This is a genomic window from Clostridium sp. AF28-12 (assembly GCF_003435225.1).
Lineage (GTDB): Bacteria > Bacillota > Clostridia > Lachnospirales > Lachnospiraceae > Pilosibacter > Pilosibacter fragilis.
Genome location: NZ_QWGJ01000018.1, coordinates 1 through 49048, shown reverse-complemented (window position 1 = coordinate 49048; position 49048 = coordinate 1). Strand labels below are relative to the sequence as shown.

Sequence of the window (49048 nt, the reverse complement as noted above, 5' to 3'; positions counted from 1 at the left end):
GTTTCTTTATATTATTTTATCTAGCACAACAGGTTAAATTATATTCACATACCGGAAAGTTGAATGTCGGCGGGCATCAAGTCTACTCCCTCCAGGTGATGCAGGATACCCTCGCCGGAATGAATCGGCTCATCCATCAGGATATGCCCTATAGCGTCCGACAGCGTAAAGGGCAACTTGTCCGGCTGGGGATTGCCTAAGCTGATCGTCAGGTTGCCTTGCGGGTCTCCGTCGATCAGCAGGACTTTCTTTCCGGCCTGCGCCAGCCCGATTCCCAAGTTGGCACAGGTCGTTGTCTTGCCAACGCTTCTCCGCTCCCGCTCCGGTCGGCGCTAAACATGTGCCACTGGCACATAGCGCCCTTTCTGGTTGGCAATGGCGATGATTTGCGTATTCATTGACTTCACCTCATTTCTAATTATTGCTGTTGCTTCTGGAAATAGAAAAAGCCGCCACTTCAAAATTAACAGTGAAGTGACGGCTCTTTCTATCGCCGGAATACGAGTTCCTGAAATGAAAAAAGCACCCAGCATTTATACTGTGTGCTACATCAAATTCATATTCAATTATTCAAATTAGCTCAAACTATGCCAAACTGCCACAGCCAAAAAACGAGGGGAAGGAGGGCTGAAAAGCCCCCAAAAAATCAGCTCTCGGTTAACCACTTTAGGAACCACTTCCCCCTCTTTTTGCCCTCTTTTTAGCCAGTTAACCACTTGCGGACCACTAAAAATTGGATGAAATCGGCTCTCGTTTTGCCAAATTTGGTCAAACCATATCAGCCCGTTTAGATATAGCAAAAGCCCGGAAAACCTTGATTTTCCGGGCTTTTGTAAACCTTTTGATATAGTCTGAGCAGTCGATTATCGCTTGCTGAACTGCGGAGCGCGACGAGCTGCTTTGAGATCGTACTCACCTATCCTTGGTCCAAAAAGTCCAGTATTTATGCGGGTTTTCTGGTTTTCCTCTCTCAGTAAACCCATAGGTAAACCCACGAAATCGAGGAATTTTTGGTGCAGTTTAACGCAGCCCGAATGCAGCATTCACAACGCTGCTTAATTTCTCAGGTTTATTATACTTGACTTTCGCATAGATGTCCATAGTCGTTTTGCTGTTCTCATGGCCTGCCAGATACTGCACCGTCTTTGGATCAACACCTTTGTAAATCAGATTGGTGATGTAGGTGTGCCGCAGCATGTGCGGAGTCACCTTGAAGTCCATCGTATACACCAGCTTGGGATTGTTCGGCTGATGCTCACCAAGCCTTGGCTTTATTCTATGCTTGATGGACTGCCCATTTACATAGGTGTAATAACAGCGTTCTGCGGTGGAACGGACTGTTATGTACTTCCAGACCCTCACAAACTGTGCTTCCGTCAAAACAGTTCCCTTTGAATTGGAGATCACATATTCCGATTCTGATTTTTCCCTTGCTTCCTTGAGACAGGCTACCAGGCATTTGGGAATCGGAACATCTCGCTTCGCTGCCGGAGTCTTCAAAAGTGTGTTGACCACCGGCTCACCGCCTTCCACATGCCATGCACGCCTTACAGAAATGTACGGCGTTTTTTCATTCAGGAATACGCAGTCCCATTTCAATCCAAGAATCTCTTCTCTACGCAATCCCGCGTACAAGCCGATCATTACGAAAACATACGGTGGTAGCTCACGAATGCTATCCAGCAAAATGGCAGTCTGTTCATCCGTCAAAGCTTCGCGCCGTTTCGCAGGCTTTCCTCCTCTTGCGCAAATCGTTTTGGATGGATTCTCTTTGATCACCTTGCTCTCTTCTGCCGAATTAAAAATGTTCTTAATCAGCATATTGAGCTGACCATACATTCCGGAAGAACCTTTTGATAGCGGAACCATCAGCAGCCGCAGGTCATCTGTGGTCACCTCATCCATATACATCTGTCCAATCGGCCCCACGATGTACCGATTCACCATCCGCGCGTATCCCTCCAACGTATTGGTTCTTACCGTTCCAGACCGCATCAACAGCCATTTTTCGCAGTACTCTTCCACGGTCGGATTCTCTCTGTGGAAAACCACTTCCGCGATTTTCTTCTGGGCATCTTCCACCCGGTCATATAATTCTTCGCGTGTCAGCCCATAAATCGCCACTCTCTTTCCGTCTGCATCTGTAATCCGGGTGCGGTAATACTGTACCCCTTTCATCATCACTGTTCCGTATTCCGGAAGTTCAGCAGGGCACTTTTTTCCTTTAGCCATGTGTTCTCCTCCTCGTCTATCTTCATACATTGGGTGTTGCTACTCTTATTATCATGGCGTACACTACTTCCTTCAAGGATGTCGAATGTATGTAAAAAGGGCAGGGATTTTTGACCATCCCTGCCCCAAGTTTTTTCTGATTTACTCTTAATCCCACGATGCAAAAGCATCTTCCAGCACTCCTGCGAGCTGCTCTGGGCGATTATATTTCACCTTGGCGTAAATATCCATGGTGATCTTGCTACTTTCATGACCGGCAAGATACTGAACGGTCTTCGGATCAACCGAAGCATGAATCAGATTCGTAATATAGGTGTACTGCGGCGATACGTCTTGTTCTCAATCTGCTGGATCGCTTCCTGTTCCTTCTGGTACAGTTCCTCTCTCGTTCTTGCATATAAGGAAACCCGCCGCCCCTGCTGATCTGTTACACGGGTTCGATAATACTGCGTTCCCTTCATACTCACCGTACCATAATCGGGAAGCATCATTCTTCTTGCCGCCATATCATTACCTCCAATCCTGTTGTTGCTTTCATTATTGCGGATTCATCGTCCATACTCAACGATGTCGATTTTTACCGCCGAAAGCTTCGAGGTTTGCGATATGTCGCAGCACGTTCCATCGGTTTTGCACGGTGCGTACATTTTGCAATGTACTCCTGAATCCCCACTTCCGTGAAATAAACGCAGCCGTTTTCCACATACTGAACATAGGAGATCAAACCGTCTGTTCTTGCAGCATCCAGTGTTTTTACGCTGATTCCCAGTATACTGGCTGCTTCCTTCCTTGTAATCAGTTTATCCATCGCCTTCTTCGCCTTCCTTTCGGCATTTGCCCTGTCTTTTTTTCTCTACCTGTTCCGGAATGTAATAACCAAGCTGAATCCTTACAGCTTCGTCAATCCCACGCATCTGACCCTTACTTACCCGCCCAAGATAGCGAATCACGCATATCTTGTCGCAGGTGTCGAGCTGTTCTGCCAATACCATAGACGGTTTTGCCAGTCCCTTTGCTTTACGGAGAAAGAAATGCGTTGGCTGCTTTCGCTTCTTCTCAATTTTTGATGTCAGCGGAGCAATCGTGATTGTCGGCGCATAATAATTACCGACATCATTCTGAAGAACCACAACAGGACGAACACCGCCCTGCTTTGATCCAACCGGAACACCGAGATTGGCGAGATATAAATCACCTCGCCGATAAACCCAGTTTTCTTTCATTTTCTGTTGTCTCCAATCTCCATACACTGATATGGATAAAGCCTGCCAGGTATCATGCTGATACAGCACCCGGCAGCGCTTTCTGAAAATATGGTTTCTCTGTACTTTTTCTTATCACCCCAGAGATGTAGGATTTCTCACAGGCGGCAGTGTGCTTCACTGCTCCATTGGAATTTAACCATCCCGCCTTCCTTATGGCCGGACCGCGAATTACGGAAGTATCATTGTCCCTGTCCGGCTTTAACACCGCCGCCGGTTGCAATCCGGCATTTGCTTCTGCGAAACCGCTATCGCCCCGATGGGCTTCATGGCGTGCAGTCGAAGGCTCGACCAAACAGGAATGTACCTGAAGAATGAGTATTCAGTTTTCAAGGGACATCCGGACTTTCGTCCTTACAAAGTAAGTTTAACAAGAATCCTCCTGTTTCGCGTTGGCCTCGTAGGCGCACTTTGGTTGTCCTTGCAGGACTACATACGGTTCGTTTTGATTTTTTCAGTGTCCTATACAGTCGGATTGGGGCAAAAAAAATGCCTCGTTGGTTTCCCAACGAGGCATCGAAGACGATTCTATCTCATACGACTTCACATCATGCATCCGAAGATTTGTTTTACAAAATTCGCTTGGTTTTTTCCAGAACGCTTAAACTGATCATATGCTCCTTCCGCATGAATAATCAGCATTTCAATTTCTGGAGCAGTAATGACATTTACCACGTCAATTTTCTGCTCATATGCTTTACTCAATCGAAATTCCTCTCTGCGAGAATCCAAAATCCGTATCACAGAAATCTGCTTATCGAATCCTTTCCGTAAGTACTATGCATAAAAGCACAGCCGCAGAGTACATCTGTGGCTGTGTTTTGTGTTCAGTTGCTCACTGTTGCGTGGACTGGATATGGAGAGACAACATATCTCCCGATCTTACATGGGTGATCTTATCTACCATCACTCTGGCAGTTTGCCTTGCAGATATGTCGGCATCCCCACTGCGGTCGTATCCGGCCTGACCTTAAACATGGCTTTTTCAATCTACCTCCCTTATCGGTTTTCCGCGATATATTTCTCCGCCATGTGGACTGCCATCGCGCCGTCCGCCACGGCGGTGACCACCTGACGGAGGGGCTTCGTCCGCACGTCGCCCACGGCGTAAACGCCGGGAATACTGGTTTCCGTGGTCTCTCCGGCCACGATATAGCCGCCGCCGTCCAGCGCCAGTTGACCCACCGCCAGCGCCGTGGCGGGCTGTCGGCCCACGCTGACAAATACGCCGTCGCAGTCCACCACGCTTTCCTCACCGGTGACGGTGTCCCGCAGGCGTACGCCGGTCAGCCTGTCCCCGGAAATCAGCGCGGAAACGGTGCTGTTCCAGCGGAATTCCACATTTTCGGCCTGTTCCAGTGGCTCGTGATAGATCTTGGTGGCCCGCAGGGTGTCTCTGCGGTGGACGAGGATCACCTTTTTCGCCACGCGGCTGAGAAGGAGGGCATCTGCCGCGGCGGAATTGCCGCCGCCCACCACGACCACCGTTTTGTCCTTGTAAAACATCCCATCGCAGGCGGCACAGTAGGCCACGCCCCGGCCCAACAGCTCCGTCTCTCCGGCAACTCCCAGCGTTCTGGGGTCTGCGCCGGTGGCCAGCACCACGGTTTTCCCCCGGAAGATCCCCTCGCTGGTCTCCACGAGCTTGGGAACCGCCGTCAGATCCATGCGGAGAACTTCCGCGTATTCGCTGCGTGCCCCAAAACGCTCCGCCTGCTTTTGCATCTTCTCCGCCAGAGAGAAGCCGTCGATCCCGTTCTCAAAGCCGGGGTAGTTGTCGATCTGCTCGGTCAGGGCCATCTGCCCGCCAGCAGACAGCTTTTCCAGCACGACGGTGTCCAGCCCCGACCGGGCCGCGTACAGGGCGGAGGTGTAGCCGCCCGGGCCGCCGCCTACCACGAGCATATCATAAACATGATTGTTGTTCATATCTGAACCCTCCGTTATTTCGCCAAGGCTTCCTGAATGAAGCGGTCGATCTCTGCCTTTGAGCCGGGCGCGGTGATGGAATCCACGGCCTTTCCGTTCCGGTACAGCACCAGAGTTGGGATGACCTCAATCCCCTCGGCCCCCGCCAGCCGCGGCTCCTCGTCAATATTGATCTTGCTGACAACGAGGCTGTCCGCGTATTCCTCTCCAATCTTCTCATACGCAGGGCCGATCCTCCGGCAATAGCCGCACCAGGGCGCCCAGAAATCCACCAAAACGGGCTTTTCGCTCCGGGTCGCCTGCTCAAACTGCTCCTGATTCATATTCATAGCTGCCATATCTGTCAGCTCCTTTCTTTTGTTTAGGTATTCTCAAGACTCCGTTCTCGCCCCACACCACATCGTGACCTCAACCTGAGATGACGGTACTCTGCCCTTGGGACATAAAGCAGATGAGTAAGACCATCATCTGTACGAGAATAGCTGCGGTTTGTTGCAGCTTATTCCGCGCAGAGCTCCGCCACAAGAGCATCCATCTGCGCTTCGCTGGTTTGGTTCAGTGCGCCGCGCAGCGATACCTCCGTTTCACACAGTCGGAGTTCCTTCATCTTTTCCAACTCGGCGCGCATCAGCCGCGCGGCAGCAGGGGCCCATGAGCCGTTTTCCATGAGGCCGATCCGGCGGTTTCGGAATCCCTTTGTCTGTAAATGATCCAAAAAGGCCTTCATGGGCGGGAACAGTCCTCCGTCATAAGTGGAGCAGGCCAACACCAGTTTCCCGCAGTAGAACGCACTGGCAACAGCGTAGGAAAGATCTGTCACAGTGAGATCACATATGCTGACCTGCACGCCTTTTTTCTCTAATTTACCCTTGAGGGTCTTCGCCGCATGGGCAGTATTTCCATGGATGGATGCGTGGGCAATCAGTATGCTCTCCGATTCTTCTGGTTCCCATTGTGACCAGAGATCATAGAGCCGCAGACACTCCTCCAGCCCTTCTGTAAGCACGGGACCATGGAGCGGGCAGATCGTTTGGATCTCCAGCGCGGAGGTCTTTTTCAGCAGAGCCTGCACCTGTGCGCCATATTTCCCGATAATATTGTAATAATACCGTCGGGCCTGCGGCACCCAGGGGGCACGGGCAGTCCGTTCCAGTGAGCCAAAGCGTCCGAAGGCATCCGCCGAGAACAGGATTTTTTCCGTTTCCTCATACGCCGTCATCACCTCCGGCCAGTGTACCATCGGTGCCAGCAGGAAGCGCAGCCGGTGTGAGCCCAGAGAGATCGTGCTGCCCTCGCCAACCTCCAGCATACGGTCTTCCGACAATGCACCCGTGCCAAAGAACTGCTTGATCAGGGTAAATGTTTTCGCGTTTCCCACGATCTTCATCTCCGGGTACTCTTGCGCTATCCGCATGAGGCTGCCGGAATGATCCGGCTCCATGTGTGTGACCACAAGATAATCGGGGTTGCGCCCCCCCAACACCTGCGCTACATTGGAAAGCCATTCCTCCGCCGCCCGTGCGTCCACGCTGTCCATCACGGCGATTTTCTCGTCCAGAATGACATAGGAGTTGTAGCTCACTCCCATAGGCTGGACGGGGTACTGGTTTTCAAAGAGTGCCAATGTGTTATCATCCACCCCTACATAGCGGATGGCATCTGTTACCGTTCGGATATCCATATAAAAAATACCTCCTATTCTGATGTCTTTGGTTTTCTTATAAATCGTCTATCAGTGCGGTGCTCTTGGCGTAGGCGGTACTGCGTGCCTCAAAGAAATCGGTCTTGACCATATTGGCGTCAGCGTACTGGCTGACCCATTCCATGCTCTCCGGTTCGCTCTCAAAGCCCGGATACAATGCCGGATAGCCAAGGCTCGTCCAGCGAAGATTGCCGAGATAGCGGATGTAATCGCTGATCATCTGCCGGTTCAACCCCGGGATGTCGTCGCCGATCACATAATGCCCCCATGCGATCTCCTGCTCCACGCCCTCACGCATCATCTCGCGCAGCGCTTGTACGCTCTCGGCGGTGAACAACTCCGGCTGCTCCTTTTGCAGCTCCGTGATGATATTGCGGAACAGCCACAAGTGCGTGTTCTCGTCGCGGTTGATATAGCGGATCTCCTGCGCCGAGCCGGGCATCTTCCCGTTTCGGGAGAGATTGTAGAAGAACATAAAGCCGCTGTAAAAATAGATGCCCTCCAAAATATAGTTCGCCATCATCACGCGCAGCAGCGTGGGAGCGTCCTTCCGCTCCTGAAACTCGTTGTAGCAGTCCCCAATGAAGGTGTTGCGGCGCAGCAGATGCTCGTCCGTTTTCCATTGGTAGAGGATGTCATTGCGCTCCACGGGGGAACAGATGGTGTCGAGCATATAGCTGTAGCTCTGTGAGTGGACACACTCCTGAAACGCCTGAATGGACAGGCAGAGATTGACCTCGTTGGCTGTAATGTAGGCGCCGATATTAGGCAGGTTCGCTGTCTGAATGGAATCCAAAAAGACAAGAAAACTCAGAATTTTATCGTAGGCGCAGCGCTCGGCTGACAGCAGGCGGGGATAGTCCTTCACATCCTGCGAGAGATTGATCTCCTCAGGGATCCAAAAGTTGTTCATGGCCTGCCGGTACCAGTCGCTGACCCAAGCGTACTTCATATTGTTGAAGTCGTTGAGGTTGGTGGTATTGCCGCCGATCATGCGCCGCAGGCGCACATCAGGGTCGCCCTCCGGGTTAAAGAGGGGCTTTTTCTTCAGTTCCATCATGCTATCCTCCTTATGACGAGCAGCTTTCACAGGCCTCGACCTCAAGGGCCTTGCTGCGGACATAATAAATGGTCTTGACGCCGGCCCTCCACGCCTCCAAATACAGTCTGAGCACCTGACGCATGGAATAGTCATTGGTGATATAGAGATTCATGCTCTGCGCCTGGTCAATATGTCTCTGGCGAAGGCCCGCGGCGCGCACCGACCAGCTTTGGTCGATCAGATGCGCCGCCTTATAGTACCACCATGTATCCATAGAAAGCTCCGGAGCAACGCGGGGCAGCATGCTGCCCTTTTTTTCCTCTAAAAAGAATTTCTTCATAATTGGATCGATGCCCGCCGACGTGCCGGAGAGGATGGATGTGCTGGAAGTGGGTGCGACAGCCAGCAGATAGGCGTTGCGCATTCCCTGCACCGCCACCGTTTCCGCAAGCGCCCGCCACTTTTCTGAGGTATAACCTCGCTTTTCAAAATACGCGCCTGTCTGCCAGTCGCTGCCCTCAAAGAGCGCGTAGCGGCCCTTTTCCCGTGCCAGTGCTGTGTCCGCCTTGATGGCGGCGTAGTTGATATGCTCGAACACCGCGTCGGTGAAGGCAAGGTGCTCATCGCTCTCCCAACGGATGCCGCGCTTTGCCAGCATGTGGTGGTAGCCGCTGACGCCCAGGCCGATGCTGCGGTACTTCTGATTGGTAAGCCGCGCGTATTCCAACGGGTAGAAGTTGAGGTCGATCACATTATCCAGTGCGCGGATGGCCGTTTCCACCGTGCGTTCCATATAGGCCTCATCCTCCACCGGCAGATTACCGAGAGACAGACTCGCCAGGTTGCAGACCACAAACTCACCGGGGCGTGTGGCCGTCACCACCACTGTGTCGCCGTTCTCCGTGTGCACCTCAGTGCTGATATGCTCGATGGGCGCCATGTTCTGCGCGATCTCCGTGCAGAGATTGGAGCAATAGATCATTCCCGTGTGGCCGTTTGGGTTCATACGATTTACGCTGTCGCGGTTGAAGGCGAAGGGCGTGCCGGTCTCCACTGCCGAGCGAAGCACCAGCCGCACGATGTCCTTGACGGTGACGCTGCGCTTTTCGATGCGCGGGTCATTGACGCAGTCCAGATACCGCTTCTCCCATTCTGTACCCCAGTAATCCTCCAGTGCGTAGCCCTTGACCGTGAGGATCTCATGCGGACACATGAGATGCCACGGCGCGTCTATGTTCTCCTCCGCCAGTCGCCAGAAGAGATCCGGATAGCACACGGCGGGAAACACATCATGCGCCTTCATGCGGTCGTCGCCGTTGTTGGTGCGCAGTTGAAGGAATTCAGGCAGATCCCGGTGCCATGCGTCTAAGTAAACCGCCGCAGCGCCCTGCCGCATCCCCAACTGATCCACCGCCACGGCGGTGTCGTTGACCAACCGGATCCAGCGGATAACACCGCCCGCCGCCCCTTGAAAGCCGCGGATGGTGCTGCCTGCAGCGCGCACCTTACCGAAGTACATCCCCATTCCACCGCCAAATTTAGAGACCTTTGCGAAGTTGTCCAGCGAGCGGTAGATGCCGTCCAGACTGTCCGGCACAGTGTCCACAAAGCAGCTTGAAAGCTGATGGTAGGGCTTTCGTGCGTTGGACATGGTAGGTGTCGCCATCGTGACCTCCATACGGCTGAGCATATCGTAAAAGCGTTTTACCCACCCCATGCGGTCAGAGCCTTCGTTCATAGCAAGATGCAGCGCGATACCCAAAAACATCTCCTGCGGTGTTTCCAGCGGCACGCGGCTGCGTGACTGGATCACATAGCGTTTGAGCAGCAGGTCAAGGCCGGAGTAGGTGAACAGCTCGTCCCGTTCCGGGCAGAGAAAGTCCTCCGCCATAGCGATCTCCTCGTGGGTATAGTGGGCAAGAATATAGTCACCGTAGAGTCCCTTATCCGTCAGATAGCGAAGCCTGCCATAGAGGTCGCCGACGCCGCGCCCCTCCCATTCTTGTGCGTTGCGACAGCGAAAGGAGTGGTTCAGAAGCCGCGCCGCGATGAACTCCCACTTGGGTGCCTCTGCCGTAGTCAGCTCTACCGCTGCCTTGGTCAGTGCCTCAGCCCTCTCATCCTCCGTCATGCCCGGGCGACAGAAGCTCTCAAACTTCATTTGAAGCGCCGCGAGGGAGTAGATTTCCTCGGTAAAATCCATCTGGATACGGCGCAGCACCTCGTCAAGCGAGTTATCCCCCACCGTCTGCGCGATGGTATGCCGGACGCGGCGCAGCGCAGACCGCTTTTCGCGATAGAGGATGTACGCCTTGGCCACCTCATAGTGTCCGCGCTCCATGAGCGTCCGCTCCACCTCGTCCTGCACACGTTCCACGGTGAGCGGTACTGTGACGGAGAGATTGTCGAGAACGGCAGTGAGGATCTCCTCCAGCTCTCCGCCCCCAATCTCCCTTCCCTGTCCATCAAACGCTTTTTTCATAGCGTTGAAAATTTTCTCCTGTTGAAAAGGAACAGACTTCCCGTTTCGTTTTCTGATCTCCATTTCGATCCTCTCATCTTCTCCGGTCACTTCTCATGTCCTTTTGGGCAAAGAGCGGGCAAGCGCAGTATCACGCTTGCCCGCTCTGTTTTTGAAAGCCGGTTTTTCTGCAGCCGACACGGCGGGGCTGTTTGTTGTCTGTTGTCTTGGTTTTGGCTTTCCTGCCAGTTACTTCATAGATTCCAGAATGGCGTCCGCCAGCGCTTCCAGCTCGGTGCGCTTGTCCGCGCCCATGGACGATGCGAGGCTGAGCCGCTCGTTGAGCACCGTCATGTTTTTAAGCTCGTCGTTGACGAATTTCTGCATGAGGTCGCCGGACTTCACCGCCCACGAGCCGTTTTCAATGATGGCAAAGGTGCGGTTTTGCAGATTCAGCGCCTTCATGTCCATGAGGAAGTCGTGCATGGCGGGGTAGATGCCGAGGTTGTAGGTCACGGAGGCCAGAACGATGTGACTGTACTTGAAGGCCTCGGAGATCAGCTGGGAGACATGGGTGGAGGACACATCGTACATCGCCACCTTGCTCATGCCCTTGTCGCAGAGCGACGCCGCCAGAGCCTGCGCCGCGTTCTCCGTGTTGCCGTACATGGAGGCGTAGACGATGAGCACGCCCTGGGTTTCAGGGGCATAGCGGCTCCAGGTGTCGTACTTTTCGATGAACCAGCCCAGATCCTTGCGCCACACGGGGCCGTGGAGCGGGCAGATATACTTGATCTGATCCAAAACGCCGCCGGCCTTTTTCAGCAGGAGCTGGATGTGGGGACCGTACTTGCCCACGATGTTAGTGAGGTAGCGGCGGGCGTCGTCCAGCCAGTCCCGCTCGAAGTCCACCTCATCGGCAAACAGCTTGCCGTCCAGCGCGCCGAAGGTGCCGAAAGCGTCGGCGGAAAAGAGGACGCCGTCGGTAACGTCGAGGGTCACCATGGCCTCCGGCCAGTGGACCATAGGCGCACCCACAAAGGTGACGGTGTGCTTACCGAAGGAGAAGGTATCGCCCTCCTTCACCTCGATGCACTCATGCCCGTCCACATGGAAGCCGAACTGACGCATGAGCATGAAGGCCTTCTCGTTGGAGATCAGCTTCACCTTGGGATGGCGCAGCAGGATCTCCTCGATGCAGGCGGCGTGATCCGGCTCCAGATGGTTGACCAGCAGGTAGTCCAGCTCGCGGCCGTTCAGCACATATTCTAAATTTTCCAAAAGCTGGCGGCAGGCAGACCAGTCCACCGTGTCAAAAAGCACCGTCTTTTCGTCCAACAGGCAGTAAGCGTTGTAGCTTACGCCCCGGGGAATGGGAAAGCAGTTTTCAAACAAGGCCAGGCGATGGTCGTTGGCGCCTACCCAATAGAGATCATTTGTTACTTTACGCACGCAATACATCTTATCTTACCTCCTTCACGGCTCAAGCCTTTATAAATTGATCCTTCGCCTCCGCGCACTCGGGGCACACCCACTCGGCGGGAAGCTGCTCAAAGAGCGTACCGGGCGCGATTTCGCTGTCCTCGTCGCCCAGCTCCGGCACATACTCGTAACCGCAGCCGCCGCAGACATAGCGGTCGCCGATGGGGGTGGGCTTCGGCGGCGTGGGCCGCTTCATCTTCACCATGGGCGGCGCGGGCTGCTTCTCTCCGCTGTCCAGCGCGGCGGCCAGCAGAGGCAGGATCTCCGCCACATCGCCCACGATGCCGTAGTCGCAGTTCTTAAAAATGGGGGCGTTGCCGTTTTTATTGATGGCCACGATGGTGGAGGCGTCCTTGATACCCTTGAGGTGCTGGGTCGCGCCGGAGATGCCGCAGGCAATGTAGAGGTTACCGGTGAACTTCTGACCGGACATACCCACATAGCGGTTCAGGGGCAGATACTTGAGGGTCTCCGCCACGGGGCGGGAGGAACCGATGGCCGCGCCGGCGGCCTTGGCCAGCGTCTCTACCAGCTTCATGTTCTTTTTCTCTCCGATGCCCTTGCCCGCGGAGACCACGCGCTCCGCCTGCGGAATCGGCGTATCCATGGGGATGCCCACGGAGAAGTCGTGGCCGTCCTTTTTCAGCGCCGCCACAAGGTCGGCCACCTGCTGGGCGGCATCCCCCTCCCGGAAGATGGTCATTTTGCGGATACCGGTGATGGGCGCGGGCTTCTTGGCTGCCGAGCGTCTCTCGCCGCCGGAGCTCTTGCCCAGCCTGCCCACCAGATGGGAGGCGATGACCACCCGCTGGATCTCGTTGGTGCCCTCGTAGATGGTGGTAATCTTGGCGTCACGGTAGGCCCGCTCTACCTCCATGCCCTTGAGGAAGCCGCTGCCGCCGTGGATCTGCAAGGCGTCGTTGGTGACCTCCAGCGCGATGTCCGAGGCGTACATCTTCGCCATGGCAGACTCCATGCCGTAGGGCGCGTGCTGCTCCTTCAGCTCCGCCGCGGAGTAGATAAGGAACCGGGCGCAGCGCAGCTTGGTGGCCATATCCGCCAGCTTGAAGGCGATGCTCTGCTGGGCCGCGATAGGCTTACCGAACTGGATGCGCTCCTTGGAATAGCTCAAGGCCTGTTCAAACGCGCCCTGAGCGATGCCCAGCGCCTGGGCGGCGATGCCAATGCGTCCGCCGTCCAGCGTGGACATGGCGATCTTAAAGCCGTCCCCCTCCTTGCCCAGCAGATTTTCCTTGGGGACCTTTACATCGTTGAAGATCAGCTCCGCTGTGGAGGAGGAGCGAATACCCATCTTGTCATAGTGATCGCCGAACTCAAAGCCCTTCCAGCCCTTCTCCACGATGAAGGCGGAGATGCCCCGGGTGCCGATGTCCGGAGTGGTGACGGCGAAAACCACATAGGTGTCCGCCTTGGGAGCGTTGGTGATGAAGATCTTGCCGCCGTTAAGGAGGTAGTAATCCCCCTTGTCCAGCGCGGTGGTCTCCGTGCCGCCGGCATCGGAGCCGGCGTTGGGCTCCGTCAGGCCGAAGGCGCCGATTTTCTCGCCCTTGGCCAGCGGGATCAGATATTTCTTCTTCTGCTCCTCGGTGCCGTAGGCGAAAATGGGCCACGAGCCGAGGGAGACATGGGCGGAAAGGATCACGCCCGCGCCGCCGTCCACACGGGCCAGCTCCTCCACCGCGATGGCGTAACTCAGGGCGTCAAGACCGGCGCCGCCGTACTCCTTGGGGTAAGGAATGCCCATCCAGCCCAGCTTACCCAGCTTCTTGACAGCCTCCTCGGGAAACTCATTGTTCTGGTCCATCAGAAATGCGAGGGGCTTGATCTCCTCCTCCGCAAAGCTCCGGATCTTCGCGCGCAGCTCTTCGTGCGCCGCCGTGGTTTGAAATAGCATACAGGTTACCTCCTCTTAAAATTTTACAGCTCGCTTATTTCTTAGGGAGCGGATCTTCCGGTCAGCAGCCTGCGCAGGCTCACGGCGCGGAACGCCTCGTCCTGCTTTTGCTGCAAGACCGCCATTTGACAGTGGATGGCGCACCTCCCGTGCTCGTCCTGCCAGCGGCATACATATCCCGGCTCCATGCAGGTGCATAGGACGCCCCGCTCCCCCATGACCTCCATGAGATCGTAGAGGGAGGTCGCATCCAGATCGCCGGACAGTTCGCAGCCCCCAAGGGCGCCGCGCCTTACCCGCACCAAATTACCGGCAGAGAGCTTGCGCAGGATTTGATAGGCAAACTGATTGGGGATCAGCTCCGTTTCCGACATCTCGGCCACCGAATGCTTCTCCCCGTCCAGCAGCACCCGCAAAATGCGCAGTGCGTAGTCCGTCTCTTTGGTGATGATCATGCTCCACATCCTCTTTTCGCTTGCTTGTTAATGCCATCATATCAATCTTGATAAATTTTGTCAAGATAATTTCCAAAAAAATATATCGTTTTAACACAGACCGCTCCAGCCCGGGTCAGCTTCGCTTTCCATTCAGCGAAAAGCCATGTTCCTTACAATATAGGAGCCGAAAAAGCTGTGCCGTGGCAGTCCGCCGAAAGCAGAAAAGACTATGCCTGAAAACCAGAAAGCGGAGAAATTGGTTGGGGCTCGCAGGGGTCGCCCACCCAAGGCGGATAAGGCGGTCCCTGGCAAGTCCAAGGCAAGCACCAAAGTGCGTGCTTTTCATTTTATATTCGACACATTATGTTATGATATGCAATAAATGTTCCATCTTACCGTCCCATTCTCTGCTGGAATCGGCGCACTCTTTCAGTTCAGTTTCGACTTCAGCATTTATCGGCAGGTTTTTCTTATAGCGAATGGTATGCTCAAGGCTTGCCCAGAAGTCCATAGCGATTGTACGGAGTTGTATCTCCACCGGCACATGGATCACTTTTTCCGCAAAGAATACCGGCAGCCGGATCGTCAGGTGCAGACTGCGATAGCCATTTGGCTTAGGGTGTGAAATATAATCTTTCTCTGTGATGATTTCAATGTCAGACTGTTTTTTTTAGCACTTTGCCAAAAAGAACACATCCTCCTCGAAAGAGCAGATCACCCGCACACCGGCAATATCCATGATATTTGTCTGCATGGTCGGAAAATCCAGAGGAAGTCCGCGTTTCTGCATCTTATTCATAATGCTGGACGGCGACTTCAAGCGGCTTTTTATACTTTCTATCGGATTGCGATCATGCTGCAATGAAAACTCTTCGTTTAGAATTTCCAACCTGCTTTCCAGTGCTTTCAGCGCACATCGGTATTGCAGCATGACTTCCTGATACCTGCGATTTTCGCTTAAAAGGCGCTGGCACTGCAAATCATCTAAGCCTTTATCTGCCGCAACCGTCAAGCCAAATAAATTCTCACTCATAGCTTCTCCATTCCGCAGGGATAGGCGCTCCGCGCTGTCTGCCGCTCTTGTGTTACGACCTGATAAAAACTGTATCCGCCGGAGAGATGGGAACAGGTGAAACCGTACTGCGTCAAAAGTCGGCAGGCCAGATAACTGCGAAGCCCTGTCTGGCAATTCACATAAACAGGCTTACCCCGGTCTAACTCGTCCAAATGCTCCCGCAGATCGTCCAGTGGAATATTGCGGAATCCATTCAAGTGCCCACGCCGATATTCGCCTTCTGTACGGACATCCAGCAGTGTCGCATTGCCATCGCAAGGCAAGTCCTCAACCTCATTCCAATGGAACTGCCGTACCTTCCCGCTCTCCAAATCCTCGATCATAAAACCGGCCATATTGACCGGGTCTTTGGCAGAGGAATAGGGCGGCGCATAGGAAAGGTCAAGCTCCGTCAGTTCCAAGGCTGTCATTTTTGCGCGAATGGCCGTTGCCAGTACATCAATGCGCTTGTCCACGCCCTCGCCGCCAACGATCTGCGCACCCAGCAGCCGCAGGCTTTCTTTTTCATACATCACCTTCATTGCCATAGACTGTGCGCCGGGATAATAGGTAACGTGGGATACCGGGAATAATACGACTTTGTCGTAAGCGATCCCTGCTGCCTGCGCTGCCTTCTCATTGATCCCCGTGGAGGCCGCTGTCAAGCCAAACAGTTTCAGAACAGACGAGCCCTGAGAGCCGTGAAAGCGGCTGTTTCCGCCGCAGATATTGTCAGCGGCAATGCGTCCCTGCTTGTTGGCAGGCCCCGCCAGCGAGATCAATGCTTTTTGGCCGGTCACGAAATGGGTGACCTCTACGGCATCGCCCACAGCGTAGATATCCGGCACGGAGGTCTCCATCCGCTCGTTCACAACGATGCTGCCCCGGATGCCCAACTCCAGCCCGGCCTCCTTTGCCAGATGGGTGTCCGGCGTGACGCCGATGGCCAACAGCACCATGTCGGAGCGCAGCGGCTCACTATCCTCCAGCAGCGTCAGCACGGAATCTCCGTCCTGCCGGAATCCGGTGACGGTTTCACCCAACCGCAGAGCCACGCCGTGTCTGCACATTTCCGCATGGACAAAGCTCGCCATATCCGCATCCAGCGGCGCTAAAAGCTGCTTGGGACGCTGGACGATAGTGACGGAAACACCCATCTCCACAAGGTTTTCCGCCATTTCCAGGCCGATAAAACCGCCGCCAGCCAAAACAGCGGTTTTCGGCTTCTGATCCTCTACAAAGCGTCGAATGCGGAGGGTGTCTTCCACGGTGCTCAGGGTAAAGACCCGCTCGCTGTCCACGCCGGAAAGCGCAGGAACCGTCGGCTTTGCGCCGGGGGCAAGAAGCAGTTTGTCATAGGTTTCCGTGTAGACCTTCCCGCTGTCCAATGCGTGGACGGTGACGGTTTTCTCTGCGGGATTGATCGCAGTTACTTCCTGCCGTACTCTCACATCAATGCGAAAGCGATCCCAGAAGCTCTCCGGAGTTTGCAGCGTCAATTCTTCCTGCTCCTTGATCACACCGCCCACATAATACGGCAGGCCGCAGTTGGCATAGGATATATAGCCGCTACGCTCGATCATCACGATCTGCGCGTGTTCATCCAAACGGCGGATGCGGGCAACGGCAGACGCGCCGCCAGCCACACCGCCTACGATCACAACTTTCATCTTGCGCCCTCCACCATGGCGGTGATCTCCGCCTTGGACCGGTAGCCCACGGATTTGGCAACGGCCTTTCCATCCTTGAATACGACAAGCATCGGGATACTGGATACCTGAAAACGCATCGCCAGTTCCATTTGCTCGTCCACATTGATCCTGCCCACCTTGAGGGTGCCGGCGTTTTTCTCCGTGCGCTCCACGCGGCAGGGGCAGTACCCGCTGGTGCGCTTGAGACCCTCACGGATGGTGTCCACGACCTCCTGATCGGAATTGAGCTTGATTTTCATATCGGTTCCCTCTTTCCTTTGTTCTTTGTGATGGCCCTATCATAGCAAACTCCGCCCTGCCTTTCTGTAACAAGGTCACATTACAAAAATTTTCGCGGCAACAGAAAAAGCTGTGAAGCGGCAGTTCACGTACCGCTTCACAGCTTTCGCCTATCTCGTTATTCAGGCAAAGCAGGCGTTCACCTGTTCGACGATCGCCCGATCCAACCAGCCCTTTTCAGCCATATCCAGAAGAATAGAGCAGGCTTTTTCGTGAGACATTCCAGCTTTGTAAGGACGATTTTCGGTCAGGGCCTGATAAATATCCACGCAAGCCATGATACGCTCCTGCGTATTTAACTCGGACTCGTTTTTTCCGAAGGGATACCCCGTTCCATCCAGATGCTCGTGATGAAACGCGGCCCAATCGCGCAGCTCCGCAAAGTCCTGGACTTCCGATAGAACGTAATATGTATAGGCAGCGTGATGCTTCATTTCCGCATATTCGCTGTCGGTCAGGCGTCCCGGCTTTTCCAGTATTTCATTGCCTATCGCTACCTTTCCGATGTCATGGAGTGCGCCGGCAAGATACATTTTCTGGGCGGTGTCCTCGTCAAATCCCATAAACCGGGCCAGACATTCCGCATCGTCGGCCACACCCAGAGAATGTGTACTGGTAAAGGGCGATTTGTAGTCTACAATTTTCGCGAAGAATTTTGCCAGAGCTTTTACCTGCGCAAAATCAAGCTGCTGCTTGGTACGCGGCACTTTGCTCCACAGGCGCTCCTCCAGCCCCCTGCCGCCAAGAGAGCAAAAATGCTGTTCTGAAAAAGCGCGAAGAAACGCGTCCGCGCATTCCTCATCCACGATCCTGCCGCGTACCCGAGTAAGGAACGCGTTCGCACGCTCCCACACATCCGGCGTAAAGACATCGGCGCGGCAGAAAGCATCCAGCAGATCGCACAGACGGATAATACGGGCGCCCAGCGGGATCTCCTGCCATGTTTTTCCGAAGGAGCCGCTGCCATCCGCGTTTTCGTGGTGGTAAAGGATGATATTTTCTACATTTGTATGAAACGGAAGCGCGGATATGTTCTCCTCGCCCATAACGCAGTGAGCGCCGAGATGCGGCAGCTCCGGCAAACATTCCGCGGCAGAGCTGTCACCACGAAATTCTTCGTGCAGATACTGCGTCAGAGCATTGTCGTGCAATAGGGCACAGACGGCAAGATCCTGCAGTGCTTCGCCAGAAACGCCAAACTGTTCGGCCGTACACACACTCATATACGCCACACGCTTGGCGTGGAACGTTGTCACATGAACCAGTTCCGCCTCCACGCAATCCAGAGCATAGGAGCAGGCACCAAGCAAGCCTAATACATCAAGTTCCATGTGCGGAGCGGTCACGCTTTCCAAAGGCTGTGGAGGTTGCAGTAGGCGTAGACCGCTTCGACCTCGTCGCCCTCGCAGAGAGCAAAGCAGACCTCGGGTTTCTCGCCAGGATGCAGTTCCTTGCGCTGGTTGCCCTGCTTGGTGTGGAGGGACACCCACTCAATGTAGTGCTCCGGCAGCATGGGATGCTCCACGGAGCCGACCTTGACATGGACGATGCCGTTTTCCACTGTCCAGACAGGGACGTGCTTCTCCACGGCGGCGTCGGTGGTGCCGGGAACGATCTCGCTCATCGGCTCACCGCAACAGATGACGGGAACGCCCGTGTCCTTGACCTTGGCAATGATGTTACCGCAATGCTTGCAAATATAAAACTTCTGCTCCATGATGATTCTCCTTTTCTTTCTTTAATAATTTTCCGCGTGGATCTCAAAATAGCTTTGGGGATGATTGCAGGCAGGGCAGACCTCCGGGGCCTTCTCGCCCACAACGATGTGACCGCAGTTGCGGCACTCCCACACCTTGACCTCGCTTTTGGCGAAGACCTGCGCCGTCTCTACATTGCACAGCAGGGCACGGTAGCGCTCCTCATGGTGCTTTTCAATGGCGGCGACCAGACGGAAGCGCTGGGCAAGTTCGTGGAAGCCCTCCTCGTCAGCAGTCTTGGCAAAGCCGTCGTACATATCCGTCCACTCGTAGTTCTCACCCTCAGCGGCGGCGAGAAGATTTTCGGCAGTGTCGCCGATGCCGTTCAGTTCTTTGAACCACAGCTTAGCATGTTCCTTCTCGTTGTCAGCGGTTTTGAGGAACAACGCCGCGATCTGCTCGTAGCCTTCCTTCTTGGCCTTGGATGCAAAATAGGTGTACTTGTTGCGTGCCTCGGACTCACCGGCAAAGGCGGCCATCAGATTTTTTTCGGTTTGAGTACCTGCGTATTTCGTTTCTTTCATGGTCGATGCTCCTTCCAGCTTCTTCTGCTCATATTATAACACGGATTCGTGTTATAAACAATATTTTCATTTTAAGTGATTCAATCCGTCTATATCCCGCAGCGTGATTGCGCCTCGTCTTAGCTCCACAAGCCCGTCCTCCGAGAAGCTCTTGAGCATCCGCGCCACCGCCTCCCGCGCCGAGCTGATGTGCTGGGCAATCTGCTCATGGGTCATGCGTATGGTATCGGAGCCGGTACGCTCCGCTTCGGCCAGGAGAAAATCTGCCAGCCGCCGATCCAAACCCTTGAACATGATCTGCTGCATCGCCCACATCACATCAGAAAATCGTTTCGTTGCCAGTTCATAGAGGAAGCAACGGACATGAAGATTTTGCTCCTTGAGCACAGCGATGACATTTGCAGGGATAATCAGAACCTCCGTATCCATTCCCGCGGTCATTTGCGTATCAAAGGTGATCTGACTGATCACACAAGAGGCAGAAAGCACGCATAGTTCGCCCGGATACAGGCGGAACAGCGTTACCTCCCGCCCCTCCTCGGAGAGAAGATAGGTGCGGATCTCGCCGGAAAGGACAAACAGCATTCCGAGACATTCATTGTCGCTGCTGTGAACGAACGCGCCCTTTTCATAATGACGGACAAAGGCGCTTCGGCGTAGCGTTTCCATTTCGTGTTCGGTCAAGGATGACCAGAACGGAAGTTGTGTCAGTGTGCGTTCCATATCAATGGCAGCTATGCTTGCCGCAGCCGTGGTCACCGCAGGTGTGCCCATCCTCGCCGTGCTCGTGGTCATGGTGATCACAGTGAACATTGGGGTCGTAGCCCAGATTTCCGCTGAGCAATGCGCTCACCGCCGCGTCAACGTCCCCGCTGACACCGCCGTAGAGCTTGATGCCCGCTTCGGCCAGAGCCGCCTGCGCACCGCCGCCGATGCCTCCGAAAATCAAAGTGTCCACGCCGTTCTGCATCAGGAATCCTGCCAGTGCGCCGTGACCGCTGCCGTTGGTATCAACGACTTCCGCATGGACGATTTTGCCGTCCACAGATTCATAAAGCTTGAACTGCTCGGTGTGACCGAAATGCTGAAAGATTTGACCGTTTTCATAGGTAACTGCAATTTTCATAATGGAATCTCCTTTGCAAGTTTTGCCTGATTTTTCCATGTTGGCTCTCTGCATCCGGCAGCAACAGCCGCAGTGAGCTGCCTCCTGTCCTCCGCAGATGCGGTAGTTTCCCCCGGTGATGTGCAGCGGTTTCCCGTGGACAAGATACGCTGCGATCTTGCTCCGTGCGCTTTCGTAAATCTCCTGCACGGTAGAGCGGGAAATGTCCATTTGAGCGGCACACTGCTCGTGGGTTTGCTGCTCCAAGTCAACCAGCCGAATGACCTCGTATTCGTCCAGCGTCAGCAGGATCGGCTCGGTATTCTCGCACCCGTTAGGACAGAATGTATCGACCTGTGGTACGCCACAAATTCGACGGCACCGTGGCGGTCTTGGCATGGGAGCTTTCCTCCCTTTGTATTCGGTATATTCCGATTATAGCACTTTGAGCAGAAAAAAGCAATTTTTCAAAAGCTGCTACATTTTCCGTCCTCATATGTGTGCCGGCTGATATTCGGTGTCGAAGACTACGTGTGAGCCATGTTCGTATTGTCAGATTATCTACATTTGACAGAACTCCGCAGGGTATGATGAATTTGCTTGGATTCATTCTGAGTTTAGTTTACATGCAAGCCGTTCACGGGTGGTTGTCCGCCTATGAACGGCTTGTAAATTCTCAATTTTTTTCCTTACTTGACACAAGAAGATCTCAGTCGCCTCGTTAGAGATTACATCGAAGCGGGCAAGTAGTATCTCTATTTTGTCATTTCCAAACGCAGAGCACGATTAGATTTTCTTCGCAATCGTAGACAGCTCCGAAATAATGCTCAGAAGATCATTTTTGACTTCCTCTTTACTTGGCTCACTGCCCATCAGAAGATAATCCGTGCTGACATGGAGGATGCAGGACAGTTCGATCAGCAAGTCAATGGAGCAGTTGCGCTCTCCGTTCTCCATGCGGCTGACATGCTGCTTGCTTGCCAGTCCCAGACGAACCGCCAGTTCCTCCTGCGTAATGCCACGGGAAGTGCGAACATCGTGAAGTCTCTTACCAAACTCTTTTGCGTCAAAATACATACGTTTCTCCTTCCGCACAGCCGGTACAGAACCGGATCGACGGAAGGTCAAAAAAAGAGCCGCATGACGGTAAAGAAAAAATCCTGTGCCGATAAAACAGAACATGGGTATCCCATAATTCTGTCTCATGCGGCATTCGGAAGACTTCGCCTGTCAGCGGCTCCACAGCACAGCTATGACTTATAAAATTGTATTAATAGATAGCGATAGGTAATCCTTTGATATAATCTCCGGATTTTCCCCCGCTCCACACCGTGCATGCAGCTTTCACCGCACATGGCGTTCCATCGAATTCAACAGCCAGGTTTTTTCATATACGATTTACACACTTCGTAACAGCATATTTATCAAAGAATGATTACAGGCATTTCTGCCATAGTTCGAAGTTTGTTAAGCTTTGCAAGTTTAGAATCATCTAATTGCAGTGGGTTCAGATATTCTCTGATAGTGATTTCAGACGATGCATGGATAATCACATGGATGGCTTTTGAGACTAAAATCAGATTTTCGTATGCATCTGTACCACCTTTGCTTAATGGCATTTTATGATGACAGTGAATGTCGTGTACTTCCATAGGAAGTCCTGTAACTGCACATTTTCCATATTGAGCCGCAAATAGTGATATTCTGTTGTCTGCATATTCGATTGACCTGCCCTTGACAGGATTACGCATCAGCCATAACATTGCGTCGGTATTAATAGTTAGATTCTTATGAATCAGCTCTCGTCCCTTGACAGTGTACTTATTGATGTTTTTCCTTTTATTTTGGGCATTTTTCTGCGGAACGGCTCCCACTGGAACAATGGGACGTTCGTGCAGAAATCTCAATTGCCTGCTTTTACCATACTTGTCTTTGATAAAACCATTTTTCAGAGAACCCTTACGGGACACATCGCCTTTCAGCCGATTTCTAAGCTGTTTATTGATACTGAAGGCAAGCTTTCCAAAGTCCGCTGTTGTTTCTGTTGCTATACAGTAGTATTCATGCAGTCCTGCGACTACAGAATTATATTTCTGTAACTGTATAAACTGAGCTGTGTCATCTGGCGAATGAGCCAAAGTTTTTACTTCCTTGGTCAGCTTTTCATGAGCCTTTTTGTATGCCTTGTCACACATATGTGACCTGACGACATATTTCTTCCCCTTTTTCCGCACTTTCAGTTTGAATCCGAGAAAATCAGAATACTGTCTTTTTAGATTGACAACCTTAGATTTGTCTGGGCTTATATCAAGACCCAGGCGGTCTTTTAACCACATTTCTGTGGCTTTATACGCTCTGACGGCTTCTGCGTGTGTAGGGCAGAAGATTTTGAAATCATCGGCATATCGCACCGCATGCACTTCTTTCAGTCTGCTTCTGCGCAAAGCCCTGTAAGCATGGCTTTTGATAACTGTTCCCTGCTTATTGCTTCTTGTTGTAAAATCTGTTTTCGTTGGCATTTCTTCCCATTGGGAAGTAATCCACCAATCCAACTCGTTCAAAACAATGTTTGCAAGCAATGGCGACAGGATACCGCCTTGTGGAGTTCCCTTGATGGGGAAAGTTTTATCTCCATTTGGCAGAATAACAGATGCTTTCAGCATTTCCTTAATGATGCATAACAGCTTCTTATCTCTTATTCCCAATGCCCATATCTGCCTTATCAGTTTAGTATGATTGATGTTATCGAAAAATCCTTTAATATCAAGGTCTACTACGTGATACATATGCTGTACCTGTATCAATCGCATACACTGAGCGATGGCATGTTCAGCGGATCTATTCGGACGGAATCCATAAGAATTATCGCTGAATTTTGCCTCGCATATCGGCTCCATGACTTGTAAGATACATTGCTGTACCACTCGGTCAACGATAGTTGGAATTCCCAGAGGTCTGGTCTTTCCATTGGGCTTTGGTATCTCCACACGCTTTACTGGGCGTGGGTGATAGCAGCTGAATTGCTTTCTTATGAGACGGACATATTCTTCCTCGTTTAATTTGGCAAGGTCATTAATTGTCCTTTTGTCCACACCTGCGGTATCACTTCCTGTATTCGTCTTTATCGTTCTGTATGCCAGCTTGATATTCTCTTCGCTCTCGATGATTTCCATGAGATGATTAAATATCTTGTCTTTCTTACTGTCTGCATACAATTCGTCAAAAGTACTTATCATGTCATAATACTCAGAATTGCGAATTTTTCTCTGTTTAGATTTCTGTTCTTGCTGTTTCGAAGTCAACACAGGCATCCTCTCCCTTCGGTTTGGATTTTCTTTGTCATACTCGAAGCTGCGTTTATCGTATATTCATTTTTTTCCGTTGAATTCGACTTGGGGCTATCCCTCCACGATGTTTAGCATCACTTCACAGGTACTGTGCCCCTACTCTCACTGGGATTAAGTACGGTTGTACCGGTTTTGCCCGGCTTTCCCGTCCAACGACCTGCAACGGCTTTTTTCATACGTTCCCAGCTTTCCACGTTCCGATATTCCTATCATTGATTACCTTTAGGTCCTTCCTCTAAGCCTGTGTCCAATCATGCATAATCATATCGCCTGTAACGATATATGGATGTTCATAACAACCATTCTTACTAATCCACGGACACGCCCATACAAGGGCTACTGCCTTTCGACAGTATCAACGTTTAGACTCGTACATTCGGAAGTTTGTCAGTACTTTCGTACATTCTGACCATGGGTAACCGACACCCGGCATATAGGTAGCACCATCCACCGCTGGATAGCTTTCGTATATGGAAGTTAGCCATATTTACGACTACTCTCTGCCGACTTTACCGAGCTTCTGACACTTTGGCGGTTGCACGCTGATGCCAGTCGGAGTATCAGTGTGAGCGCTTCGGGGCGTTACTCCCTCATTTCACTCATCGGAATATCAGTTCTCCAAAGTTTCAGGCTTGAAAGCCCTTCGACTTTGTGCGTAAGCTTTTCACTTACGAACGTGTCGCACGGTTGTCGTTGCCATAGCCTTCCAGCAGGTTGATAGCTCCCCATATGCCGAGCCCCAGTGCGATGATGAGAGTCTGAAGAACGGTTACTGCGCTGTTGAAAAATGCCATAAATGTGTACCTCCTTGTACGCTGCGCCCTTATGGGCTGATGAATAGTAAATGTCCCTCTGCATGTGCACCTGCAAAAGGACAAAAAAATAGCCAGGTCTCCAATTTCAATCAGAAACCTGGCTATTTAAAAAGGGCGGCTCACCGCCGCCCTCATCGTTAATATTCTGTACTCAATAGAAAATCTGCAATGTGCATACTCTTAATGCCTTGGTAATTGCCTCCGGCAAATTCATCGGTTCTCGAAACATACTTCGGATAGTTATCCCGGATTTCCAGTAGCCGTTCATATTCACGTTTTTCTGTCTTCTCGGATTTGATCTCCTGCGTGACCTGCACATACAACCGGTCATTTTACTTCTGCGCCACAAAATCGACCTCACCGTCCGGTGTCTTCCCAATCGTCACGGTATAGCCTCGTCTGCAAAGTTCCAGATACACCACATTTTCGAGACTGGAAGCGACGCTGTCCGGTGTATAGCCCATCACGCTGTAACGCAAAGCAGTATCGGCAAGATAAAACTTATCCTGCGTTTTCAGAATCTCCTTTCCGCGCAGGTCATAGCGAGAACAACGATGAAGGAGATATGCTTTCTCCAGCTTTTCCAGATAGCTATACACTGTTTCATTGTCGATAGCATGATTTACTGATTTCAGATAATTCGAAATTGATTTTGCAGAGAATGAATTTCCCACATTCGCAAATGTGTACCGAACCACCCGTTCCAGCTGGTCGATCTTGCGAATCTGGTTTCTCTTTACGATATCCGAGAAAATCGTGGAATTATAGATATCCCGGACAATCGTATAAACCTCATCCTGTGAATACTCTCGCAGGTGTGTTGCAGGGAAGCCACCCAAGCGGATATAGTCTGCCAGTTCAGCATGGATATCCTTTACCTGTGTATACTGCTTCTTGAATTCCAGATATTCCTGAAAAGAAAGCGTATAGATCCGAAAGGAAACATATCGTCCGGTCAGGTAAGTCGCTATTTCCGAAGACATCATTCTGGAATTGGAGCCTGTTACATAAAAGTCAACATCATAATCTGTTCGATGAACATTTTTTCTTTCGATGAGCTGCAATACAATGTAACCAGTCTACATCTGCATTTTCAAAAATATGCATTGCAAGATTTCCTGAAAGTTTGAATTCAAAAGTCGAAATATATCCGAACTTCTGTCCCTCTTCAATTGTTCCTGTTGCGATTGCTTTGGCTATTGAGGTTCTTAGAAAACTTTCTGCCTGCTCCTTGGATGTGGTTAAATAAAATCCCTACCCAAAATCTTTTCTCTTTGCACATTTGACAAGATCTGGCTCTTTTACTTCACAATAGCTTCCATGATAGAGAACAAATCCAGCTTTTAACTCAAGCACTAATCTCTATCCCCTTTCCTTGCAAAAATTCAGTAATATCTTCAAGCACAGCTTCATCGCCTTCACAATGAAAAATCCCATAACATTTTTCTATATATCCAAGTACATCAGCCTCTTTAAACAAGTGTATAATCTGTTCAACAGGTAAATGCCACTCTTCTGAAGCAAGCCGGATTAATCTTGTTTGCATGAAAGTAATCTCTGTTTTCTCACTCATAATGAATCCTCCTTGATTTCTTGGTCAATAAAACTGGAAGTTATAAACATCTTTGCAAATATATCATATCTATCAACTGTACACCGCCCTCATAAATTGGGTGGTCATAATTGTCCGTAAAGAAATTCGGAATATTGTGAGAGCGGACAAATCCGCATTTTTCATAAAACGGTATGGTTAACGGGCTGTCACCTGTTCCAACCTGCAAAATAGAATATTCATCTGCATATTTACTTGCAAGGAAGTCAATCAATGCTTTCCCATAGCCCTTTCCCTGATTTTCCGGATCGACTGCGATATTCTTGATTTCAAGTATTTCGTTACCTTCATCGGTGACAACACATTCAGCTTTTACATTACCATCTTCAAGTACATACATAGTACCTTTTTCAAGATAGTGATCAACCATGCTCTCCTGTTCATCAGCTAATAACAATAATGATATAAATTGCTTTTTATTTTCGTTCACTTCTCGGATTTTCATATCCATTACTCCGTCAAACTGGAAGTTATCGCCTAATCTTTTAAATTAGTTAAATCCTCTAAGTACATTTCTGTATAACCGCACTCTGGGCAGACTGCAACTTTTACATCATCTATAATTGTTGCCTTTTGCTTTTCATCTACACGAACAACAATCCCATAGCCACCACCATTTACTTTAAGCCTTAAATCTGATACCATAACTTTTCCGCATTTTACACATTTTCTCATTGTTTACCACCTCCAAATGTATAATTTTACGCTTTCTTAATTGGATGTCTAATTACAGTTTTCCATTTTTCTGGGGCAACCTTTCTTGCATCAGACATATAAATCTCGTGGTGCAACCTATCTTTGTTAATATCATTAACATATCCATTTTGTTCTAAATAAGTATCCATAAGCGCAACAGTTGCTGGCTCATTATCAAAAGAACCTATATGCATAATTTGAACGCATAATCCCTCATCAATCGTAAGATACTCTGCTGACGAACAATCAAGTTTCTTCTTTTTCGTTGCTGTTTCTACCGCCCAGTCAAAATCAGCTTTAGAAATGAAATCAGGCAAACGGATAACAGAAATCCAGCTGAAAGCAGACTTATTTGTATAATCTACACTCTCGACATCATCCTGCCACCAAAAACCTTCCAATGGCGGAACAACATATTCAAAAAATCCTTCAATTTTATAATCAGTCTTGTAACTCATTTTTAATGTGTATGCAACAGCATATAGAACACTGATTGCTTGTTGATATGCTCCGCCTTCTTCATTTGGATTGCCTTTTCCTCTAACTGCAATATAATTTGCCTTAGGTACATTTACAATCTCTGGTTTGTTCTTCGGCATATAGAATTCTTTATACTCTTTTTTAAAATCAAAAGCCATAATAACCTCCAAAATTCCGATTTTCTCAATTCTCCAAACTTGAATTTATTTTGGCAAATCATCTTCCGCTTTAAAATTCACATTACTGTCATCGATCGAGATTGTGATCGTGTAGTTATAGATTATACCATCTTCTGTTTCCAGCTTAAATGTTACCGCACCACCTCCGAGATACTGAAAATCAGGTTCGTCAGACATTCTTGCATATGTGCCATACTGTTGAAAGTATCCGTCTGCATCAAAGAACGCAACATTGCTTGTTTGCTCCTTATCGTTCCGGAAGAGTACTGCACCAACACGGTCACTAGCATGATCTGGAATTAAAACACAGTCTATGTATTCCCAATCTGTTTCTTGCACAAGAGAGAACATCGACACAATATCTTGTTCAGACCAGATTTTTCCTCCATTCAGATTACTGATATCTGTATTCTGAACCGGATTGCTGGCAGAATCTGATGTTTCTGGCATGGCGTCTTTGCTGCTGCAGGCGGACATTCCTAATACACAAACCGTCATGAAAATAAAAAGCAATGCTCTCTTCATATGAACACCTCCTCAACTTCCGATTTGCCTCGCTGTTCTTACCTCCTATTTTACCAGATATCACCTACAGATTCCATAGCTTCATAGCTCAAAATAGTTCATTCACAAACCATTTAGCTATGTAAAAGGGACGGCTTCTCAGCCGCCCCACAGGTCAACACTGCCTTAATCAGACAAGTTCATCGTCCGATTCTGCTTCGTAGTCCTCGTTGACATCCACTTCTTCGTCCTCGTCACCAGCATCCTCCGGCAGCTGGAGTGCCTCTTCATGTAATTCAGCGTAATAATCTGTGGCGATTCTTTCATCCGCTCAGAGAAAAAGCGGTCACGAGGGACGAAGCTCGCTGATTCCTGTGTAGAGCCGGAAAAAACGCATTATATCACAACACCGACCTCAAAAACAGGCTGACCGCCCCATACGGAGAGGAACGCCGCAGGGCGGCAAGCGAAGCGGCGAAAACGAATAAAAGGGGGTTAGGGCTTCGTTGATTGTTGCGTTGGCAACCCCACCGCAATGGTAGTGCCCTTCTCCGAACTTTTCTCCACCCAAACGGAGCCGCCGTGGAGGTCGGCGATCTCCCATACCAGTGAGAGCCCCAGTCCTGCGCCACCGTATTCCCGGCTGCGAGACTTGTCCACCCGGAAGAAGGGCTGGAAGATACTGCGCTGATACACCTCCGGGATGCCGCAGCCGGTGTCGGAGACGCGGAGCAGGAGCTTTTCCAACTCCTGAGTGACAGAAACCCGTACCGAGCCGCCCGGCCGGTTGTACTTGACAGCATTCTCCGTCAGGTTGAAGATCAGCCGGTAGATCAGTGCATCGCTGCCGGTCATAATGCCGTCGCCCTCCGCCGTCAGCGTGACGCCGAGCTTATCTGAGAGCGGCGCAAGATCTGTGAAGATCTCCTCGATCATGGGAGCGAGCTGGATCCGCTCGTTCCGCTCCACCTGCCGCAGATTGCTCATCTCCAGCAGTGTCCTGGTCAACTGTATCAGCCGTTCCGTCTGCTCACGCAAAAGCGTGAGGAACTCCGCCGTCTCCGGCCGCACATCAGGATACTCCGCGGAAAACAGCTCCAACTGCGCCTGCATTAGTGCCAGTGGCGTGCGCAGCTCGTGGGCGGCGTTTCCGGTGAACTGCCGCTGGGCGGAAAAGGCGTTGTTCAGCCGCTCCAGCATCTGGTTGAACGAGCGGCTCAGCTGCCGGAACTCCGAAATAGCGTCTTCATCGATCCTCATATCAGCAAGATTGTTCAGCTGCACCTGCTCCACCTGCGAGGTAAAGCTGCGCAGGGGCTTGAGAGCGCGTCCGCTGACGAAATAGGCGAGGATGCCGCTGAGCAGCGTTACCGCCGCCGTGATGTACCAGTTGGTGGTGCGGAAGCGCCCCTGCACCCCATCGACGACGATGGTCAACTCCTCGTTGGGCGCTATGAGCTGCGGGTCAAAGCTCGCCGCTCCGCCATCATTCAGGATCACCGTGCCGCCGCCTTGTAAGCTGTCCGCAATGGTGTCCATATAGTACACACCGGAGGTGCACAGCAGCAAATTCATGACCACGCAGGTGATGCCGATGAGCAGGACGGTCATCAGCGTGATGCGCCACTGCAAAGAAAGACGCTTCATGCTTCCTCGCCCCCCATCAGATAGCCCTCGCCGATGCGGTTGCGGATGGGGTCATAGCCCAGCACGGCGCGGAGCTTTTTGCGCAGGGCGGAGATGTGGACGCGAATGGAATTGCTGAAGCTGTCCACGCTGTTGTCCCAAACGTGATCCATCAGCTCCTCCTGACTCACGGGCCGCCCCTGATGCACCATCAGGTATTCGAGTATCCCCGTTTCCTTGCGGGTCAGCGTCAGCGTCTGCCCGTTGACGGTGGCGGTACGGGAGCGGGTGTCAAAGGTCAGGCCTCCGCAGCTTAGCAGCACATCCTGCTGGGTGAACTGCCGCAATGTCAGGCTGCGGATGCGGGCCTCCAGCTCCGCCAAGTGGAAGGGCTTTGCGAGATAGTCGTTCGCCCCGGCATCCAGCCCCTGCACCTTGTCCTCCACTTCGCTGCGGGCGGAGAGGATCAGCACCCGCGTCTCCCGGTCGGTCTGCCGCAGGGTGCGCAGCACCGTCATGCCGTCCTTTTTCGGCAGATTCAGATCAAGAAGCACCAGATCGTATCGTTCCACGCCCAGAAGCGCTAGCGCCTTTTCTCCGTCATAGCAGTAGTCCACGCTGTAGGCCAGCCGCCGCAGGCTGCGAACGATGGTCTCGCACAGGGCGCGTTCATCTTCAATTACTAAAAGGTGCATAAGAGCCCTCCTTTTTATTTCTTCATTTTTGTGTTGCTTTCATTATAGCAAAAACAGATAAGGTTTGCGTTAAGTTTTCGTTCTTAACAGAGACTTTAACTCTCTCACGCTATGATAGGGGCAGAAAATCGGAAAGGGTGATGAAAAATGAGCTGTAGGAAAAAGGCAGCGGCGCAGATCGTGCTGCTGATGGCCGGAGCCGCCATGCTGTGCTTCGGTGTCTGGCGGGGCGAGGCGGCGACCGTGCTGAGCAAAGCAATCAAATTATGTCTGGAGTGTGTGGGAATTGGGTAAAAAGTTTTCAGGCGTTTCACAGACCATGTCCCGCTTCCGGGGCTGGATTCAGGCGGGGGCGACGCTGCTGACCAACCTGCACCTGCCGAACTTTCTCAAGGGCGGACTGTATCAGGGGGCGGGGAAGACCGTCTGCGTGCCGGGGCTGAACTGCTACTCCTGTCCGGCGGCGTCCGGGGCCTGCCCCATTGGGGCGTTTCAGGCGGTGGTGGGGTCTTCCAAGTTCAGCTTCTCTTACTATATCACAGGCTTTCTCATTCTGCTGGGAATCCTGCTGGGACGCTTTATCTGCGGCTTTCTATGCCCCTTCGGCTGGTTTCAGGAGCTGCTGCACAAAATCCCCACTAAGAAGCTTTCCACAAAGAGGCTGAAGCCACTGACATACCTGAAATACGCTGTCCTGCTGGTGATGGTTTTCCTGCTACCGGCGTTCCTTGTGAACGATGTTGGCATGGGAGACCCGTTCTTCTGCAAATACCTCTGCCCCCAAGGCGTGCTGGAGGGAGCCATCCCGCTGTCCCTTGCCAATTCCGGCATCCGGGCGGCGCTGGGCAAGCTGTTTACATGGAAATTCAGCATCCTGCTGTCGGTGATTGCGCTGAGCGTACTGTTCTACCGACCGTTCTGCAAGTGGCTCTGCCCGCTGGGCGCGTTCTACGCGCTGTTCAACCGGGTGTCCCTCTTCCAGATGAAGGTGGATAAGAATAAGTGCGTTTCCTGCGGGAAATGCGCCAGAGCCTGCAAGATGGATGTGGATGTGACGAAAACGCCCAACCATACCGAGTGCATCCGCTGCGGAATGTGCATCCGCGCCTGTCCAACGAACGCCGTGTGCTTCCGCTACGGCTTCGGCAACGGGAAAGAAACAACAAAGAAAACAACAATGGAGGAATCAAAATGAACAGGAAGAGAATTTTTGCACTGGCTTTTGCCGTGCTGATGGTGCTGGCCCTGGCGGCCTGCGGCATGAAGAACAATGACAAGATGGGCGGCATGAGCGGCAACGGCTCCGCCATGACTGGCGAGCCGAAAAACGCCGATGAGGCGCTCGCCCTGCACAAGGAGCTGCTGGAGCAGGAGAACGCGATCCTGTCGGAAAATACCGAGCTGTGGGAAAAGGTCTTTGTGGAGGCTGACAAGGGCATGGCCATGATCGAGGACGGGAAAAACTACGGCGACTTCCTGCTGGATACCGTCGAGGCTGCTAAAGAGCAGTTCACCGACAAGGAGTATGAGTGGCTGAAGGAGTCGGCCACGGAGATCAGCAATATTGAAAACAGGCTGACCGAGTTGGAAGATAAGTATCCCGAGATCATGCAGAAATCCATGGATGGCGCTATGAGTATGCCCGCGGGCAGCGACATGACCACGCCGCCTGATGACGGCAGCATGCAGAAATTCCCTGTCTTTGATGGCAAGGACCTGGATGGCAACACGGTGAAGAGCGACGAGCTGTTCTCCGCCAACGCCGTCACCGTGGTGAATTTCTGGTTCACCACCTGCAATCCCTGCGTAGGCGAGCTTTCCGAGCTGGATGCGCTGAACAAGGAACTGGCGGAGAAGGGCGGCTCCCTCATCGGCGTCAACACCTTCACGCTGGACGGCGACGAAACAGCAATTTCCGAGGCGAAGGATGTGCTTGCCAAGAAGGGCGCCACCTATCAGAATGTGTATTTTGACTCCGACGGTGAGGCGGGAAAGTTTACCTCCAACATCTTTGCCTATCCTACCACCTATGTGGTCGACCGCAGCGGCAATATCGTGGGTGAACCCATCGTAGGCGCCATCACGGAAAAGAAGCAGGCGGAGACGCTGCAAAAGCTCATCGACCAGGCTCTTGCCGCCGATATGGGCTGACAAACGAATTTATCTTCTCAGGAAGGAGGATACACCATGTATCGGAGAGTATTGCCGCTTCTGCTCACCGCGGTACTGCTGCTGAGCGGCTGCGCCGCCGGGCAGAAAAATATGCCGCAGAAAACGGACGAGAAGGAAATGACCGGACAGCCCTCTGATATGTCTGGTGAAGGAAGCATGTATATGGATACCACGGAAAATGTCATATATCTGGCGGGCGGCTGCTTCTGGGGCATGGAACAGCTGATGCAGTCCATCCCCGGCGTCATTGATGCCGAGAGCGGCTATGCCAACGGCACCTGCGAGGCGGATGCCAATTACAAGACCGTCTGCAAAGGGAACACCGGTTTCCGGGAGACCGTGCGGGTGGAGTATGACCCCGGACAGGTGAGTCTCGACGCCCTGCTGCTGGCCTACTTCTATGTGATCGACCCCACGGTGGAGAACCGGCAGGGCAACGACCGGGGCAGCCAGTATCAGACCGGTGTCTATTACACCAACGAAAGCGCGAAGGAAACGGTGGAGCGCATCGCGGAGATCGAGCGGGGACGCAGTGAAAAGTTCTTCGTGGAGATAGGTCCACTCAAGAACTATTACCCCGCCGAGGAGTACCACCAGAACTACCTCGAAAAGAACCCGAACGGCTACTGCCACATCCCGCGCGCGGAGATGGAGCTGTTTTCCCGGCTGCGCATCGATCCGGGCGACTATCAGAAGCCCGCGGCGGAATCCATCCGGGACAAGCTGACGGCGGAGCAGTACCGTGTTACTCAGGAGAGCGGCACAGAGCGCGCTTTCACAGGCGATCCGGAGTCCCCCAATGGCGTGCGCTACTGCATCAACAGTGCGGCCCTGCGCTTTGTGCCTTACGCAAAGATGAATGCAGAGGGTTACGGATATCTTCTGTATCTGTTCGAGGAATGAGTTCGCATAATACAATGATATAATAAGCAGCGTCCCAATCATTATGAACCGGGACGCTGTCGTTTATGCTCATGTCGGTTTAGTAAAGCGGACAGAAACCTCCAAATGGGCTGAAAAAAAGGTTCTGACATTGAAGCACAGCTCCATGTCAGAACCCATTTATTTCACAAATTATTTTTTGGGGTTGCGTCGCCCGGTGTTTTCCGAGCCACGCACTTCCTCATGGTAAAAGTAATCCACAATGACCGGGTGCCCAGGCTCTGCCCGACCGTAGGGCAGCTCGTTGTCCACGAAGGGACAGCTGTTTTCTTTCGCCAGCCGTTCCGCTTGATCCTCCAAACCACGGAAGTAGCTTCTGTCTCTCTTGTTGTAGATAGCGTCGTACAGCGGAACCAAGTCAGGATATTTTTTACAAATATAGTCCATGATGTCTTTTTTGAATCCGCCTCGCAGGTTTAGATTTTCTAGCCATATCAGGTCGCATTGGTTTCTGACCTGATGGAAGATAGCCTCAAAATCCGTGATACCGGGAAAAACCGGTGCGATAAAGCACACGGTGCGGATACCTGCGTCATAAACCTGCTTCATGGCATCCAGCCGCCGCTTGATGCTGACGGCATTGTCCATATCGTTTTTGAAATCCTCGTCCAGCGTATTGATCGACCAGGAAACCGTGACCTTTCCCAGTTCTTTCAGAAGGTCGATATCACGGATTACCAAGTCTGACTTGGTGCAGATGAGAATTTCTGCCTCGCTGCCCCGAAGCTGCTCAAGAAGCTTTCGGGTGTTCTGAAACTGAGCCTCCTGAGGCAGATAGCCATCGGTCACAGAACCGATGACTACGCGCTGCCCTTTGTACTTTTGCGGATTTTTGATTGCCGGCCAATGCTTCACATCCAGGAATGTACCCCACGGTTCGGTGTGCCCGGTAAATCGCTTCATAAACGAGGCGTAGCAGTATTTGCAACTATGGGTACAGCCCACATAAGGATTGACGGAATAGCCGCCCACCGGCAGGGTGGATTTTGTCATAATATTTTTGGTTTCTACATCCTGAATCAGAATGCTGCTATCTTTCACTTCCGCCATGTCTTCTGTTCCTCCAATACCCGGTAAAAAGCCGGGGGAAATTCTTGTACCATCTGTGCCTCTCCCATGATAGGAAGCAGATCTTCCTTCATGAATACAGGGATGCCAAGCGCATGGGCCTGATGTGTCAGGTTCCACACCCATTCCGGTTTCGATACGGCTTTGCCCTTCCTATGTCCGGTCTCAGTCCCAATGACGATCCACTCAATTCCGGTAAGGTCTACCATGCCAACATCATCAAACATAGGTTCAAAGGTCACATGATAGTGTCCGCCATGGATATGCTCCCGCAAAGTCCGGATACGGTTTTTCTCTTTGCTGGAGGTAACAGTTACACCAAACCAAGCATTCTCCAGGGTAGTGGAAAACACAATATCCTCCGGTCGCTTGGTCAAAAACAGATATTGGTGCTGCGGATTTTCAGTCATCTTGGCAAATATCTGTTCCCGCCACTCTGGCTTCCAGTGGGAAAAATCGCTCATGCCGGTGAGCAGAAAATTCTGTGGGCGCTTTTTCTCCATCAGCCGCAGCTTATTGGGAAAAAACTCCGGCTTTTCAAAGTTATCGATCATGTGAAACCGGCGGACATTGTTTCTGGCATAGCAGTAGCTGCAACCAATAGTACAGCCGATCACCAGATTCATGTTCTGAATACAGTCTTTAATACAAACAGCCACCGCTAACGCCTCCTTTCCGTTTTGAGATTTAGCCTTCTGCCGCAGGCGCAACTTTCCCGAAGCCGTTCCAGGCATACAGCCCCTTCTTGTCCTCATCGCCCAGGAACTTGTCCACCTGACAGATGTGCAGGATATGGTCGCCAACTTCCACCGACTGCTGCAGGGTGGCCACCATCGCCAGACGAGTATCCACCGGAATCTGGATGTCACTGCCCTCCACAGCCATCATCTCGATGTTGTTGGCGGCCACCTTGTCGGTCTTGGCACCGGTAGACGCTCCGCAGGCCATCACCGTCTGGGCAAGACTCTCGCCAGGAACGGTGACAATCACCTTTCCGGTCTCTCGTACCTGCTTACCGGTGTGGGACTGTTTTCCAGTGGCGAAGCCCACCATGGGTGGGTTGAAGGAGAGGTAAGACACAAAGCAAATGGGAGCCAGGTTCGTAGAACCGTCCTCCTTTTTAGAGCAGATCAGTGTCAGCGGATTGGGGGAGGTCAGAACAGTAGCCTCCATAATGTTCAGTTCTTTCATGTCATTCAGACCTTTCTAAGAAATTTCAGTCGTTGACTGCTCGGCCAACTAGTGATATATTTATTATACCTAATAGCAATTTTTGTTCAAGTACGCAAATTATTTGTACCTGGTATCAAAAAATATACTGCAAAAGACGAGGAAAAATCCAATCATGACTTATGAAGAATTCAAAGAAAAGGTTGGCAGTGTCATTCTAACCGATGATGGAAACTGCCCGGTCACGCCGGTGGTTCAAATGCTGCAGGGCAAATGGAAACTCCAAATTCTCTATGAACTATGCATCAAGTGTCCCATGCGGTTTGGGGAACTGAAAAAAGTTCTCAAGCCCATCACCAACACAGCTCTGACCAACGCCCTGAAGGAGCTGGAATCGGATGAATTGATCCAGCGCATCCAATATAATGAAATGCCCCTACGGGTGGAATACTCCCTCACCGAGAAAGGACGGGATCTGTTGCCGGTCTTTTACGCCATTTCCCAATGGGGAATGAAATATATACCATGATTCTAACAATATTAATCTGAAAGATAATAGCCGGGGGGGCATTGACAATTTGAGTCAACTTCCCGGCGTTTTATTTTCTGCATTTTCTACTGCTGCAAAGGATTCAGGAAGCAACCTGATTCATGAGAGTTGATAACTCCCACCGCCTGCAAATAGGCATAGATGATTACGGTCCCCACAAACTTCATGCCTCGCACGCCTCCCGGAGAGCAGGCAGCAGCTCATCCAGTCGCCCGTCCAGACCGAAGGACTTTTCTTTGATATTGTCCGTAATGTAGATCTCACCAAGATTGAGGGTCACATAAGTGGCGTTTGGCTCGCTGGCCACCAGGCGCATCATCGGGGCCTTGATCAGCTGATTGCGCCAGCCAATGCCCAGCTCCAAAACCACCAGTTTCTTCCCGTGGTAGATTTTCAGAAAGTTTTGGAACCGTGCCTGGGCAGCGGTATCCGGAATCATTCTCCGACCCGCACCCATGTGGATGTCCATGGGACCGCCGCACTTGGGACAGCGCGGCACCAATTCTGTAGGCACATGGCCGCCCTGTTCGGCAGCCGATAATTTTTCGGCCACCTCCAGACTAGGATAGAGGGTGTCGTGGCAGGGGCGGGCACACTGCATCGTAAACCAGTTGCCCTCAATCTCATAGATTTTCGTCGGATCGAAGCCACACAGTTCAAAGTGACCTTCTCCGTTTGATGTGACGACAAAGTAATCTTTCTCTCCCACAATGGCCTTCAAATCGTTCATCACCGGCGTAGGCTGGTACTGCCCGCAGTAATGATGGACGAGCCGGGCCCAGAAGGCCCATTTTTCCTCCTCGCTGGGCCATCCAGCCATCATGCCCTGCAAAATACAATGTAATCCGTATTTTTGTTTGAAATCTCCAAACAATTCATCAAAGGCTGCATTATCTGCAAACAAATGCAATCCTTCGGTGATGGACAGGCCGTTACTGGCCCCGATCAAGATAGCGTCCGCTTCTCTGAATTTTTCCGCAATAGGGTTCCAATCTATCATATTCGTTCGCCCCTTTCTATTTTATGGTTGCTGCGATGGATCGCTCCTGCCGGAGGGCAGCTAGAGTTTCCGTCAAATCTCCTTGCAGATACAGGCTGCGTCCCCGCAGATGCTCTGGCCTATGAGATGACTCTCGATTAAGACATGCATAAAAGACGTTTTCGTTTTTGGCAGTAAGTTCCCAGAAGGGTAGTTTGATGATACTGGGCGTCATCTCACCCACGCCAAGTTCCAACAGCAGGACTTTTTTGTCGGACTGATCCATTATCCAGCGTCGCAGGAATCTATGGTAGCGGTGCAGACTATCCTGCCAGAAGGTTCCCTCCAGGAAGGTATCATCTCGTACCCAAGGCACCAGCACCCGCCCGCAATCCGGGCAGCGAGGAACAGCTTCCTCCGGCAGGCGAACACCTGCCAAGCAACCAGTCAGCTCCTTCACCAGCTCGCGGTTTTCCCAAATATCATCCCGGCAGGGCTGACTGCATTGGCAGTAGCTAAAGTCTCCCTGAAAGGCGCAAATTTGTTTCTGGGGAAATACCCGAAAAAACTGCTGATCCACATTCGTGGTCAACACAAAAGCAGGTTTGTCCGCAACAAGCGCCTGCAGGTCCAGATATGGCTGCCCCGTGGGGGCCTCCCACATGAAGCGGATATATTGACTATAATATCCCCACTGTTCCCCATAGCTGGAAAAGCAATGGTAGAATCCAGCCAGTGGGGAGGTAAATCCATACTGTTCCCGAAAGGGAGCCAACGCCTCCGAAAGTGCCGGGGACCAATGGTAGTGGTCGTATCCAGCTGCGCTTGACAGGCCGGAGCCGCCTCCGATCACAACGGCATCTGCTTGAGCAATACGCTCGGCAAGTTCCTGAAGCGCCGCTTGGTTTCCAACCCTCATTGATCGTTATCTCCGCTTTTCATGGTGTTCCGTGCATCCCGCAGCACTTGAGCAATGTCGGCCACAATGGTCATGCCCTTATCCTCCAACTGCTTGGGCAGGAAGTCATATTTGTCGTTGACAGCAATATACCGAGCATGGGGAAAGCTGAGGGTCATGTTCCAGAAAGGCTCCTGGATAAACATGGGAGTCATTCGACCAACGCCCAACTCCAGGAACAGAATTTTGCTGTCTTTGTGTTCCAGTACATAGCGAGAAATCTTCTCGTACTGTTCTTCATATTTCTTTCCTTGCAGGAAATTCCCATATCCTCGCACCCAGGGGAATGCCTCACCGCCGCAGTGGGGGCATCGGGGAATGAGATCCGTGGGAATCTTCGTGCCATCCCCCATAGCGGCCACCATATCAGCCACTGGCTTTACCGCATCCCAGGTGTCATCGGTGCAGCAGGCAGCACACTGGAAGAACCGGTGATCTCCCTGGATTTCCGCCACCTTCTCCTCCGGGTAGAGTTTGACAAACTGGGTATCCTGGTTGGTGGTGAGGATGAAGAAGTCCTTGCCTTTCAGCAAAGCGTCTAGATCCAGATAGGGATGACGCACAGGTGCGGTCTGGGTGGTGTGAAGGAAGGCGGCAAGATACCCCCAATACTCTTCCCGGGTCTCCCAGGGGTGCATCATCCCTGCAAAAGCACCTTTGAAGTGGTACTTCTCCGCAAAAGGCCGGAAGTATTTCCGGTAGGAGTCGTTGTCCTCGTAGTAAAAGTCTCCGCCACCGGCAGCGGACAGGCCGGAGGCTCCGCCCACTACCACACAGTCAGCTTCCTTTACCTCCTGTACCAACCGATTGATCTGTTCGCTATACGGCAGCGGCTTTTTGTCAGTCAGCTGATAAGGCGTACTGCCGGAAGCATAGATAGGATGGTACTTGGAATAATTCATCTGGGTCTGCATGACCAAATCATCATAGAAGTTCATTGTCGCCATTCCTTTCAGGTTGGTGTTATTTTTATTCTTACTTCAAATCATTTTAGCATCCTCTTGCGCTGCTGTCAATATGCTGTTATAATAAAAATAACATCAAAGAAAAAAGGAGATCAGTCCATGAAATATCCCACCCGCCTTAGCGATGCTGTTCATATTCTGGCTTTTATTGCTCTGTACCCAGACTGCGACCTGACCAGCAACAAGCTGGCAGAGAGCGTTCAAACCAATCCCGCCTATGTGCGCCAGCTCATGTCCGCCTTGCGGAAAGGAGGGCTGCTGATCAGCGTGAAGGGACATCCCCGGCCTGCCCTGGCTCGTGAGCCGGAGAAAATCACTATGCTGGATGCCTATCGGGCAGTAGAGGGCAACAAACCTCTGCTCCATCAGGACATCCACACCAATCCTGCCTGTGGCGTGGGTGTAAATATCCAACTGGTGCTGCGGGATTTTTACTTGGACATTCAAAAAACAGCGGAACAAAGAATGCAAGAGATCACGCTGAAAGATGTGCTGGAACAATATCACATGAAGTTGGAAGGGATGCCCTTGCAGCGTTTATGACGGATCGACTTTCAGAAACGCTTCCATTTGGGACAAAAATTCTTCTGAACGGGAAATACAGAACCTCCTTGCGGGACTATACTGAGAACCGGAGAGACCTATACCCCGTATTTGTATTCTACTTTCCAGAGAAGAAGGTTTCAATATGCAGGAAAAGTACAATGTCACAGGCATGACTTTTGCGGCCTGCCAAGCTAGGGTACAAAAAAGCGTATCCAACCTGACCGGCGTGCAAGAGTGCAATGTCAATCTGTTAAAAAACAGTATAGACGATGTAACTGCTATGATTGCCGGACAGATTGGGCAGCTTCTTCCGATGGACGAGGAAACCATCAAGCAGTTTCAAACACTTGCAAAAAAGATGATGGAACAAGCGGAGGAATCAAATGATGATTAGAAAATATTTACCGCCGTTTGTTATGCGGCTCGTTTTTGAAGTGATTGCGGTGACATTATGGTTTGCGTTAGATAATATATTCTATCTTTTCAATTTCTCGTATATTGGCACTGCGATTGCTGTTGGATTGGTATTATATGGGAAGAAGAAAAAATATGCCCGGAATGTAGTACAATTTGCTGTTGGTCTGTATATGATTGTGTATCTGGGGTTTCTTTGTCGAGAAAATATGCAGATAGAGGGCTTCTGGTATTATCTTTTCCTCGGTGTATTTGAAGCCGCTACAATTCATTATGTTGTTGCAAAAATATTTGGTCCTTTGCTATTTGGGCGTGGGTGGTGTGGTTATGCTTGTTGGACAGCAATGGTTTTAGATTTGCTTCCGTTCAAGGAACCTTCCAGTCCACGCAAGCAATGGGGAATGATCCGCTATTTTGTTTTCGGAGCTTCTCTCGTATTTGTGAGTCTGCTCTTTATTCTTAAAGTCCCAAACAAAGAGGAAATTATGTGGCGGAGCTTCATCATTGGAAATATTCTCTACTATGTCGTTGGAATTGCTATAGCCTACAAATGTAAAGATAACAGAGCTTTTTGCAAATATATTTGCCCAATTACAGTTTTTTTGAAACCGATGAGTTATTTTTCGCTTTTTCGCATCAAAGTCGACAAGAAGAAATGTATTTCGTGCGGAAAGTGTGAAAAGATATGTCCAATGAATGTAGAAGTTCCATGCAATTCCCGAAATAAGAAAAACGCAACAGAATGTATTTTGTGCATGAAATGCGTGGAAAAATGTCCCCAAAATGCTTTGAAGCTATAACATAGCAAAGTCAGCCGAGCCAGTCAACGGTCAAGATGAACGGCGCAAAAATTGCGCCGCCGTTGACAGTACCACCCGCCTTTGCTGATGGGTAATCCAGGCGGGAAAGCCCTAAAATGGCTTCTCGATCATTTCAATTTTTGCGGGAGTGTGTCCACAAGTTCGGCGTAGGACGAGGGACGGGGGTTTTCATATACGCCCTGTTTGCTGACGAAACCAGCCCCTGCGCTTGCGGCTCTACGCCACACAATCACAGCCCTGTTTTCCTGCTGCTTCAAATGTGCTTGTCCTTTCCTGTGGCAACCGCATTTTCGCAGCAACGCCGACAGGGCGTATCAAATGTGGGAACGGATGCCGCAGTGGATACTGTAACGACTGCTGCCGCAGACACTGCGGCAGGAACATGGGAGCTTGTGAGCGTGACCTATAACGGTATGACTGTCGGCAAGGAGGATCTGGAAGAGATGGGAACTGCCATGACTCTGGATCTCCTGGAGGACGGTGTGCTGATGCTGGCAAATGCCGATACAGAGATGGTATTTGAACGGCCAGGAAGCGTAGCAGCTGTGACTGCACCGGATGAAGAAGAGGGTGAGCAAACAGCCTCCAGCACAGCAGCATCGGTAGAGGACAGCTGGACAGTCGTTCCGCTGGCGTCTGCTCAGGAGCTGGTGCCTTATAGCTGTACAGAATTCAGTATGAATATTCCGGAAGGCTGGAGCGTGAAATCTTCTGCCATGTACACCGGTATATTTCATGCAATTCATGTTTTTGATCCGGAGAATCCGGTAAATCAGATTTTCTTTATGCTAAAAATGGAACCATTATTTTCAGATGAAATTTCCCGGGCGATGATGGCGCTTTCCAGTGATTTGTTTGGAAAATGTCCCATTCTTACGAATGTACCGACACAGGGAGTCTTTGAAATATTCCCACAGTTTGCAGACGCAATGAATGCAACCGCTGACTATGCGGATATTCAGACACCGTACATTGCAGATTTTTCTGTGACAGAGAGCTTTGAAAGTACTCAGGGAATGAGCAGCGTTGCTATTTCCCCCTCCATTCTTCGGGCGGATTTTACACAGAATGGCACAACGGGAGAATGAATGTTCACGGCGGATGTGGTTCCCTTTGCCATGGGCACGGGAATGGGATATTATTCTGTCTATAATCTGACAGTCCTCAGTGCAGAAAAGGGAACCTTTCAGGACTGGCAGCCTACTTTGAATAAAGTTCTCAGCAGTCTTAATTATACGCCGGAGTTCCAGAGCTTTGCCATGTCCCAGAGCAATCAGGCGGCCTCTACCTCCCAGTCTCTCAGCCAGTCAGCCAGTGAGATGTCCGACAGCATCATGTCTTCCTGGGAAAACCGGAACCGGAGCCAGGATATTATGAGCCAGAAACAGAGTGACGCTACCCTGGGTTACGAGCGCATCGTGGACACTGAAACTGGAAATATTTACAAAATTGACAACGGTTTCACCGACTGGTATGACGGCTCCCGTTACAAGTCCATCACTGATGATCAGTATACGGATTCGGTGGAAGCAGTGATTCACTGGAAGTAGAGTCATTGATTTTTTAAGGCATTTGCGGTATCATGGCATGGTATAGTTTGGGATAAATAAAAGGGGTAGAGAGGGATTAAGAAATGGAAAAAAGAAACGCAAAAGCCTTATTGCCTATCGCGGTGTTTGTGGTTTTATATCTGGGACTGGGAATTCTGTTTGAATATGGCCTGAATATCGAGATGGGATTTTACAAAATTCCTGTTGTGATTATATTTTTGCTTGCACTGCTTGTTGCATGTCTGCAAAACCGGAAATTAAGCCTGAATGATAAACTGAAAATAATGGGAGTTGGAATCAGCGATCCGAACATTATTACCATGATCATTATATTTATGCTGGCTGGAATTTTTGTGGGTGTTGTTGGAAGAACATCAGCAAACAGTGTGGCATATTTTATTCTGTCACTGATACCGCCTCAGTTTGCGGTTGTGGTGCTTTTTGTAGTAAGTTGTTTTGTATCACTTGCAATGGGGACTTCCGTAGGAACCATTACTTTAATTACTCCGATTGGAATAGCCGTGTCGCGAGCATCGGGGTTTGACCTGCCGCTTTGTATTGCGACAGTCATGGGGGGTGCAATGTTTGGGGATAATCTGTCCTTTATCTCTGATACGACAATTGCCGCATGTAATGGACAGGGTTGTAAGATGACAGATAAATTTAAGGAAAATTTCTTCATTGCACTTCCGGCAGCAATTGTCAGTCTGGTGATTATTTACAATCTGTCTGTGAAAAATTACAGTGGCGGAGTTGTGCAGGAAGAATATCATCTGATACAGGCCATTCCTTATATACTGGTACTGGCGGGAGGCATTCTTGGCTTAAATGTGTTCCTGGTACTGATTACAGGAATCATAAGTGGCTCCATCATCATGATTGCGACAGGGATGATCGTGCCGACGGATTTGCTTGGAAATATGGGAGACGGGGCAGCAGGCATGTTTGAAACCAGCATGGTTGCCATTCTGGTAGCGTCTATCTGTGCACTGATCAAAGAATATGGTGGATTTGCTGCTCTGCTATATTGGATAAAAAAAGTGTTTAAAGGGAGAAAAGGCGGACTCCTTGGCATGGGTCTGTTGGTAGGTCTGATGGATATTGCAACGGCGAATAATACAGTCGCAATTGTTATGGCAAATCCAATTGCAAAAGAAATGTCAGGAAACTACGGAATCAGCAATAAGAAAGCAGCATCTATTCTGGATACATTTTCCTGTATCTTTCAGGGAATTCTTCCTTATGGAGCACAGATGCTGGTTGCCATCTCATCGGCTTCCGGCCTGGGTGAGACAGTCAGTGCATTTGATATTCTGCCAAGGTTGTTTTACCCGTATATGTTGTTCATCAGTTCCCTTGTCTTTATTTCTTTTGAAAAAAATGCATAACTGGAAAAACAGATAGAAAAAGAAGGCGAAAGCAATATTCGGAGAATGTCATGCCCATGTAATCATGGACGGAATCAATTATAAAGCAGCAGTGGCACTTCATAAAGATGGTGTCTGCGAGGCAGCAGTCCGCGCCCATCTTAAGGAATGGAAAGACGCTGGAATAACCTTTGTGCGGGATTGAAATGGAGTTAGCAAAGGTCTCCTCCGATGCCGCAAGGTTCAAAAAAGACAGCTGGAAATGAATCGAGCTGTCAAAATAATTGAGGAAATCACACCAACCATCAAAGATTGCCGTCTTATCTTCGTTTTGGGAGAGCTGATAGTTGATGTCCTGAAACTGGATGGTCTTTGTGTAGTGGCTGTCCGATACGCGGCAGGCTCAGATGGAGGGTTGCTGGTATAGCTATAAGTAATAGAATTTGACGCTACATAGGAATTATGGCTTTCTGTATTACTCGCCCATGTAGATACTCCTTCTGCTTTCGTCTGTAACTTTGATTTTTTGATTTTTATTTGTCCCACTGCCTCCATTGTTACAGTATATTGAGGCTCATCATTGCTATTAATCCCATCATAGTAGTAATTAAAAGTTGCAACGACAGGATCATCAATTCGAGCCTATTTAGCATTGACTTCTTTTACAGAACCATCTGCAGAAATACTTACCGTCCATGTATCCAGCAATATCCGATCATTGTTCGCCATACGAATATCAGCTGTATTTTTGTCATAAACACGAATTGTAGCCGTTTCAGAAGTATCAGCGTCACTTGCGAAACTCGATACACAATTTGCGCCTACCAGCAGACACACGGACATCAATAAACTCACTGCTCTTCTTAATTTCATAACATCTTCCTCCTTTTCCTTGGCACACCCTTTTTATTTTTAAGTAACGTGAATATCCGAACAATTCGTGATAACACAAAAATAAGTATAATTATTTGTATAATTAATCCACCAATCAATTCTTTTGCAGACCATTTGTATGCGATAAAAACAGCGGTACTTCCGTTGGCTCCACCTATTATAGTGGGAAGAATAAACTGAGGATAAATGATAACTATTGCTGAATATATGATAAGTGCAGAAATACCAAAAGCAATTATGGAATAAATAGTTAATTTTAAAATGTTTCCTTTTTTAAACTGTACATATTCATGTTCATAATTTGCTTCCAATTCTTCAACCAATTCTTGAGGAGTACCAATAGATGTTAGAACGGAATTTAGCTCCTCTCCATCATCTATCCTGCCGTAAATCTCTGACAATAATTCCGTTGTTATGCGTTTTTTCATTTTATGAGGTAGGTGCAACCCCTTATTAATTTCCTTAATGTAGCGTTTTAATTCATTCTTCATACTCATTATCCTCTAACAAAAAATCTTGTACTTTTGTAGAAAGTAAATTCCAAAACACTATTAGTTCTTTGAGTTCATCTTTTCCTTTCTGCGTTATAGAATAATATTTTTTGACCCTCATTTTATCATGTGGAATTTCCCATTCACTTATTACTAAACCATCTTCTTCTAGCTTATATAGAATCGGATACAATGTTCCTTCTTTAACTTTAAAAAAGCCTTTACTTTTTTGGGACATTTCCACTAATAGTTCGTATCCATACTTTTTTTCTTGTTGTAATAATTTAAGTATGAGAATTTTTAATATCCCTTTTTTTATTTGCTTAACATCGCTTTCTGTCAATTTCTATCTCCATAATATTTAGTATATCTAAATATATACCATAATAAGGCATTTCTGTCAAGGTATATCACATCAAAAGTCATAAATAACTATTCAGATAAATTTTCTACACTTTTTAAAGAAATTTTTATGTTGAAGCATAAAAACTGCTTCCCTTAGATGAATGTGACAATGCCACAGAACCATTTAAATACAGTACTGTGGCATCACAAGAATAAATTTAAACCTTGAATTTTTTTGAATTCTCTAATACTTACTAAATTTATTGTTAAATTAGTTGATTGTCTTGAAAAATGCTTGATTTACGGGCATATTCGCAGGTTTGCAAATTGATTTTACTACTCATTTACTACTTTTAACGGATTGAGCCTTGATATGCAAAAAGCACCTGCGGGCTGCCGGATAGACCGCTACACCACCTTACGCGGCACGTCGAAAAGAAAAAATAAAATAACACCACCTATAAGGCGGCGTTTCTCACTCCTACACTGGAGAACAGGAACGCTGCTTTTTTATGCCCTCATGTTACGCAGTAAGGGCAAATGAAGCCTTGATTTATGCGGCTCTTAGAGCGCGGAAATGAGAAATGCAAGGGTTGATACCTTTTCCCTCAAAACCGCGTTTCTACTGCGTGACAAATCCAACCAAAGGAGTGATGAAGCTATGGCAGTTTTCCGCGTGGAAAAGAACAAAGGTTATACGGTTATGAGCAACCACCATTTACGCAACAAGGAACTTTCCCTAAAGGCAAAGGGCTTGTTGTCGCAAATGCTCTCACTTCCCGAAGATTGGGACTACACCCTTGCAGGGCTGTCCCTTATCAACCGGGAAAGTATCGACGCTATCCGCACCGCTGTATGGGAGCTTGAAAAAGCCGGATATATCACAAGGCGGCAGGGACGCGACGAGAAAGGCAAAATGACCGCTATCGAGTACACCATTTACGAACAGCCACAGCCCCTAGCATTGGATTGTCCGGTATTGGAAAATCCAACAGCGGATAAGCCGATATTGGAAAATCCGACACCGGATAACCCGACGTCGGAAAATCCAACGCAATTAAATAAAGAACTATTAAAAACTAACTTACCCAAAAAAGAAAAATTAAATACAGATGTATCAAGTACCCATTCCATTCCTTTCCATTCCCTAAATCCCTCTCCCTTAGAGGACGCGGCACAGCCGCCGGAACGGAAGCGAAAGGAAGCGACAGACGCATACAGCGTGTATGAGGAAATCATCAAGGACAATATTGAGTACGACTATCTGATACAGGACAGATACCTTGACCGGGACAGGATAGAGGAAATCCTTGCCCTTATTCTTGAAACCGTCTGCACCAAACGAAAAACAATCCGTATCGCCGGGGACGACTACCCGGCAGAGCTTGTAAAAGCAAGGTTTATGAAACTGAACAGCGAACATATCCGCTTTGTACTTGACTGTATGCAGGAAAACACCACCAAAATCCGCAACATCAAGCAGTACATGAAAGCTGCCCTTTTCAATGCCCCGTCTACGATTGGCAGCTATTACACGTCCCTTGTATCTCACGATATGGCAGATGGTACTTTTTATGGGAAACCGAAAAAATCCGGCATACCCGATTACACCTGCAACGAGGGCGAAAGCCTGTAAACCAACCCAAAGGAGGATTTGATTATGACACAGAAAACAGGAGCTTTGATTTTTGATGAAACCGCTGACCGCTACGACATTCGCTTTGACGTAAACGACTACTACGGGGGCTTACATTGCGGCGACTGCATGGAGGTCTTTGTGCGGGGCAAATGGAAGCCTACCCGTATGGAGTACGGGGACAACTGGTATCTTGTGGGTATTCGGGCGGCAGACCTTTCCGGGCTGCGGGTACGGATTTAACAGGGCGGCGTGAAAACGGACGCTCTTTTTTCATGCCCGCCCCGCTTCCCGGCGGCGGGCATACCACCATAGAACATGAAAGGAGGACACCCATTGCAGGAGGAAACCAACGAAAAGACCATAGCCCTTTACATCAAAACCGGGAAACTGACGGCACAGCAGCTCCAAAAGGCTATGAAAGCCCTGCTTGCACAGATGAAAAAGCAGCATGACAGACAGAAAATCCCGCATGGCAAACAGACCCTAAAGCAGCTTATGAAGCAGAACGCGGGCGTTTCCAACATTGAAATCACAAAGGACAATATCAAAGCCTTTGAGAGTACGGCGAAAAAGTACGGGATTGACTTTGCCCTAAAGAAAGACAGCACCGAAATCCCGCCCCGCTATCTTGTTTTCTTCAAGGGACGGGACGCGGACGCACTGACCGCAGCTTTCAAGGAGTTTTCCGCAAAGAAGCTGACGCAGGAACAAAAGCCCTCTATCCGAAAGCTGATTGTTTCCCTCAAAGAAAAGGCGGCGGCTTTGAACGCACAGCGGGACAAAGTAAAAAACAAAGACAGGGGGATTGCAAGATGAACGCTATCAACTGGAAAAAGCTGCTGCTTCCCAACATTCCCTATCTGCTCTTTGTGTATCTCTTTGATAAAGTCGGGCAGGCGGTACGCCTTGCGCCGGGAGCTGACCTGTCCGGCAAGGTGCTGTCGCTTGGGGAGGGCTTTTCTATGGCTTTTTCAAACCCGCTTCCGAGCCTTGCCCCTATGGATTTACTGATAGGAATTTTAGGCGCGGTGCTTATCCGGCTGATTGTCTATGTAAAAGGCAAGAACGCGAAGAAATACCGGAAAGGTATCGAATACGGCTCTGCCCGTTGGGGAACTGCCGAAGATATTAAGCCCTACACCGACCCGGTATTTCAAAATAACGTGCTTCTGACACAGACGGAACGGCTTACCATGAACAGCCGCCCGAAGCAGCCGAAGTATGCAAGGAATAAAAATATCCTTGTTATCGGGGGAAGCGGCAGCGGCAAGACGAGATTTTTTGTGAAGCCCAGTGCGCCCGTAAGGGCGGTATAAATCCTACCTTGAGC

52 protein-coding genes and 9 pseudogenes are annotated in these 49048 nt (G+C 50.3%); 16 read left to right on the top strand and 45 right to left on the bottom strand.

Going from position 1 to position 49048, the window contains the following annotated elements; translation table 11 throughout:
• Nucleotides 1–47 precede the first annotated feature (47 nt).
• The 34 genes and pseudogenes from DWY93_RS13915 to DWY93_RS13730 all read right to left on the bottom strand — a co-directional run.
• A pseudogene (locus DWY93_RS13915) lies at nucleotides 48–398 on the bottom strand (AAA family ATPase); the annotation flags it as partial.
• A gap of 622 nt (nucleotides 399–1020) precedes the next feature.
• The gene (locus DWY93_RS13905) at nucleotides 1021–2232 is read right to left on the bottom strand and encodes a site-specific integrase (protein WP_117470954.1); all 1212 of its coding nucleotides are present in this window, start codon (nucleotides 2230–2232) and stop codon (nucleotides 1021–1023) included.
• Nucleotides 2233–2379: 147 nt separating this feature from the next.
• A pseudogene (locus tag DWY93_RS17595) lies at nucleotides 2380–2565 on the bottom strand (site-specific integrase); the annotation flags it as partial.
• Nucleotides 2529–2738, bottom strand: coding sequence for a hypothetical protein (locus DWY93_RS13890; protein ID WP_242990642.1), 210 nt, complete (start codon nucleotides 2736–2738; stop codon nucleotides 2529–2531). The pseudogene DWY93_RS17595 and the gene DWY93_RS13890, both read right to left, overlap by 37 nt.
• 71 nt (nucleotides 2739–2809) lie before the next feature.
• The gene (locus DWY93_RS13885) at nucleotides 2810–3040 is read right to left on the bottom strand and encodes a hypothetical protein (protein WP_002576363.1); all 231 of its coding nucleotides are present in this window, start codon (nucleotides 3038–3040) and stop codon (nucleotides 2810–2812) included.
• The gene (locus DWY93_RS13880) at nucleotides 3033–3455 is read right to left on the bottom strand and encodes a type II toxin-antitoxin system PemK/MazF family toxin (RefSeq protein WP_117470956.1); all 423 of its coding nucleotides are present in this window, start codon (nucleotides 3453–3455) and stop codon (nucleotides 3033–3035) included. Before DWY93_RS13880 ends, DWY93_RS13885 begins: the two co-directional genes overlap by 8 nt.
• Before the next feature lie 582 nt (nucleotides 3456–4037).
• A complete protein-coding gene (locus tag DWY93_RS17890) occupies nucleotides 4038–4199 on the bottom strand; it encodes a hypothetical protein (protein WP_242992203.1) in 162 nt (53 codons plus the stop codon).
• Between the two features lie 294 nt (nucleotides 4200–4493).
• Nucleotides 4494–5423: a thioredoxin-disulfide reductase gene (gene trxB / locus DWY93_RS13865; RefSeq protein ID WP_117470957.1), complete on the bottom strand. Its 930-nt coding sequence runs from the start codon at nucleotides 5421–5423 to the stop codon at nucleotides 4494–4496.
• A gap of 14 nt (nucleotides 5424–5437) precedes the next feature.
• The gene (gene trxA / locus DWY93_RS13860; RefSeq protein ID WP_117470958.1) at nucleotides 5438–5761 is read right to left on the bottom strand and encodes a thioredoxin; all 324 of its coding nucleotides are present in this window, start codon (nucleotides 5759–5761) and stop codon (nucleotides 5438–5440) included.
• A 161-nt stretch (nucleotides 5762–5922) separates the two neighbouring features.
• Complete coding sequence (locus DWY93_RS13855) at nucleotides 5923–7104, bottom strand: MBL fold metallo-hydrolase (protein WP_117470959.1); 1182 nt, start codon at nucleotides 7102–7104, stop codon at nucleotides 5923–5925.
• A gap of 37 nt (nucleotides 7105–7141) precedes the next feature.
• Nucleotides 7142–8185 (bottom strand): ribonucleotide-diphosphate reductase subunit beta, encoded by a 1044-nt coding sequence (locus tag DWY93_RS13850; RefSeq protein WP_117470960.1) that lies wholly within the window; start codon nucleotides 8183–8185, stop codon nucleotides 7142–7144.
• A 10-nt stretch (nucleotides 8186–8195) separates the two neighbouring features.
• Nucleotides 8196–10712: a ribonucleoside-diphosphate reductase subunit alpha gene (locus DWY93_RS13845; protein ID WP_181968088.1), complete on the bottom strand. Its 2517-nt coding sequence runs from the start codon at nucleotides 10710–10712 to the stop codon at nucleotides 8196–8198.
• 165 nt (nucleotides 10713–10877) lie between these two features.
• Nucleotides 10878–12089, bottom strand: coding sequence for an FprA family A-type flavoprotein (locus DWY93_RS13840; RefSeq protein ID WP_117470962.1), 1212 nt, complete (start codon nucleotides 12087–12089; stop codon nucleotides 10878–10880).
• Between the two features lie 22 nt (nucleotides 12090–12111).
• Nucleotides 12112–14025, bottom strand: coding sequence for an acyl-CoA dehydrogenase family protein (locus DWY93_RS13835; RefSeq protein ID WP_117470963.1), 1914 nt, complete (start codon nucleotides 14023–14025; stop codon nucleotides 12112–12114).
• 41 nt (nucleotides 14026–14066) lie between these two features.
• Entirely contained in the window at nucleotides 14067–14480 is a 414-nt protein-coding gene (locus DWY93_RS13830) for an Rrf2 family transcriptional regulator (RefSeq protein ID WP_117470964.1), read from the bottom strand.
• A gap of 343 nt (nucleotides 14481–14823) precedes the next feature.
• Nucleotides 14824–15393: pseudogene (locus tag DWY93_RS17585) on the bottom strand (GTP pyrophosphokinase family protein).
• Between the two features lie 98 nt (nucleotides 15394–15491).
• Entirely contained in the window at nucleotides 15492–17186 is a 1695-nt protein-coding gene (locus DWY93_RS13820; protein ID WP_117470965.1) for an FAD-dependent oxidoreductase, read from the bottom strand.
• The gene (locus DWY93_RS13815; RefSeq protein ID WP_117470966.1) at nucleotides 17183–17467 is read right to left on the bottom strand and encodes a thioredoxin family protein; all 285 of its coding nucleotides are present in this window, start codon (nucleotides 17465–17467) and stop codon (nucleotides 17183–17185) included. The genes DWY93_RS13820 and DWY93_RS13815 overlap by 4 nt, the downstream gene beginning before the upstream one ends.
• A 162-nt stretch (nucleotides 17468–17629) precedes the next feature.
• Nucleotides 17630–18838 carry an HD domain-containing phosphohydrolase gene (locus DWY93_RS13810; RefSeq protein WP_015553419.1) on the bottom strand — a complete coding sequence of 403 codons (1209 nt, stop codon included), beginning with the start codon at nucleotides 18836–18838 and terminating at the stop codon, nucleotides 17630–17632.
• A gap of 11 nt (nucleotides 18839–18849) precedes the next feature.
• Entirely contained in the window at nucleotides 18850–19224 is a 375-nt protein-coding gene (locus DWY93_RS13805; protein WP_117470967.1) for a desulfoferrodoxin family protein, read from the bottom strand.
• Between the two features lie 21 nt (nucleotides 19225–19245).
• Nucleotides 19246–19788, bottom strand: a complete 543-nt coding sequence (rbr, locus tag DWY93_RS13800; RefSeq protein WP_117470968.1) for a rubrerythrin — start codon at nucleotides 19786–19788, stop codon at nucleotides 19246–19248.
• Nucleotides 19789–19854: 66 nt separating this feature from the next.
• A complete protein-coding gene (locus DWY93_RS13795) occupies nucleotides 19855–20511 on the bottom strand; it encodes a Crp/Fnr family transcriptional regulator (RefSeq protein WP_117470969.1) in 657 nt (218 codons plus the stop codon).
• A gap of 1 nt (nucleotide 20512) precedes the next feature.
• Nucleotides 20513–21292 carry a DUF134 domain-containing protein gene (locus DWY93_RS13790; RefSeq protein ID WP_117470970.1) on the bottom strand — a complete coding sequence of 260 codons (780 nt, stop codon included), beginning with the start codon at nucleotides 21290–21292 and terminating at the stop codon, nucleotides 20513–20515.
• 387 nt (nucleotides 21293–21679) lie between these two features.
• Nucleotides 21680–21970 (bottom strand): helix-turn-helix transcriptional regulator, encoded by a 291-nt coding sequence (locus tag DWY93_RS13785; protein ID WP_015553414.1) that lies wholly within the window; start codon nucleotides 21968–21970, stop codon nucleotides 21680–21682.
• 347 nt (nucleotides 21971–22317) lie between these two features.
• A complete protein-coding gene (gene ltrA, locus DWY93_RS13780; RefSeq protein ID WP_117470971.1) occupies nucleotides 22318–24204 on the bottom strand; it encodes a group II intron reverse transcriptase/maturase in 1887 nt (628 codons plus the stop codon).
• Between the two features lie 722 nt (nucleotides 24205–24926).
• Nucleotides 24927–25034 (bottom strand): annotated as a pseudogene (locus DWY93_RS13775) (Maff2 family protein); the annotation flags it as partial.
• A gap of 353 nt (nucleotides 25035–25387) precedes the next feature.
• Nucleotides 25388–26119 (bottom strand): ATP-binding protein, encoded by a 732-nt coding sequence (locus DWY93_RS13770; RefSeq protein WP_242990640.1) that lies wholly within the window; start codon nucleotides 26117–26119, stop codon nucleotides 25388–25390.
• A gap of 284 nt (nucleotides 26120–26403) precedes the next feature.
• Nucleotides 26404–26628, bottom strand: coding sequence for a DUF3791 domain-containing protein (locus tag DWY93_RS13760; protein ID WP_015553412.1), 225 nt, complete (start codon nucleotides 26626–26628; stop codon nucleotides 26404–26406).
• Nucleotides 26629–26668: 40 nt separating this feature from the next.
• Entirely contained in the window at nucleotides 26669–27112 is a 444-nt protein-coding gene (locus DWY93_RS13755; protein ID WP_055191805.1) for a GNAT family N-acetyltransferase, read from the bottom strand.
• Nucleotides 27113–27144: 32 nt separating this feature from the next.
• Nucleotides 27145–27342 carry a zinc ribbon domain-containing protein gene (locus DWY93_RS13750; RefSeq protein WP_015514177.1) on the bottom strand — a complete coding sequence of 66 codons (198 nt, stop codon included), beginning with the start codon at nucleotides 27340–27342 and terminating at the stop codon, nucleotides 27145–27147.
• Nucleotides 27343–27368: 26 nt separating this feature from the next.
• Complete coding sequence (locus DWY93_RS13745; RefSeq protein ID WP_055247379.1) at nucleotides 27369–28001, bottom strand: GyrI-like domain-containing protein; 633 nt, start codon at nucleotides 27999–28001, stop codon at nucleotides 27369–27371.
• A 45-nt stretch (nucleotides 28002–28046) separates the two neighbouring features.
• Nucleotides 28047–28547, bottom strand: a complete 501-nt coding sequence (locus DWY93_RS13740) for a hypothetical protein (protein WP_002594812.1) — start codon at nucleotides 28545–28547, stop codon at nucleotides 28047–28049.
• 474 nt (nucleotides 28548–29021) lie between these two features.
• Nucleotides 29022–30173, bottom strand: coding sequence for an ATP-binding protein (locus DWY93_RS13735; protein WP_117470972.1), 1152 nt, complete (start codon nucleotides 30171–30173; stop codon nucleotides 29022–29024).
• Nucleotides 30170–30847, bottom strand: a complete 678-nt coding sequence (locus tag DWY93_RS13730) for a response regulator transcription factor (protein ID WP_117470973.1) — start codon at nucleotides 30845–30847, stop codon at nucleotides 30170–30172. Before DWY93_RS13730 ends, DWY93_RS13735 begins: the two co-directional genes overlap by 4 nt.
• 147 nt (nucleotides 30848–30994) lie before the next feature.
• Here DWY93_RS13730 and DWY93_RS17225 point away from each other — a divergent pair, with 147 nt between their 5' ends.
• From DWY93_RS17225 to msrA, 4 genes are read left to right on the top strand one after another with little or no spacing between them, the layout of a single operon-like run.
• Nucleotides 30995–31141 (top strand): CD1871A family CXXC motif-containing protein, encoded by a 147-nt coding sequence (locus DWY93_RS17225; RefSeq protein ID WP_015553408.1) that lies wholly within the window; start codon nucleotides 30995–30997, stop codon nucleotides 31139–31141.
• 25 nt (nucleotides 31142–31166) lie between these two features.
• Nucleotides 31167–32042 carry a 4Fe-4S binding protein gene (locus tag DWY93_RS13725; protein WP_181968555.1) on the top strand — a complete coding sequence of 292 codons (876 nt, stop codon included), beginning with the start codon at nucleotides 31167–31169 and terminating at the stop codon, nucleotides 32040–32042.
• On the top strand, nucleotides 32039–32998 hold the full coding sequence (locus DWY93_RS13720) for a TlpA disulfide reductase family protein (RefSeq protein ID WP_117470975.1): 960 nt from the start codon (nucleotides 32039–32041) through the stop codon (nucleotides 32996–32998). Before DWY93_RS13725 ends, DWY93_RS13720 begins: the two co-directional genes overlap by 4 nt.
• A gap of 36 nt (nucleotides 32999–33034) precedes the next feature.
• Nucleotides 33035–33922 carry a peptide-methionine (S)-S-oxide reductase MsrA gene (msrA, locus tag DWY93_RS13715; protein ID WP_117470976.1) on the top strand — a complete coding sequence of 296 codons (888 nt, stop codon included), beginning with the start codon at nucleotides 33035–33037 and terminating at the stop codon, nucleotides 33920–33922.
• A gap of 171 nt (nucleotides 33923–34093) precedes the next feature.
• Here the strand turns inward: msrA and DWY93_RS13710 are convergent, their stop codons facing one another.
• The 3 genes from DWY93_RS13710 to DWY93_RS13700 are packed head-to-tail and all read right to left on the bottom strand — an operon-like array spanning nucleotide 34094 to nucleotide 36220.
• Nucleotides 34094–35011 carry a radical SAM mobile pair protein B gene (locus DWY93_RS13710; RefSeq protein WP_117470977.1) on the bottom strand — a complete coding sequence of 306 codons (918 nt, stop codon included), beginning with the start codon at nucleotides 35009–35011 and terminating at the stop codon, nucleotides 34094–34096.
• Nucleotides 34999–35688: a radical SAM mobile pair protein A gene (locus DWY93_RS13705; protein WP_117470978.1), complete on the bottom strand. Its 690-nt coding sequence runs from the start codon at nucleotides 35686–35688 to the stop codon at nucleotides 34999–35001. Before DWY93_RS13705 ends, DWY93_RS13710 begins: the two co-directional genes overlap by 13 nt.
• A 28-nt stretch (nucleotides 35689–35716) precedes the next feature.
• Nucleotides 35717–36220 (bottom strand): flavin reductase family protein, encoded by a 504-nt coding sequence (locus DWY93_RS13700; RefSeq protein WP_015553403.1) that lies wholly within the window; start codon nucleotides 36218–36220, stop codon nucleotides 35717–35719.
• Nucleotides 36221–36374: 154 nt separating this feature from the next.
• Here DWY93_RS13700 and DWY93_RS13695 point away from each other — a divergent pair, with 154 nt between their 5' ends.
• Nucleotides 36375–36728, top strand: a complete 354-nt coding sequence (locus tag DWY93_RS13695) for a helix-turn-helix domain-containing protein (protein WP_015553402.1) — start codon at nucleotides 36375–36377, stop codon at nucleotides 36726–36728.
• Between the two features lie 86 nt (nucleotides 36729–36814).
• On the opposite strand, the pseudogene DWY93_RS13690 reads toward DWY93_RS13695, so the two are convergent.
• The 4 genes and pseudogenes from DWY93_RS13690 to DWY93_RS13675 all read right to left on the bottom strand — a co-directional run.
• A pseudogene (locus tag DWY93_RS13690) lies at nucleotides 36815–36922 on the bottom strand (DNA-3-methyladenine glycosylase I); the annotation flags it as partial.
• A complete protein-coding gene (locus DWY93_RS13685) occupies nucleotides 36913–37749 on the bottom strand; it encodes an NAD-dependent protein deacetylase, SIR2 family (protein ID WP_117470979.1) in 837 nt (278 codons plus the stop codon). The gene DWY93_RS13685 and the pseudogene DWY93_RS13690, both read right to left, overlap by 10 nt.
• A gap of 16 nt (nucleotides 37750–37765) precedes the next feature.
• The gene (locus DWY93_RS13680; protein ID WP_117470980.1) at nucleotides 37766–38647 is read right to left on the bottom strand and encodes an NAD-dependent protein deacetylase, SIR2 family; all 882 of its coding nucleotides are present in this window, start codon (nucleotides 38645–38647) and stop codon (nucleotides 37766–37768) included.
• Nucleotides 38644–39624 (bottom strand): NAD-dependent protein deacetylase, encoded by a 981-nt coding sequence (locus DWY93_RS13675; RefSeq protein WP_181968553.1) that lies wholly within the window; start codon nucleotides 39622–39624, stop codon nucleotides 38644–38646. Before DWY93_RS13675 ends, DWY93_RS13680 begins: the two co-directional genes overlap by 4 nt.
• Nucleotides 39625–39750: 126 nt before the next feature.
• Here DWY93_RS13675 and DWY93_RS13670 point away from each other — a divergent pair, with 126 nt between their 5' ends.
• From DWY93_RS13670 to DWY93_RS13640, 7 genes and pseudogenes are all read left to right on the top strand, one after another.
• Nucleotides 39751–40194: an Rrf2 family transcriptional regulator gene (locus DWY93_RS13670; RefSeq protein ID WP_117470982.1), complete on the top strand. Its 444-nt coding sequence runs from the start codon at nucleotides 39751–39753 to the stop codon at nucleotides 40192–40194.
• A 145-nt stretch (nucleotides 40195–40339) separates the two neighbouring features.
• Nucleotides 40340–40447 (top strand): annotated as a pseudogene (locus DWY93_RS17815) (heavy metal-associated domain-containing protein); the annotation flags it as partial.
• Between the two features lie 9 nt (nucleotides 40448–40456).
• Nucleotides 40457–40591 (top strand): annotated as a pseudogene (locus DWY93_RS17570) (XRE family transcriptional regulator); the annotation flags it as partial.
• On the top strand, nucleotides 40584–41411 hold the full coding sequence (locus DWY93_RS13660; protein WP_117470991.1) for a 4Fe-4S binding protein: 828 nt from the start codon (nucleotides 40584–40586) through the stop codon (nucleotides 41409–41411). The pseudogene DWY93_RS17570 and the gene DWY93_RS13660, both read left to right, overlap by 8 nt.
• 341 nt (nucleotides 41412–41752) lie before the next feature.
• Nucleotides 41753–42520 (top strand): hypothetical protein, encoded by a 768-nt coding sequence (locus DWY93_RS13650; RefSeq protein ID WP_117470983.1) that lies wholly within the window; start codon nucleotides 41753–41755, stop codon nucleotides 42518–42520.
• Nucleotides 42521–42982 carry a hypothetical protein gene (locus DWY93_RS13645; RefSeq protein ID WP_117470984.1) on the top strand — a complete coding sequence of 154 codons (462 nt, stop codon included), beginning with the start codon at nucleotides 42521–42523 and terminating at the stop codon, nucleotides 42980–42982.
• A gap of 83 nt (nucleotides 42983–43065) precedes the next feature.
• Nucleotides 43066–44370 carry a Na+/H+ antiporter NhaC family protein gene (locus DWY93_RS13640; RefSeq protein ID WP_117470985.1) on the top strand — a complete coding sequence of 435 codons (1305 nt, stop codon included), beginning with the start codon at nucleotides 43066–43068 and terminating at the stop codon, nucleotides 44368–44370.
• A gap of 166 nt (nucleotides 44371–44536) precedes the next feature.
• Here the strand turns inward: DWY93_RS13640 and DWY93_RS13635 are convergent.
• The 4 genes and pseudogenes from DWY93_RS13635 to DWY93_RS13620 form a co-directional block, all read right to left on the bottom strand.
• A pseudogene (locus DWY93_RS13635) lies at nucleotides 44537–44716 on the bottom strand (conjugal transfer protein TraE); the annotation flags it as partial.
• A gap of 275 nt (nucleotides 44717–44991) precedes the next feature.
• Nucleotides 44992–45222, bottom strand: a complete 231-nt coding sequence (locus DWY93_RS13630; RefSeq protein ID WP_117470986.1) for a hypothetical protein — start codon at nucleotides 45220–45222, stop codon at nucleotides 44992–44994.
• Nucleotides 45219–45734 (bottom strand): hypothetical protein, encoded by a 516-nt coding sequence (locus DWY93_RS13625; RefSeq protein WP_117470987.1) that lies wholly within the window; start codon nucleotides 45732–45734, stop codon nucleotides 45219–45221. The genes DWY93_RS13630 and DWY93_RS13625 overlap by 4 nt, the downstream gene beginning before the upstream one ends.
• Nucleotides 45724–46077: a PadR family transcriptional regulator gene (locus tag DWY93_RS13620; RefSeq protein WP_117470988.1), complete on the bottom strand. Its 354-nt coding sequence runs from the start codon at nucleotides 46075–46077 to the stop codon at nucleotides 45724–45726. The genes DWY93_RS13625 and DWY93_RS13620 overlap by 11 nt, the downstream gene beginning before the upstream one ends.
• 663 nt (nucleotides 46078–46740) lie before the next feature.
• On the opposite strand from DWY93_RS13620, the gene DWY93_RS13615 reads away from it, so the two are divergent.
• The 4 genes and pseudogenes from DWY93_RS13615 to DWY93_RS13600 form a co-directional block, all read left to right on the top strand.
• Complete coding sequence (locus DWY93_RS13615) at nucleotides 46741–47715, top strand: DUF6017 domain-containing protein (RefSeq protein ID WP_022399381.1); 975 nt, start codon at nucleotides 46741–46743, stop codon at nucleotides 47713–47715.
• A 24-nt stretch (nucleotides 47716–47739) separates the two neighbouring features.
• A complete protein-coding gene (locus DWY93_RS13610) occupies nucleotides 47740–47958 on the top strand; it encodes a DUF5348 domain-containing protein (protein WP_004611927.1) in 219 nt (72 codons plus the stop codon).
• 93 nt (nucleotides 47959–48051) lie between these two features.
• Complete coding sequence (locus DWY93_RS13605; protein WP_021395806.1) at nucleotides 48052–48534, top strand: PcfB family protein; 483 nt, start codon at nucleotides 48052–48054, stop codon at nucleotides 48532–48534.
• Nucleotides 48531–49013 (top strand): annotated as a pseudogene (locus tag DWY93_RS13600) (type IV secretory system conjugative DNA transfer family protein); the annotation flags it as partial. The gene DWY93_RS13605 and the pseudogene DWY93_RS13600, both read left to right, overlap by 4 nt.
• Nucleotides 49014–49048 lie beyond the last annotated feature (35 nt).

Bases quoted from the DNA above. Each gene is read 5' to 3' on its own strand.
- DWY93_RS13855 (WP_117470959.1), bottom strand. From the start codon at position 7,104: ATGGATATCCGAACGGTAACAGATGCCATCCGCTATGTAGGGGTGGAT.
- DWY93_RS13810 (WP_015553419.1), bottom strand. From the start codon at position 18,838: ATGGAACTTGATGTATTAGGCTTGCTTGGTGCCTGCTCCTATGCTCTG.
- DWY93_RS13700 (WP_015553403.1), bottom strand. From the start codon at position 36,220: ATGAAAGAACTGAACATTATGGAGGCTACTGTTCTGACCTCCCCCAAT.
- DWY93_RS13850 (WP_117470960.1), bottom strand. From the start codon at position 8,185: ATGATGGAACTGAAGAAAAAGCCCCTCTTTAACCCGGAGGGCGACCCT.
- DWY93_RS13830 (WP_117470964.1), bottom strand. From the start codon at position 14,480: ATGATCATCACCAAAGAGACGGACTACGCACTGCGCATTTTGCGGGTG.
- DWY93_RS13835 (WP_117470963.1), bottom strand. From the start codon at position 14,025: ATGCTATTTCAAACCACGGCGGCGCACGAAGAGCTGCGCGCGAAGATC.
- DWY93_RS13675 (WP_181968553.1), bottom strand. From the start codon at position 39,624: ATGAACTTCTATGATGATTTGGTCATGCAGACCCAGATGAATTATTCC.
- DWY93_RS13685 (WP_117470979.1), bottom strand. From the start codon at position 37,749: ATGATAGATTGGAACCCTATTGCGGAAAAATTCAGAGAAGCGGACGCT.
- msrA (WP_117470976.1), top strand. From the start codon at position 33,035: ATGTATCGGAGAGTATTGCCGCTTCTGCTCACCGCGGTACTGCTGCTG.
- DWY93_RS13805 (WP_117470967.1), bottom strand. From the start codon at position 19,224: ATGGAGCAGAAGTTTTATATTTGCAAGCATTGCGGTAACATCATTGCC.
- DWY93_RS13815 (WP_117470966.1), bottom strand. From the start codon at position 17,467: ATGAAAATCAAGCTCAATTCCGATCAGGAGGTCGTGGACACCATCCGT.
- DWY93_RS13820 (WP_117470965.1), bottom strand. From the start codon at position 17,186: ATGAAAGTTGTGATCGTAGGCGGTGTGGCTGGCGGCGCGTCTGCCGTT.
- DWY93_RS13885 (WP_002576363.1), bottom strand. From the start codon at position 3,040: ATGGATAAACTGATTACAAGGAAGGAAGCAGCCAGTATACTGGGAATC.
- DWY93_RS13890 (WP_242990642.1), bottom strand. From the start codon at position 2,738: ATGGCGGCAAGAAGAATGATGCTTCCCGATTATGGTACGGTGAGTATG.
- DWY93_RS13730 (WP_117470973.1), bottom strand. From the start codon at position 30,847: ATGCACCTTTTAGTAATTGAAGATGAACGCGCCCTGTGCGAGACCATC.
- DWY93_RS13760 (WP_015553412.1), bottom strand. From the start codon at position 26,628: ATGAGTGAGAAAACAGAGATTACTTTCATGCAAACAAGATTAATCCGG.
- rbr (WP_117470968.1), bottom strand. From the start codon at position 19,788: ATGAAAGAAACGAAATACGCAGGTACTCAAACCGAAAAAAATCTGATG.
- ltrA (WP_117470971.1), bottom strand. From the start codon at position 24,204: ATGCCTGTGTTGACTTCGAAACAGCAAGAACAGAAATCTAAACAGAGA.
- DWY93_RS13615 (WP_022399381.1), top strand. From the start codon at position 46,741: ATGGCAGTTTTCCGCGTGGAAAAGAACAAAGGTTATACGGTTATGAGC.
- DWY93_RS13645 (WP_117470984.1), top strand. From the start codon at position 42,521: ATGTTCACGGCGGATGTGGTTCCCTTTGCCATGGGCACGGGAATGGGA.
- DWY93_RS13695 (WP_015553402.1), top strand. From the start codon at position 36,375: ATGACTTATGAAGAATTCAAAGAAAAGGTTGGCAGTGTCATTCTAACC.
- DWY93_RS13660 (WP_117470991.1), top strand. From the start codon at position 40,584: ATGATTAGAAAATATTTACCGCCGTTTGTTATGCGGCTCGTTTTTGAA.
- DWY93_RS13840 (WP_117470962.1), bottom strand. From the start codon at position 12,089: ATGTATTGCGTGCGTAAAGTAACAAATGATCTCTATTGGGTAGGCGCC.
- DWY93_RS13610 (WP_004611927.1), top strand. From the start codon at position 47,740: ATGACACAGAAAACAGGAGCTTTGATTTTTGATGAAACCGCTGACCGC.
- DWY93_RS17225 (WP_015553408.1), top strand. From the start codon at position 30,995: ATGAGCTGTAGGAAAAAGGCAGCGGCGCAGATCGTGCTGCTGATGGCC.
- DWY93_RS13790 (WP_117470970.1), bottom strand. From the start codon at position 21,292: ATGCCAAGACCGCCACGGTGCCGTCGAATTTGTGGCGTACCACAGGTC.
- trxA (WP_117470958.1), bottom strand. From the start codon at position 5,761: ATGGCAGCTATGAATATGAATCAGGAGCAGTTTGAGCAGGCGACCCGG.
- DWY93_RS13880 (WP_117470956.1), bottom strand. From the start codon at position 3,455: ATGAAAGAAAACTGGGTTTATCGGCGAGGTGATTTATATCTCGCCAAT.
- DWY93_RS13785 (WP_015553414.1), bottom strand. From the start codon at position 21,970: ATGTATTTTGACGCAAAAGAGTTTGGTAAGAGACTTCACGATGTTCGC.
- DWY93_RS13670 (WP_117470982.1), top strand. From the start codon at position 39,751: ATGAAATATCCCACCCGCCTTAGCGATGCTGTTCATATTCTGGCTTTT.
- DWY93_RS13735 (WP_117470972.1), bottom strand. From the start codon at position 30,173: ATGAAGCGTCTTTCTTTGCAGTGGCGCATCACGCTGATGACCGTCCTG.
- DWY93_RS13710 (WP_117470977.1), bottom strand. From the start codon at position 35,011: ATGGCGGAAGTGAAAGATAGCAGCATTCTGATTCAGGATGTAGAAACC.
- DWY93_RS13905 (WP_117470954.1), bottom strand. From the start codon at position 2,232: ATGGCTAAAGGAAAAAAGTGCCCTGCTGAACTTCCGGAATACGGAACA.
- DWY93_RS13845 (WP_181968088.1), bottom strand. From the start codon at position 10,712: ATGGAGATCAGAAAACGAAACGGGAAGTCTGTTCCTTTTCAACAGGAG.
- DWY93_RS13745 (WP_055247379.1), bottom strand. From the start codon at position 28,001: ATGGCTTTTGATTTTAAAAAAGAGTATAAAGAATTCTATATGCCGAAG.
- DWY93_RS13630 (WP_117470986.1), bottom strand. From the start codon at position 45,222: ATGAAATTAAGAAGAGCAGTGAGTTTATTGATGTCCGTGTGTCTGCTG.
- trxB (WP_117470957.1), bottom strand. From the start codon at position 5,423: ATGAACAACAATCATGTTTATGATATGCTCGTGGTAGGCGGCGGCCCG.
- DWY93_RS13625 (WP_117470987.1), bottom strand. From the start codon at position 45,734: ATGAAGAATGAATTAAAACGCTACATTAAGGAAATTAATAAGGGGTTG.
- DWY93_RS13640 (WP_117470985.1), top strand. From the start codon at position 43,066: ATGGAAAAAAGAAACGCAAAAGCCTTATTGCCTATCGCGGTGTTTGTG.
- DWY93_RS13725 (WP_181968555.1), top strand. From the start codon at position 31,167: ATGTCCCGCTTCCGGGGCTGGATTCAGGCGGGGGCGACGCTGCTGACC.
- DWY93_RS13680 (WP_117470980.1), bottom strand. From the start codon at position 38,647: ATGAGGGTTGGAAACCAAGCGGCGCTTCAGGAACTTGCCGAGCGTATT.
- DWY93_RS13750 (WP_015514177.1), bottom strand. From the start codon at position 27,342: ATGAGAAAATGTGTAAAATGCGGAAAAGTTATGGTATCAGATTTAAGG.
- DWY93_RS13740 (WP_002594812.1), bottom strand. From the start codon at position 28,547: ATGAAGAGAGCATTGCTTTTTATTTTCATGACGGTTTGTGTATTAGGA.
- DWY93_RS13755 (WP_055191805.1), bottom strand. From the start codon at position 27,112: ATGAAAATCCGAGAAGTGAACGAAAATAAAAAGCAATTTATATCATTA.
- DWY93_RS13795 (WP_117470969.1), bottom strand. From the start codon at position 20,511: ATGGAACGCACACTGACACAACTTCCGTTCTGGTCATCCTTGACCGAA.
- DWY93_RS13720 (WP_117470975.1), top strand. From the start codon at position 32,039: ATGAACAGGAAGAGAATTTTTGCACTGGCTTTTGCCGTGCTGATGGTG.